The sequence below is a fragment of the Nonomuraea sp. bgisy101 genome (assembly GCF_057708945.1).
Genome location: NZ_JBYITD010000043.1, coordinates 1 through 56,923 on the forward strand (window position 1 = coordinate 1; position 56,923 = coordinate 56,923).

52 protein-coding genes, 2 tRNA genes and 1 pseudogene (1 of these 55 cut by a window edge) are annotated in these 56,923 nt (G+C 71.0%); 24 read left to right on the top strand and 31 right to left on the bottom strand.

The annotated features are described in order from the left end of the window. Positions 1-347: 347 nt before the first annotated feature. Positions 348-420: transfer RNA gene (locus AC3EO4_RS47840), tRNA-Ala, on the bottom strand. A 69-nt stretch (positions 421-489) separates the two neighbouring features. On the opposite strand from AC3EO4_RS47840, the gene AC3EO4_RS47845 reads away from it, so the two are divergent. Beyond that, a complete protein-coding gene (locus tag AC3EO4_RS47845; RefSeq protein WP_431902686.1) occupies positions 490-1,389 on the top strand; it encodes an RNA polymerase sigma-70 factor in 900 nt (299 codons plus the stop codon). Between the two features lie 168 nt (positions 1,390-1,557). On the opposite strand, the gene AC3EO4_RS47850 is transcribed toward AC3EO4_RS47845, so the two are convergent. From AC3EO4_RS47850 to AC3EO4_RS47890, 9 genes are all read right to left on the bottom strand, one after another. Beyond that, positions 1,558-2,088 carry a Clp protease N-terminal domain-containing protein gene (locus tag AC3EO4_RS47850; protein WP_431902688.1) on the bottom strand — a complete coding sequence of 177 codons (531 nt, stop codon included), beginning with the start codon at positions 2,086-2,088 and terminating at the stop codon, positions 1,558-1,560. 2 nt (positions 2,089-2,090) lie between these two features. Further along, positions 2,091-2,306, bottom strand: coding sequence for a helix-turn-helix domain-containing protein (locus tag AC3EO4_RS47855; protein WP_379647933.1), 216 nt, complete (start codon positions 2,304-2,306; stop codon positions 2,091-2,093). 83 nt (positions 2,307-2,389) lie between these two features. Next, a complete protein-coding gene (locus AC3EO4_RS47860; protein ID WP_431902690.1) occupies positions 2,390-3,565 on the bottom strand; it encodes an amidohydrolase in 1,176 nt (391 codons plus the stop codon). Positions 3,566-3,603: 38 nt separating this feature from the next. After that, positions 3,604-4,440 (bottom strand): alanyl-tRNA editing protein, encoded by an 837-nt coding sequence (locus AC3EO4_RS47865; RefSeq protein WP_379581544.1) that lies wholly within the window; start codon positions 4,438-4,440, stop codon positions 3,604-3,606. Next, a complete protein-coding gene (locus AC3EO4_RS47870) occupies positions 4,437-5,696 on the bottom strand; it encodes a CynX/NimT family MFS transporter (RefSeq protein ID WP_431902691.1) in 1,260 nt (419 codons plus the stop codon). The genes AC3EO4_RS47865 and AC3EO4_RS47870 overlap by 4 nt, the downstream gene beginning before the upstream one ends. A gap of 424 nt (positions 5,697-6,120) precedes the next feature. Further along, a complete protein-coding gene (locus tag AC3EO4_RS47875) occupies positions 6,121-6,747 on the bottom strand; it encodes an SRPBCC family protein (RefSeq protein WP_379581548.1) in 627 nt (208 codons plus the stop codon). A 31-nt stretch (positions 6,748-6,778) separates the two neighbouring features. Further along, a complete protein-coding gene (locus AC3EO4_RS47880; protein ID WP_379581550.1) occupies positions 6,779-7,162 on the bottom strand; it encodes a hypothetical protein in 384 nt (127 codons plus the stop codon). Continuing rightward, complete coding sequence (locus AC3EO4_RS47885; protein WP_379581552.1) at positions 7,159-7,521, bottom strand: hypothetical protein; 363 nt, start codon at positions 7,519-7,521, stop codon at positions 7,159-7,161. The genes AC3EO4_RS47880 and AC3EO4_RS47885 overlap by 4 nt, the downstream gene beginning before the upstream one ends. Before the next feature lie 11 nt (positions 7,522-7,532). Continuing rightward, on the bottom strand, positions 7,533-8,183 hold the full coding sequence (locus AC3EO4_RS47890) for a TetR/AcrR family transcriptional regulator C-terminal domain-containing protein (RefSeq protein WP_431902692.1): 651 nt from the start codon (positions 8,181-8,183) through the stop codon (positions 7,533-7,535). Between the two features lie 63 nt (positions 8,184-8,246). Between AC3EO4_RS47890 and AC3EO4_RS47895 the strand changes: the two genes are divergently transcribed. Further along, on the top strand, positions 8,247-9,518 hold the full coding sequence (locus tag AC3EO4_RS47895; RefSeq protein ID WP_379581556.1) for an MFS transporter: 1,272 nt from the start codon (positions 8,247-8,249) through the stop codon (positions 9,516-9,518). A gap of 4 nt (positions 9,519-9,522) precedes the next feature. Further along, entirely contained in the window at positions 9,523-10,017 is a 495-nt protein-coding gene (locus AC3EO4_RS47900) for a 2-thiouracil desulfurase family protein (protein ID WP_431902693.1), read from the top strand. Here the strand turns inward: AC3EO4_RS47900 and AC3EO4_RS47905 are convergent. Continuing rightward, positions 9,993-10,373 carry a hypothetical protein gene (locus tag AC3EO4_RS47905; protein WP_379581560.1) on the bottom strand — a complete coding sequence of 127 codons (381 nt, stop codon included), beginning with the start codon at positions 10,371-10,373 and terminating at the stop codon, positions 9,993-9,995. The two genes, AC3EO4_RS47900 and AC3EO4_RS47905, sit on opposite strands and share 25 nt — an antisense overlap. Positions 10,374-10,532: 159 nt before the next feature. On the opposite strand from AC3EO4_RS47905, the gene AC3EO4_RS47910 reads away from it, so the two are divergent. From AC3EO4_RS47910 to AC3EO4_RS47925, 4 genes are all read left to right on the top strand, one after another. Further along, positions 10,533-11,522 carry a serine hydrolase domain-containing protein gene (locus AC3EO4_RS47910; RefSeq protein WP_431902694.1) on the top strand — a complete coding sequence of 330 codons (990 nt, stop codon included), beginning with the start codon at positions 10,533-10,535 and terminating at the stop codon, positions 11,520-11,522. Positions 11,523-11,577: 55 nt separating this feature from the next. Beyond that, positions 11,578-12,813, top strand: coding sequence for a phosphoribosyltransferase family protein (locus tag AC3EO4_RS47915; RefSeq protein ID WP_379581564.1), 1,236 nt, complete (start codon positions 11,578-11,580; stop codon positions 12,811-12,813). 112 nt (positions 12,814-12,925) lie between these two features. Further along, entirely contained in the window at positions 12,926-14,299 is a 1,374-nt protein-coding gene (locus tag AC3EO4_RS47920) for a Dyp-type peroxidase (protein ID WP_431902696.1), read from the top strand. 142 nt (positions 14,300-14,441) lie between these two features. Then, positions 14,442-14,816 (top strand): hypothetical protein, encoded by a 375-nt coding sequence (locus AC3EO4_RS47925; RefSeq protein ID WP_431902698.1) that lies wholly within the window; start codon positions 14,442-14,444, stop codon positions 14,814-14,816. On the opposite strand, the gene AC3EO4_RS47930 is transcribed toward AC3EO4_RS47925, so the two are convergent. Continuing rightward, positions 14,798-15,562, bottom strand: coding sequence for an SDR family oxidoreductase (locus AC3EO4_RS47930; protein ID WP_379581570.1), 765 nt, complete (start codon positions 15,560-15,562; stop codon positions 14,798-14,800). The two genes, AC3EO4_RS47925 and AC3EO4_RS47930, sit on opposite strands and share 19 nt — an antisense overlap. 84 nt (positions 15,563-15,646) lie before the next feature. Between AC3EO4_RS47930 and AC3EO4_RS47935 the strand changes: the two genes are divergently transcribed. After that, positions 15,647-16,012, top strand: a complete 366-nt coding sequence (locus AC3EO4_RS47935; RefSeq protein WP_431902700.1) for a hypothetical protein — start codon at positions 15,647-15,649, stop codon at positions 16,010-16,012. A gap of 133 nt (positions 16,013-16,145) precedes the next feature. Then, entirely contained in the window at positions 16,146-17,450 is a 1,305-nt protein-coding gene (locus tag AC3EO4_RS47940; RefSeq protein ID WP_431902701.1) for a nucleobase:cation symporter-2 family protein, read from the top strand. On the opposite strand, the gene AC3EO4_RS47945 is transcribed toward AC3EO4_RS47940, so the two are convergent. After that, positions 17,441-17,890 (bottom strand): MarR family winged helix-turn-helix transcriptional regulator, encoded by a 450-nt coding sequence (locus AC3EO4_RS47945; protein WP_431902703.1) that lies wholly within the window; start codon positions 17,888-17,890, stop codon positions 17,441-17,443. The genes AC3EO4_RS47940 and AC3EO4_RS47945 overlap by 10 nt on opposite strands. Positions 17,891-17,960: 70 nt before the next feature. On the opposite strand from AC3EO4_RS47945, the gene AC3EO4_RS47950 reads away from it, so the two are divergent. From AC3EO4_RS47950 to AC3EO4_RS47970, 5 genes are all read left to right on the top strand, one after another. Beyond that, positions 17,961-18,335 (top strand): cupin domain-containing protein, encoded by a 375-nt coding sequence (locus AC3EO4_RS47950; protein ID WP_379581578.1) that lies wholly within the window; start codon positions 17,961-17,963, stop codon positions 18,333-18,335. Then, positions 18,335-18,712 carry a cupin domain-containing protein gene (locus AC3EO4_RS47955; RefSeq protein WP_379581580.1) on the top strand — a complete coding sequence of 126 codons (378 nt, stop codon included), beginning with the start codon at positions 18,335-18,337 and terminating at the stop codon, positions 18,710-18,712. The genes AC3EO4_RS47950 and AC3EO4_RS47955 overlap by 1 nt, the downstream gene beginning before the upstream one ends. A 288-nt stretch (positions 18,713-19,000) precedes the next feature. Then, the gene (locus tag AC3EO4_RS47960; protein ID WP_431902742.1) at positions 19,001-23,764 is read left to right on the top strand and encodes an amino acid adenylation domain-containing protein; all 4,764 of its coding nucleotides are present in this window, start codon (positions 19,001-19,003) and stop codon (positions 23,762-23,764) included. Beyond that, positions 23,761-28,998 (top strand): non-ribosomal peptide synthetase/MFS transporter, encoded by a 5,238-nt coding sequence (locus AC3EO4_RS47965; RefSeq protein WP_431902704.1) that lies wholly within the window; start codon positions 23,761-23,763, stop codon positions 28,996-28,998. Before AC3EO4_RS47960 ends, AC3EO4_RS47965 begins: the two co-directional genes overlap by 4 nt. A 167-nt stretch (positions 28,999-29,165) precedes the next feature. Further along, positions 29,166-30,167 (top strand): serine/threonine-protein kinase, encoded by a 1,002-nt coding sequence (locus AC3EO4_RS47970; RefSeq protein ID WP_431902706.1) that lies wholly within the window; start codon positions 29,166-29,168, stop codon positions 30,165-30,167. Positions 30,168-30,430: 263 nt separating this feature from the next. Here AC3EO4_RS47970 and AC3EO4_RS47975 read toward each other — a convergent pair whose 3' ends face one another. From AC3EO4_RS47975 to AC3EO4_RS47985, 3 genes are read right to left on the bottom strand one after another with little or no spacing between them, the layout of a single operon-like run. Beyond that, positions 30,431-30,592, bottom strand: a complete 162-nt coding sequence (locus AC3EO4_RS47975) for a hypothetical protein (protein WP_431902708.1) — start codon at positions 30,590-30,592, stop codon at positions 30,431-30,433. Positions 30,593-30,651: 59 nt separating this feature from the next. Continuing rightward, complete coding sequence (locus AC3EO4_RS47980) at positions 30,652-30,810, bottom strand: hypothetical protein (protein WP_431902710.1); 159 nt, start codon at positions 30,808-30,810, stop codon at positions 30,652-30,654. Positions 30,811-30,825: 15 nt separating this feature from the next. After that, the gene (locus tag AC3EO4_RS47985) at positions 30,826-31,788 is read right to left on the bottom strand and encodes a LysR family transcriptional regulator (protein WP_431902712.1); all 963 of its coding nucleotides are present in this window, start codon (positions 31,786-31,788) and stop codon (positions 30,826-30,828) included. Positions 31,789-31,919: 131 nt separating this feature from the next. On the opposite strand from AC3EO4_RS47985, the gene AC3EO4_RS47990 reads away from it, so the two are divergent. The 8 genes and pseudogenes from AC3EO4_RS47990 to AC3EO4_RS48025 all read left to right on the top strand — a co-directional run. Next, the gene (locus AC3EO4_RS47990; RefSeq protein WP_431902714.1) at positions 31,920-33,593 is read left to right on the top strand and encodes an ABC transporter substrate-binding protein; all 1,674 of its coding nucleotides are present in this window, start codon (positions 31,920-31,922) and stop codon (positions 33,591-33,593) included. Further along, entirely contained in the window at positions 33,590-34,513 is a 924-nt protein-coding gene (locus AC3EO4_RS47995) for an ABC transporter permease (protein WP_431902716.1), read from the top strand. Before AC3EO4_RS47990 ends, AC3EO4_RS47995 begins: the two co-directional genes overlap by 4 nt. Continuing rightward, positions 34,510-35,505: an ABC transporter permease gene (locus tag AC3EO4_RS48000; RefSeq protein WP_431902718.1), complete on the top strand. Its 996-nt coding sequence runs from the start codon at positions 34,510-34,512 to the stop codon at positions 35,503-35,505. The genes AC3EO4_RS47995 and AC3EO4_RS48000 overlap by 4 nt, the downstream gene beginning before the upstream one ends. Next, a complete protein-coding gene (locus AC3EO4_RS48005; RefSeq protein ID WP_379581596.1) occupies positions 35,502-36,299 on the top strand; it encodes an ABC transporter ATP-binding protein in 798 nt (265 codons plus the stop codon). The genes AC3EO4_RS48000 and AC3EO4_RS48005 overlap by 4 nt, the downstream gene beginning before the upstream one ends. Then, a complete protein-coding gene (locus AC3EO4_RS48010; RefSeq protein ID WP_431902719.1) occupies positions 36,296-37,282 on the top strand; it encodes an ABC transporter ATP-binding protein in 987 nt (328 codons plus the stop codon). The genes AC3EO4_RS48005 and AC3EO4_RS48010 overlap by 4 nt, the downstream gene beginning before the upstream one ends. 28 nt (positions 37,283-37,310) lie before the next feature. Continuing rightward, the gene (locus AC3EO4_RS48015; RefSeq protein WP_431902720.1) at positions 37,311-38,546 is read left to right on the top strand and encodes an alpha/beta fold hydrolase; all 1,236 of its coding nucleotides are present in this window, start codon (positions 37,311-37,313) and stop codon (positions 38,544-38,546) included. An 11-nt stretch (positions 38,547-38,557) separates the two neighbouring features. Beyond that, positions 38,558-39,730: a M6 family metalloprotease domain-containing protein gene (locus AC3EO4_RS48020; RefSeq protein ID WP_431902721.1), complete on the top strand. Its 1,173-nt coding sequence runs from the start codon at positions 38,558-38,560 to the stop codon at positions 39,728-39,730. A gap of 355 nt (positions 39,731-40,085) precedes the next feature. Further along, positions 40,086-40,430: pseudogene (locus tag AC3EO4_RS48025) on the top strand (protein kinase domain-containing protein); the annotation flags it as partial. Positions 40,431-40,638: 208 nt separating this feature from the next. Here the strand turns inward: AC3EO4_RS48025 and AC3EO4_RS48030 are convergent. The 5 genes from AC3EO4_RS48030 to nadD form a co-directional block, all read right to left on the bottom strand. Then, positions 40,639-40,711 (bottom strand) — tRNA-Ala (locus AC3EO4_RS48030). A 129-nt stretch (positions 40,712-40,840) separates the two neighbouring features. Continuing rightward, entirely contained in the window at positions 40,841-41,470 is a 630-nt protein-coding gene (locus AC3EO4_RS48035) for a histidine phosphatase family protein (RefSeq protein ID WP_379581602.1), read from the bottom strand. Beyond that, positions 41,467-41,862: a ribosome silencing factor gene (rsfS, locus tag AC3EO4_RS48040; protein ID WP_379581604.1), complete on the bottom strand. Its 396-nt coding sequence runs from the start codon at positions 41,860-41,862 to the stop codon at positions 41,467-41,469. The genes AC3EO4_RS48035 and rsfS overlap by 4 nt, the downstream gene beginning before the upstream one ends. A 71-nt stretch (positions 41,863-41,933) precedes the next feature. Continuing rightward, the gene (locus tag AC3EO4_RS48045; protein WP_431902723.1) at positions 41,934-42,263 is read right to left on the bottom strand and encodes a hypothetical protein; all 330 of its coding nucleotides are present in this window, start codon (positions 42,261-42,263) and stop codon (positions 41,934-41,936) included. 10 nt (positions 42,264-42,273) lie between these two features. Next, positions 42,274-42,888 carry a nicotinate-nucleotide adenylyltransferase gene (gene nadD / locus AC3EO4_RS48050; RefSeq protein ID WP_431902725.1) on the bottom strand — a complete coding sequence of 205 codons (615 nt, stop codon included), beginning with the start codon at positions 42,886-42,888 and terminating at the stop codon, positions 42,274-42,276. An 86-nt stretch (positions 42,889-42,974) separates the two neighbouring features. Between nadD and AC3EO4_RS48055 the strand changes: the two genes are divergently transcribed. Beyond that, entirely contained in the window at positions 42,975-44,000 is a 1,026-nt protein-coding gene (locus AC3EO4_RS48055) for a M48 family metallopeptidase (RefSeq protein ID WP_379581610.1), read from the top strand. A gap of 83 nt (positions 44,001-44,083) precedes the next feature. Next, positions 44,084-44,872, top strand: coding sequence for a neutral zinc metallopeptidase (locus AC3EO4_RS48060; protein ID WP_431902727.1), 789 nt, complete (start codon positions 44,084-44,086; stop codon positions 44,870-44,872). Here AC3EO4_RS48060 and AC3EO4_RS48065 read toward each other — a convergent pair. The 10 genes from AC3EO4_RS48065 to AC3EO4_RS48110 all read right to left on the bottom strand — a co-directional run. Next, on the bottom strand, positions 44,869-46,767 hold the full coding sequence (locus AC3EO4_RS48065; protein WP_431902729.1) for a serine/threonine-protein kinase: 1,899 nt from the start codon (positions 46,765-46,767) through the stop codon (positions 44,869-44,871). The genes AC3EO4_RS48060 and AC3EO4_RS48065 overlap by 4 nt on opposite strands. Positions 46,768-46,845: 78 nt before the next feature. Then, positions 46,846-47,022 (bottom strand): hypothetical protein, encoded by a 177-nt coding sequence (locus tag AC3EO4_RS48070; protein ID WP_379581615.1) that lies wholly within the window; start codon positions 47,020-47,022, stop codon positions 46,846-46,848. Positions 47,023-47,073: 51 nt separating this feature from the next. Further along, a complete protein-coding gene (locus AC3EO4_RS48075) occupies positions 47,074-48,354 on the bottom strand; it encodes a glutamate-5-semialdehyde dehydrogenase (protein ID WP_431902731.1) in 1,281 nt (426 codons plus the stop codon). A 25-nt stretch (positions 48,355-48,379) separates the two neighbouring features. Next, positions 48,380-49,498 (bottom strand): glutamate 5-kinase, encoded by a 1,119-nt coding sequence (proB, locus tag AC3EO4_RS48080; protein WP_379581619.1) that lies wholly within the window; start codon positions 49,496-49,498, stop codon positions 48,380-48,382. Positions 49,499-49,583: 85 nt separating this feature from the next. Further along, complete coding sequence (obgE, locus tag AC3EO4_RS48085) at positions 49,584-50,936, bottom strand: GTPase ObgE (protein ID WP_379581621.1); 1,353 nt, start codon at positions 50,934-50,936, stop codon at positions 49,584-49,586. 356 nt (positions 50,937-51,292) lie between these two features. Then, positions 51,293-51,550 carry a 50S ribosomal protein L27 gene (gene rpmA, locus AC3EO4_RS48090; RefSeq protein ID WP_012893687.1) on the bottom strand — a complete coding sequence of 86 codons (258 nt, stop codon included), beginning with the start codon at positions 51,548-51,550 and terminating at the stop codon, positions 51,293-51,295. Positions 51,551-51,565: 15 nt separating this feature from the next. Continuing rightward, positions 51,566-51,868 carry a 50S ribosomal protein L21 gene (gene rplU / locus AC3EO4_RS48095; protein ID WP_184973140.1) on the bottom strand — a complete coding sequence of 101 codons (303 nt, stop codon included), beginning with the start codon at positions 51,866-51,868 and terminating at the stop codon, positions 51,566-51,568. A 274-nt stretch (positions 51,869-52,142) separates the two neighbouring features. Beyond that, positions 52,143-55,001 carry an Rne/Rng family ribonuclease gene (locus AC3EO4_RS48100; RefSeq protein WP_379581623.1) on the bottom strand — a complete coding sequence of 953 codons (2,859 nt, stop codon included), beginning with the start codon at positions 54,999-55,001 and terminating at the stop codon, positions 52,143-52,145. Between the two features lie 223 nt (positions 55,002-55,224). Further along, complete coding sequence (locus tag AC3EO4_RS48105) at positions 55,225-55,965, bottom strand: TIGR03936 family radical SAM-associated protein (protein ID WP_379581625.1); 741 nt, start codon at positions 55,963-55,965, stop codon at positions 55,225-55,227. 109 nt (positions 55,966-56,074) lie between these two features. Beyond that, a protein-coding gene (locus AC3EO4_RS48110) for a TIGR03960 family B12-binding radical SAM protein (protein WP_379581627.1) crosses the window boundary here: on the bottom strand, positions 56,075-56,923 show its 3' end. 1,062 nt of this gene lie beyond the right edge of the window; only the last 849 of its 1,911 coding nucleotides appear in the window; the start codon falls outside the window, past its right edge; its stop codon occupies positions 56,075-56,077.

Consider the following 56,923-nt stretch of genomic DNA (forward strand, 5'->3'; position numbering starts at 1 on the left):
CAAACCGGACCACCGAAGCAAGGGCCGGACAGACGACGGCAGCGCACGCCGCGCTGCCCTGACAACCGTGCTGGACCTGCTCACCAGCCCGCGCGACCTGTACGGCATCGCAAGCGACCCGGCCCGCCGTCCGCTCAACCGGGCGTTCTTCTCAGGCTCTACCTCGACACCGACGACACGCCCCGAGTCGGCTCCGACGACCCCACCGACCCGATCGCCCCACTGCTCCACGTCACCAGGGCCGGAAAACGAAAGAGCGGCGGTGTCATCGCTGACACCGCCGCTACTGGTACCTCGGTCACCCGCCACCGCCCTCGAAGAGGGGTGTTCGAGTAACACCGCTTGGGTGGAGCTAAGGAGACTCGAACTCCTGACCCCCTCCATGCCATGGAGGTGCGCTACCAACTGCGCTATAGCCCCTTGCGACGTTGGCCAGTGTAGCCGAATCCGCCGCTCACCACGAATCAGCGGCTGTGCAACGCTCTGTCCATGTCGACGGAGATTTTCGAAGAGCATCGGAGGCTTCTCACCGGGGTGGCCTACCGGATCCTGGGGAGCGTCGCCGACGCCGAGGACGTGGTCCAGGAGACGTGGCTGAAGTGGGCGGGGGTGGACCACGCGACGGTCGAGGACGCCAAGGCGTACCTCATCCGCGTCGCCTCGCGCGTGGCCATCGACCGGCTCCGGTGGGCGCGGTCGCGGCGCGAGTCGTACGTCGGGCCGTGGCTGCCCGAGCCGTTCGGCACCACGCCGGACGCGGCCGAGCGCGCCGAGCTGACCGACACCGTGGAGTTGGCGCTGCTGGTGGTGATGGAGACGCTGTCGCCGCTCGAACGGGCGGTGTTCGTGCTGCGCGAGGCGTTCGACCTGCCGTTCTCCGAGATCGCCGAGGTCGTCGGCAGGAGCGAGGCGGCCACCAGGCAGTTGGCCAAGCGCGCCCGTGACCATGTGAACGACAAGCGGCCCAGGTTCGACACCGACAGGGCGACGCGCCGGGACATCACCGAGCGGTTCATCGACGCCTCGGCCGGCGGCGACCTCGAAGGGCTGATCGCGCTGCTGTCGCAGGAGGTCACGCTGGTCAGCGACGGCGGCGGCAAGGCTCGCTCGCCGCTGAAGGTGCTGTCGGGCCAGATGAACGTGGTCCGCTTCCTCACCTCGGTCACGACGGCGGAGGGGATGGACAAGTTCATGGCGTCGATCGGGATGCAGGAGCACGGGGGTCTCGAGTTCGTGATCACCGAGCTGAACGGGGGACCCGCCATGCTGGGCGTCGCCGCGGGCCGGGTGATCTCTGTGGTGTCGCTGGTGATCTCGGACGGGAAGATCGAGACGATCTACGTCATGGCCAACCCCGACAAGATGGAGCACCTCACCCCGCCCTCGTGAGCGCCCGTCCTCCCCGGTCCTGGCCCCGCTCACGCGGAGCCTGGACCGGGCGGAGACCGACCAGGTCGCGGGCCGGCCCCGGAGCGCGGGCCAGGACAGGGACATCGACTTAGGACCGGGACACCGAGCCAGGACCGGAGGCGCCAGGCAGGGAGGCGGGGCGCGCGGCTAGGCGGTACGGCGGGGCCGGTGGACGGGGATGCCGGCCACCCGCACCAGCGCGGGCACATCGCCGCCGGACAGGTGCAGGAGACGGGCCGTGCCGTTGGCCCCGTCGGCCAGCAGCCCCCACAGCAGTCGCTCCCCCGTCACGGGACCGGGCTTCCACATGGCCACCTCGACCGCCTTCCGCGTGTGCGTCTCCAACGGCAGCACGCCGAGCGGGCCCGACAGCGTGACGCGCAGCGGGTTGGCGCGGGAGCGGCGCAGCCTCCAGAGGGCGGGGTCGTCGACGCCGTGGCGGGTGCGCCGCCGTACCTCGTCGACGTCGATGCCGATCGCGGCGAGCAGCTCGCGGGTGCGGCCGGTGTCGAGGTGGGCGCGGAGCGCCTCGGGGGCGGGCAGGTGGGGCAGCGGGCACTCCTCGGCGAGGCCGAGCAGCAGGAGGTCGGGGGCGAGTGCGGCACGGCCCGCGTCCATGGACAGCAGTCCCGCGCGCATCACGGCGCGGCGGGCGGGGTCGGTGAATCTGGCGAACACGGCTACCTCCCGATCCTGCGGGCGTGCTTGCGGTGCGCGGACTGCCGCCTGACGCCCAGCGCGTCGGCGATCTGCTCCCACGACCAGCCCTGCGCCCGTGCGTTGGTGACGTGGACGGCCTCCAGTTCCTCCAGCAGGCCGCGAAGCGCCGCCACCGCGGCGAGCCCCACGCCGGGGTCCCTGTCTCCGGCCGCCTCGGCCAGTTCGGTGACGTTCATAGGTGTCAGCATGTGCTGACAAGCGGGTGCTTGTCAACACAAGCTGACATCCCCGAAGGTAACGGGCCTCGCCGTGAGGCGCGTCAGGCGAGGACGCCGTCGCGGGCGACGACGCGGCCCGCCTTCAGCACCAGCGACCTGACGGGCCGGACGCAGACCGCCTCGGCGGCGTTACGGGCGTCGACCACCACCAGGTCGGCGACGTCCCCCACGTCGAGGCCGTAGCCGGCGAGCCCGGTGACGCGCGCGCCACCGTACGTCGCCGCCTCGAGGGCCAGCTCGATGTCCTCGTCGAGCGGCCCGGTCTGCTGGGCCTGCAGCAGCGCGCGGTCGAGCATGCATCCGGTGCCGAACGGGCTCCACAGGTCGCGCACGCCGTCGTTGCCCAGCGTCATCGCCACGCCCGCCGCCGCCAATTCCTTCAGCGGCATGGCGCGCCCGGGCGGCGCGATGGAGGCGATGGTGATCCCCGCCGAGGCCAGCCCGTCGAGCAGTTCGGCCCGTACGTCCGGCGCCGCGTCGCTGAGAGCGAACCCATGGCTGACGGTGACCTTGCCGTGGAGCCCGAGCGCCCTGGTCCGCTCGATGATGAGGCGGTACTGCCACTCGCCGAGCGAGCCACGGTCGTGCAGGTGGATGTCGACGCCGACGCCGTACTTCTCGGCGAGCCCGAACACGACGTCGAGGTGCTTGGTCGCGTCGTTCTCGAGCCCGGCGGGGTCGAGCCCGCCGATCAGGTCGACGCCCTGCCTGAGCGCCTCCTCAAGGAGCCGGTCGGTGCCGGGCGCGATGAGCAGGCCCGCCTGGGGAAAGGCGACGAGCTGGCCGGTGATGCGGCCCTCGTGGCGCTTGAACGCCTCGCGGACGGCGTCGACGGCGTCGAGGCCCATGACGGTGTCGACGTCCACGTGCGTGCGGACGTGCGTGGTGCCGAGCGTGATCATGTTCTCCAGAAGGGCGGAGATGTAGTCAGCGCTGGGGATGCCGAGCTCGGGTCGGCGCTCCTGGCCACCACGGATCTTGCCCATGAGGCCGGGCGCGGAGCTGTGGGACGCCCAGGGGCCGCCCCACAGCGTCTTGTCGACATGGGCGTGGCCGTCGACGAGGCCGGGGATGACGAGCTTGCCGCCCAGGTCCTCGACGTCGGCCGGGCCCGTGAGCCCGGCCCCCGTCCTGGCGATGCGCCCGTCCCTGATCAGTACGTCGGCGAGGCCCTTGCCCCAGAGGTTGGCGTTGCGCAGCAGCAGCTCGGTCGTCATGCGATTAATGGTATACCGCTAAGTCCGGAACGGTGTCCTCAGGCTCCGGGGGCGACGCTGGTGCGCATGGTCAGCGCGCTCCCGTCCTCCGACCGGTTCAGCGCCACGGTCACGGTGCCGAGCTGGGAGGTGCGCTCCACGTGCGTGCCACCGCACGGGATGGAGACCTCCCCCTCGGGCAGCGCGCAGTGCCAGGTGCGCCGGGCGGTGAGCCCGGGATCGGGCACGTCGATCCAGACCGGCGCGTCGGCGCCCACCCATGCCTTGAGCGTGTCGTTGACGCGTGCCGAAACCACGTCGAGGTCGAGCCCCTCGGCGGAGAAGCCCTTCTTGCGCAGCGACTTGCCGAGCCGGTACTCGTCCAGGCTGCCGTTCGGCGTGATCCTGGAGGAGGTGATCGCGCTCTGGTCGAAGTCGGGGTGGCCGAGGGCGTCGGGCCTGGCCTCCTTACGCCAGTGCGCCGCAAGCGCGGCGTTGAGGGCGAGGGCGGCCAGGTGGCAGGCGGTGTGCCCGGCCGACAGCGACCGGCGGTAGGCGGCGTCGACCGAGAGCTCGACCTGGGCCCCGACCTCGACAGGCGCGTCGGTCACGTGCACGACCAGCCACTCCCAGCCCTCCGTGCCCCGCCGTACGGGGATGTCCTCGCCGAGGAAGACCTCGCCGTCGGCCGACATGGCGCCCGTCACGCAGTCGACGACACGAAGCCCGCCGATCGTGCCCAGATCGGCGGGCTGGTCGGGCCAGGTGTGGTCGAGCGGGTGGAAGGGCGTCAGAGCGGTGACGAGGCCGTGCCGCACCCCCACCGACACGGACCCGACGATCTCCGAATGCCCGCTGACCTGGCCTTCTGGGAAAGTGACAACAGTGGATCTCACACCGCTATCTTCTCAGCCCTTTCCTGCTCGACACTGGCGGGGCGGCGGGCGCCCTCGTCCTCCAGGAAGCGGTTGCCTCCGGCGTACCAGCCGGTGAGCAGCTGGACGCCGACGACGGCGAGCATCATCAGGTACGGCACCTGCCAGCCGCCGGTGGCCTGGTACAGCACACCGACCAGGAGCGGGCCCGCGCCGGCGATCAGGTAGCCCACGCTCTGCCCGAAGGCCGACAGCGCCGCGGTGGCGGAGGCGGTGCGGGTGCGCAGCGCGAGCATGGTCAGCGCCAGCGGGAAGGAGCCCATGCCGATGCCGACGAACAGCACCCACACCCACGCGGTCGACGACGGCGCGAACCACAGGCCGAGGAAACCGACCACGTAGAAGCCCACCAGACCCGCGACGACGGGCCGCTGGTCGCGGAACCGCGTGGCCAGCGAGGGCAGCACCAGCGAGACGGGGATGCTGAGCGCGGTGAAGACGCCGAGGATGACCCCGGCCTCACTCGTGGTGTAGCCGCCGTCGGTGAGGATCTTGGCGAGCCAGCCGAACATGATGTAGGCGATCATCGACTGGGTGCCGAAGTACACGGCCACCGCCCACGCCAGCTTGCTGCGCACGAGGCGGCCGGGGCTCGCCTCCGACCTGCTGTTGTCCCGCTCCGGCTCACTGCGCAACAGCGCAAGCCACGGAATGGCGGCGACAACCGCTAGGGCCGCCCACACGCCGAGCGCGACGTGCCAGTTGCCGTCGGTGGCGCGCTCGATCGGGACGGTGGCGGAGGCGGCGAGCATGGTGCCCACCGCGAGCGCGGTGGTGTAGACGGTGGTCATGACCCCCGCGCGGGCGGGGAAGTGGCGCTTGATCAGGGTGGGGATCAGCACGTTGCCGACCGCGCCGCCGGACAGCGCCACCGCGCTGCTGACCAGGAACACCGGCGCGGAGTCGACCGACGCCCTGATCACCAGGCCGGCGCCGAGCGTGATCAGCGCCAGCAGCAGCAGGCGGTGCTCACCGAGCCTGCGGGCGAGCGTCGGGGTGATCGCGCCGACCGTCGCGAAGGCGAGCACGGGTAGGGTGGTGAGAAGTCCCGTGCCGACACTTGACATGCCCAGACCTGCGGCGAGCTGGTCGAGCAGGGGGCCGACGCTGGTGACGGCGGTGCGGAGGTTGAGCGCCGCGAGGACGATTCCCAGCACGAGGAGCCAGGCCAGTGAGCCGGTTCTGCCGCCTCTGGACTCTTGGGTGAGCACGCTCATGCGGGACCAATTCCTCCAGTTGTTGAATCATGGGATGACTTGATGAGTCACCAGCCTAACAGGAGTGAAACACCCGTTTATTCCTGATCCCTGAGAGAAAACCCACCGTGGGGCGGATGTTCGTCTGCCGTCCACGGACGCTTCCCCAAGCCCGCACCCCGTGGGCCGGACATGAGAGAGCCCCCATCCCGGGGGTGGGATGGGGGCTCGGGGACCCGCTCCTCGACGGACCGGACGGCGAAGCCCGGCCCTTCTCGCGTCCGCGTGTCCGCGCGTTCACGTGAGGACGCCACGGGGGCCTTGTGACGCGGCGCCCCACGCGCCCGCCGGACGGCGCGACGCCGTGCGAAGAGCGAAGCCGTACGGGAGGCGACCCCGTCGACCGGCGACGGCCGGTCCGAACGGGATGCCGTGCGACGAGCGGTCAGAGGATCGGACCGGGGGCGGGCGGCGGCTCCTCGCCAGGACGGCGCCCGGCGGGAGGGACGGGGCCGGGGCCTGGAGGGGGAAGCGGCACCTCCGGCGGGTAGTCGTTGCCGACCGTGCCGGGCGGCATCGGCTCGCCGTACCCTGCGCCGGAGCCGGACCCGCGGTGGTGCTTGCCCGGCACGTCGCCGCGCCACGAGCCGGTCTCGCCGCCGCGTGCCTCGATGTAGTCCTTGAACCTGTCGAGGTCGCCGCGCACCCGCGCGCGCACGATCTGCAGCCAGTCGCCGACGGTCTCGACGAAGCCCTCGGGGTCGTACTCCATCTGGAGCGTGACCCTGGTGGTCGTGTCGTCGAGGCGGTGAAAGGTCACCACACCGGCCTGGTGCGGACGGTCGACCGAGCGCCAGGCGACCCGCTCGTCCGGGTGCTGCTCGGTGATCTCCGCCTCGAACTCCCTGGTGACCCCCGCGATGTCGACCAGCCACTGGGTGCGCGTGTCGGTCAGCTGTTTGACCGACTCCACACCCTCCATGAACTCGGGGAAGCTCTCGAACTGCGTCCACTGGTTGTATGCGACGGGGACGGGGACGTTGACGTCAACTGAATGTTCGATGGTGCTCATGGATTCGTGAGCTGCCCGTCAGCGGACGGAGCTAACGCCTGCGCAGCAACCAGTAGAGGCCGACGAGCGGGAGGACAAGGGGAATGAACAGGTAGCCCTTGCCGTATCCGGACCAGACCGTGTCGTGCGGGAAGGCGGCGGGCGCGAGCAGGCTCGCCGTGCCGATGACCAGGACGCCGGCCAGCTCGATACCGAGTGCCCAGAGGGCCAGGCGGCGCGCTCCGCGGGCGAGGGCCACGGTCAGCAGGATGTAGACGGCGGCGGCGAAGGCCGACAGCGAGTACGCCAGCGGCGCCTCGCCGAACTTGGTCAGGATCTGCACGGCCGCGCGGGAGCCGGCGGCCAGCGCGAACAACCCGTAGAGGGCCAGCAGCGCACGCCCGGGGCCGCTCGCGATGCCGACGCGGTCGCTCATGCGACGCCCTGCCAGATCTGCAGCAGCCGTCCCGTCATCACCGCGATCGCGAACCCCGTGACGACCAGGATCGCCGAACCCCACCTGCTGCGCTCGGCCAGCGCGAGGAACACGCCCGCCGGCGGGATGAGCGCGGTGCCGGCGAGGTAGCCGAAGAGCGTCGCCTTCTCCTCCGGCCCCTGCCCGCCCGCCACGGCGGCGAGCGCCACGCCGGCCTGCACCAGAACGGCCACTTCGAGCACGGCGAAACCGATCAGCAGGACCATGCCCATCGCGCGGTTGCGGATCGCGACGATCAGGCTCACCAGGGCCAGCAGCAGGGCGGCGACGATCACGCAGGTCGCCAGGGTGGTGTTCATCGCGGGACAGGCTACCGCGCGCCCAGGCCGGTCTCGATACCGTCCAGCAGCCAGCCGAGCCCCTGCTCGAAACCGGCCGCGTCCGGCTCCGCCTTCATGGCCTCGCTCAGGCGGGGGAACTCGCCCGTGGCCAAGAGGTCGGGCAGGTGAGGCTGCCGGTCGCCACCCGCGACACCCATGCGCGGCGAGGTGCGGACGATGTGGCCGAGGACGTAGTCGTCGACGGCCGCGAGGATGCGCAACGCGACCGTCCTGTCGATCTCGAGGCCGTCCAGCGCGGCGAGGGACTGCTCCAGGTGACGCAGCCCGTTCGGGCCGACGTTGACGCGCTGGGCGACGAGGTCCACCCGCCAGGGGTGCCTGGTGACCGCCTCCAGCTCCTTGCGGGCGATCGCGAGCAGCGCCTCGCGCCAGCCGGCCGGGAGCGGCTCGTCGACCAGCACTTCGGCGCTGACCTGGTCGGCCATCAGGTCGAACAGGTCCTCCTTGCGCTCGATGTAGGTGTACAGGCTCATCGCCCTGGCGCCGAGTTCGGCGGCCACGCGGCGGATGGAGACGGCGGCCAGCCCCTCGGCGTCGGCGATGGCGATGGCGGCGGCCACGATCGCCTCGCGGGAGAGCGCGGGGCGGCGCGGGGCTTCGGGGCGGGACCAGACGTTCACCAGGCCAGCATACGGCGTACGCCAAACCGCTACACTGTACGGACGATGCGCTACAGTGTACGGATGACGCTACGTCGTACGTCTCTCGTCGTCCTCCTCGGCGTGATCATGACGATGCTCGACAGCACGATCGTCAACGTCGCTCTGACCGCGCTGGCCCGCGACTACGACACCTCGCTCACCACCATCCAGTGGGTCGTCACCGCCTACCTGCTGGCCCTGTCCCTGACCGTTCCCATCACCGCGTGGGCGATCGGCCGCTTCGGTGCCCGCGCCGTCTGGCTCGTCTCGCTCGTGCTGTTCGCCGGAGGGTCCGCGCTGTGCGCCGCCTCCTGGTCGGTGGGCAGCCTCATCGCCTTCCGCGTGATCCAGGGCCTGGGCGGCGGGCTGCTCATGCCGGTCGGCCAGAGCATGCTGGCCATGGCGGCGGGAAAGGAGCGCATGGGCACCGCGATGGCCTGGATCTCGATCCCCTCGATGCTCGCGCCCGTGTTGGGGCCGTTGCTGGGCGGCGTGATCGTGGACGCGCTCGACTGGCGCTGGATGTTCCTGGTCAACCTGCCGATCAGTGCCGCCGCCCTGGTCGCCGCGCTGACGCTGCTGCCCCGCTCCCCCGCGCCCGGCCCCAGGGCACGGCTGGACGCGACCGGCCTGGCGCTGCTGTCACCGGGGCTGGCCCTCCTGATGTACGGCGGGCCGCCCGCGGTCGCGGGCGCGGCACTCATGGCCTGCTTCGCCGTGCGCGCGGTCAGGACCGCGCAGCCGCTGCTCGACCTGCGCCTGTTCGCCGACAGGACCTTCAGCTCCGCCGTGGTCGCGCTGGTGTGCTACTCGGCGGCGGTGCTCGGCGTGACGGTGCTCGTCCCGCTCTACGCCCAGCTCGCCAGGGGTGGCGACGCCCTCGACGCGGGCCTGCTGCTCGCGCCGATGGGAGCGGGGGCCGCCCTCACGATGGCGCCGGCCGGCAGGCTGACCGATCGCACGGGCCCTCGAGGCGTCGGCACGGCGGGCATCCTCCTCGCGGCGCTGGGCATCGTGATCCTCGTCGTGTCCGACGCACCGTACGTCGCGATGTTCGTGCTGGGCCTGGGCCACGGCATGGTGGCGCCGTCGCTGTCCGCCGCCGCCTATCGCACCCTGGACCAGGGCGCGATCCCCTCGGCCACCACGCTCATGAGCATCGCGGTGCGGGCGGCGGGGCCGTTCGGCGTGGCCGGGCTGACGGCCGTGCTGCAGGCGGCCACGTTCACGGTGACGTTCTGGAGCGCGCTGGCCCTCGTCGCGATCGCGCTGGCACCCGTGCTGCTGCTGCCGCGGGCCCGCGCATACGATTGATGGAGTGGAACGCATTCTGGTCAGCGCCTGCCTGATGGGTCGCCGCGTCCGTTACGACGGCGGCGCCAAGACCAGCACGGACGCCCTGCTCGCCGAGTGGCGCGAGGAGGGCAGGCTGGTGCCCTTCTGCCCCGAGGTCGAAGGCGGGCTGCCGACGCCGCGCCCGGCCGCCGAGATCGAAGGCGGGGCGGGCGGAGCCGCCGTCCTGGCGGGAGCCGCCCGCGTGCTGGCCACCGACGGCCAGGACGTCACGGGCGCCTTCCTCGCCGGAGCGCAGGCCGCGCTCGCGGTGGCGGGCTCCTTCGACATCAAGATGGCGATCCTCAAGGAGGGCAGTCCCTCCTGCGGCGCGCTGGCCATCTACGACGGCACCTTCCGCGGTCGCAGGCTGCCGGGCCAGGGGGTCGCCACCAGCCTGCTGGAGCTGCACGGCATCAAGGTCTTCACCGAGGAACACATCGCCGAGGCGGGCGACTACCTGCGCGCTCTCGAGGCGTAGAGCGACCCTGCCAGGCCCAGCACGAGCAGGGTCGCGATGATCCGGTGGTACCAGTCGTTCAGCGGCGTGGACTCCCCTCCCGCGAACGTGATGGCGACGACGCCGAGCAGCACGCCGCCCAGCGCGACGGCGTGGCCGAGCTGCAGGCCCGTCCACGCCCACGGCCTGCCGGCGAGCGCGCCGTACGCGCCGGCGAGCAGCGCGGTGCCGCAGACGGTCTCGACGACGACGGCGGGCGGGACCACCGGCTCGGTGACGGGGCCGATGGCGATGCCCGCGTGCAGGACGGCGCCGAGGTAGAAGCTGACGGCGTAGACGACGGCGAGCACGGCGAGGCTGTTCCTGAGAGTGTTCACAGCCCCACGCTGGCAATCCGGCGGCCCGGCGGAATCCCCCGGGCGTGGGCATCGCGGCTACACCGCAGGGCGTACCGATAGGGGGCGGGTTCCTCCCGCTACCATGGCCGGCTTGACCCTGACACCGTGTCAGGCGCTACCTCTGAGGACATGGAGCCCATGAAGCGCATCACACCCGGCGAAGCCGGTTTCGCACCCGACCTGGAGGAGCGGCTGGCGGCCAGGTTCGGCGATCTGCACGGGTTCGTGGTGCTCAAGGACGGCAGGCTGCTGTTCGAGCGGTACGGCGAGGGCGAGGACCAGTCGTGGGGCGTCTCCCACGGGGTGGTCTCCTTCGGTCCCGGCACGCTGCACGACCTCAGGTCGGTGACCAAGAGCGTCGTCAGCCTCCTGTACGGCATCGCCCTGGCCGACGGCCTGGTGCCCGCGCCGCAGGAGCCGCTGCTGGCGCACTTCCCCGAGTACCCCGACCTGGCCGCCGACCCGCGCAGGGCGGCGTTGACGGTCGAGCACGCGCTGACGATGACCCTCGGCGTCGAGTGGCGTGAGGACCTGCCGTACACGACGCCGGAGAACAGCGAGATCGCGATGGAGCTCGCGCCCGACAGGCACCGCTTCGTGCTGGAGCGGCCGATCGTGGAGGAGCCTGGACGACGGTGGCACTACTGCGGCGGCGCGTCGGCGATCGTGGCCAGGCTCATCGTCAAGGGCGCCGGCGAGCCCCTGCCGGACTTCGCGCGCAAGCGGCTGTTCGAGCCGCTCGGCATCGGCTCCTTCGAGTGGCTGGCGGGCGACGACGGGGTGCACTCAGCGGCGTCGGGCCTGCGGCTGACGCCGCGTGACCTGGCCAGGATCGGGCGGGCCGTCCTCGACGGCGGAGCGGGTGTCGTCCCCTCGTCGTGGCTCGACAGGGCCCTGCGCCCGCACGTGGAGATCGACGAGGGCGCCGCCTACGGCTACCAGTGGTGGCTGGGCACGGGACGGCCGCCGTTCGCCGCGGGCAACGGCAACGGGGGCCAGCGGCTGGTCGTCTACCCCGATCTCGGCCTGGTCGTGGTCATCACCGCGGGCCGCTACGACTCCCCTGACGCCTGGGAGACCCCGCAGGCCGTCCTGGACGAGCTGTTGCGGGCGAGATCCCAGGTTTGACCCGCGCCACCAGGGCGCTCGGTGTCAAACCCGGGCGGCGGGGAAGCTCCAAGACATGTTCATCGATCGCGCGGACGCGGGGCGGCGACTCGCCGCGCAGCTGCGGCACCTGGCGAGGGAGAATCCCGTCGTGCTGGGACTGACGCGCGGTGGGGTGCCGGTCGCCTTCGAGGTCGCCAAGGCGCTCGACGCGCCGCTGGACGTCGCGCTCGTGCGCAAGCTGGGCGTGCCGGGCAGACCCGAGCTGGGGTTCGGCGCCCTGGGCGAGGACGGCGTGCGTGTGCTGGACGAGTCCGTGATGCGGGCGGCCGGCGTGACGTCCGAGGAGGCCGCAAGGGTGGCCGAACGGGAGCGGGCCGCCATCGAGGAGCTAGCGGCGCGCATCAGGACGGGGCGGGCCAGGGTTCCGCTGGCCGGCCGTACCGTCATCGTGGTGGACGACGGGATCGCCACCGGCGCGACGACGAGGGCGGCGTGCGGGGTGGCCAGAGCGCACAGGGCGGCGAAGGTGGTCGTGGCGTCGCCGGTGCGCGCGCCGGGCACGGCGCTGCCCGACGCCGACGAGGTCGTCTGCCTGAGCGAGCCGCAGGGGCTGCGGTCCATCTCGGAGTGGTACGACGACTTCGGCCAGGTGAGCGACGACGAGGTCATCGCCCTGCTGGACAGGGCGGCCGTGGCCGCCCCGCACGAGACGGTGTCGGACACCGACGCCTTCGAGGGCGAGGTGGAGCTGACCGTGCCACAGGGCGCCGGCGGGATCGTGGTGTTCGCGCACGGCAGCGGCAGCGGCAGGCACAGCCCGCGCAACCAGCGGGTCGCGGCCACGCTCAACCACGCGCGGCTGGGCACGCTGCTGTTCGACCTGACCCGCGAGGGCGAGGACGTCTTCGACATCCCGCTCCTCGCCGAGCGGCTCCTCAGAGGCACGGCGTGGGTGCGCGAGCGGATGCCGGCGGCGCGGATCGGCTACTTCGGCGCCAGCACGGGCGCGGCGGCGGCGCTGCTGGCCGCCGCCGAGCTGGGCGACGAGATCGCCGCCGTCGTCTCGCGCGGAGGGCGCCCCGATCTGGCGGGCCCGCGCCTGCCGGAGGTCACCGCGCCGACGCTGCTGATCGTGGGCGAGCGCGACCAGCAGGTGCTGGGCCTGAACCGCGCGGCGCAGCAGCGGCTCCACTGCCCGAACAAGCTGGAGATCGTGCCGGGCGCGACCCACCTGTTCGAGGAGCCGGGCACGCTGCAGGTGGTGGCGGAGCTGGCCAGCGCGTGGTTCGTGCGGCACCTCAACCGGTGAGTTCTCATTCCGCCACGAAAAACCGGAACCTTTTCCCGCATTCCTCAGTCAAACAGTTCACACCGGACTTGGGGGCCCGGCGACACATCGCTACGGGGAAGGGAATCGACGCATGCCTGTCGACCTCGACAACGCACGACCCCTGGCCTGGGATTCGGCCACGCTCGACGCGGACACCAAGGAGATGCTCGACAATCTCCAGCCGAACATTCTGCGCGCTCACGTCCGCGAGCACCTTTCTCTACTTTTCATCCGATTTAATGACATTTCAGATGGGAAGCGCTTTCTGCGGACAATTGCCACCAGGCACATGAAGTCCGCGCGCAAGCACCTCGAAGAGGTCAGGGGCTTCGCCGAGGACAGGAAGCCCGGCACGCCGTACGTGGGGCTCGGCATCAGCAAGGCCGGCTACCGCGACCTCGGTCACAGCGTCGAGGACCTGCGCAGGTTCGGCGACCGCACCTTCCGCGACGGCATGAAGCGCAGGGTAGCCGAGATCAACGACCCCGCCGTGCCCGAATGGGAGGCGACCTACCAGCGCGAGATCCACGCCGTCGTCCTCATCGGCGACGCGAGCCCCGAACCCGTCGCCAAGCTGCGGGGGGAGATCCTCAAGCTGCTGCCGGGCACCGCCCGCGTGCTCGGCGAGGAGATGGGCAAGGGCATGCGCAACCCGGCGGGCGACGGCATCGAGCACTTCGGCTACGTCGACGGCCGCAGCCAGCCGCTGTTCGTCGCCGACGAGGTCGACAAGGAGCCGCGCCGGCACTGGAACCCGGCCTTCCCGCTGGGCAACGTGCTGGTCGCCGACCCCTTCGCGCCCAACGCCGACCGGCACTTCGGTAGCTACTTCGTCTTCCGCAAGCTGGAGCAGAACGTCAGGGCGTTCAAGGAGATCGAGCAGGACCTCGCCGACGCCCTCGGACTGACCGGCGCCGACCGCGACAGGGCGGGCGCGATGCTCGTCGGCCGCTTCAAGGACGGCACGCCCGTCACATCGAAGGCGAGGGCGGGCGGCGGCCCCGTCGCCAACGACTTCACCTTCGACGCCGACCCAGGCGACAAGTGCCCGTTCAGCGGGCACATCCGCAAGACCAACCCCCGCTTCGACGGCATCAGGAACGTGCTCATGGCCCGGCGCGGCCAGACGTACGGCGAGCGCTCCGACCAGCCGTGGGACGACGCCGCGCCGGGCACCAGGCCGAGCGCGGGCGTGGGGCTGCTGTTCATGGCGTTCAACTCGAGCCTGGAGAACCAGTTCGAGTTCACCCAGCGCGACTGGGCGAACAACCCCGACTTCCTCAACCCCGCCACCGGGCACGACCCGGTGATCGGGCAGGGGGTCAGGGACATCAAGGTGAGCTTCCCCAAGGCCTGGGGCAAGCCTGAGATGTCACCCCCGCAGACCCAGATCCAGCAGACCGTGACGATGCTGGGCGGGGAGTACTTCTTCATGCCCTCCCTGGCCTACCTGCGCGCCCTCTGACGATCCGCCGGGAGCACGGCCCGCTGGGAGCACGGACCCTCGTGCCCGCCGTGCTCCCGGCGGTCGGCGCCGCCGAGGGGTCCTGCGCGAGCCGTGCCCGATGCCGTAGCATCCACGGCTTATGAGCATAGGCGCCGATTTCATGGGACTTCTGTTCATCATCCCGATGGTGATCCTCCTGGTCCTGGGCATCGTGTTGACCGCCCGCGCCCGCGCCGAGCACGGAAGAGCCGCGACCTTCGGCATGGTCGGCTGCATCGTGCTGCTGCTGGGCGCGATACTGCAGGGCGCCTGGCAGGTCATCCTGCCCTCGATCGTCCAGTCGGGCGGCTTCGCGATCTTCGGGGTGGTCAACGCCGTCGTCGGGTTCGTGTTCGTGGTGGTCGACCTGGTCGGCACCGGCTTCCTCATCGGAGGCGTGGTCGCCCGCCGCAACCCCCCGCAGGCCCCGCAGTACCCTCAGGCTCCGCAGGGCTGGCAGCAGCAGCCGCCGCCCGGTCAGTGGCCCTCCAGGTAGTCCCGCCACCCGATCCGCCCGCGCGGCTCGGCCCGCGTCGTCAGGTGCCCGGCTCTGAAGGCGCGTCCCAACTCCCCCGGCACCCGCATCCGCAGCACCGGCCTGCGCGCCCCGCGCGCGGCGCGCCACCGCCCGACCAGCTCGGCCATCGTGAGCACCTCGGGGCCACCGAACTCCCCGATCCCCGACGAGGGGCCGAGCGCGATCCGCTCGGCCAGGTGTCCTGCCAGGTCCCGCACGTCGACGGGCTGCGCCCTGATGCCCGCGTCCACCGGCAGCACGGGCAGCCTGGTGAAAATCTCGTCGGCGAACTCGTGGAACTGCGTCGCCCGCACGATCGAGTACGGCACGACGCCGGCCCCGACGATCCGCTCGGCCCTGACCTTGCTTCTGTAGTAGCCCCACGGAACCTTGTCCGCGCCCACGATCGAGACGTAGACCAGGTGTCCCACCCCGGCCTCCGCCGCCGCCGCGATCAGCCGCCGGGTGCCGTCGACCTCGACCTTCTCGGTGTACCTGCCCTTGTACGGCGCGGACGCCAGGTGCAGCACCGCCGCCGCCCCTTCAACCGCCTCCTCGACGCCCGCGCCCGTGACCAGGTCGGCCACGACCCACTCGGCCACCCCTCCGCCCGTCTGCCCGGCCCTGCGGCTCGTGGCCCGCACCTCGTGGCCCGCTTCGGCCAGCCGCCGTACCGTCGCCCTGCCCAGCCTGCCGCTGGCACCCGTCACCAGAATTCGTGTCATGTGCGGAAAGACGGATCGGTATCGCGATCTGTGACAGCTGGCTATATTCGGCGTTAGAGATCGGCGAAGCTCGCGGGGGCACACATGACGTCAGAGGGCGATCCCAACCGCACGGTCCGGATCCGCCGACCGCAGCCCGGCCAGGTCAGCCAGCCGCTGCCGGTCCAGCCCCCGCCGCCGGCCGGACCTCCCGCCCCATCGCACCAGGGACAGCCGACCGGACCGCACAGCCACCCCGCCTTCGAGGGGCCGGGGACGGTGCGCCTGCCGTACACGCCGGACGAGCTGCCGCCCGTCGTCTACGCGCCGCCGCCGAAAGCGCGCCGGCACCGGGTGGTGATCGGAGTGATCGTTTTCCTCGTCTTGCTGGGCGCCCTGGTGTTCGGGGCGTTCAAGCTCTACGAGGCCTCGGCCGGCGCCGCCGCCGCGGCCGCCATGGACGGTCGCTGACGTCTCCTTGCGGGCATGGAGGATCCTCCAAAACCGCCACGTTCCACGGGCCGGAGTTTCGTGAGCGGGGGACACGCGCGGGAAACACGCGGTTGATGTACTGACCGCATCCCCCCGACCCCCGGAGAGCCACATGACACACCCGGTGGACCAGCGGTTGCCCCTCCCCCAGACGGTCGCGCTCGGCCTGCAGCACGTCCTCGCGATGTACGCGGGAGCGGTCGCGGTGCCCCTCATCGTCGGCGGCGCGATGAAGCTTCCGCCCGACGACCTCGCCTACCTCATCAACGCCGACCTTCTCGTCTCCGGCGTCGCCACCCTCATCCAGTGCGTAGGCGTGTGGCGCTTCGGCGTCCGCCTGCCGATCATGCAGGGCTGCACGTTCGCCGCCGTCACCCCGATGGTGCTCATCGGCACCACGGGCGGCGGGCTGCCCGCGATCTACGGAGCGGTGATCGTCTCCGGTCTGCTGGTCGTGGCGCTGGCGCCGTTCTTCAGCCGGCTCCTGCGCTTCTTCCCGCCGCTGGTCACCGGCACGGTCATCACCATCATCGGCATCACGCTGCTGCCGGTGGCCGCCACGTGGGCCGCGGGAGGGGCCGGCTCTCCCTCGTACGGCGAACCGCGCAACATCGCGCTCGCCGCGGCCGTCCTCGCGCTCGTCATCGCCCTCTACAGGTTCGCGCCTCCCGCGCTGGCTCGGATCGCGGTGCTGCTGGGCATCGTGATCGGCACGCTGGCGGCGATCCCGTTCGGCTTCACCGACTTCTCCCACGTCGGCCGGGCCGACGTGATCGGCGTCAGCACGCCGTTCCACTTCGGGCTGCCCACCTTCGAGGTGGCGGCGATCGTATCGATGATCATCGTGATGCTGGTGTCGATGACCGAGACGACGGGCGACTTCATCGCGGTCGCCGAGATCACCGAGTCGGACCTGCCGCCCGGACGGCTGGCCGACGGGCTGCGCGCCGACGGCCTGTCCACGGCACTCGGCGGCGCCTTCAACACCTTCCCCTACACCGCGTTCGCGCAGAACGTCGGCCTGGTCGGCCTGACGGGCGTGAAGAGCCGTTGGGTGGTCGCGGTGTCGGGCGGCATCCTGGTACTGCTGGGCCTGTTCCCCATGCTCGGCGCGGTCGTGGCCGCGGTGCCGCCGGCCGTGCTCGGCGGCGCGGGCATCGCGATGTTCGGCACGGTCGCCGCGACGGGCATCCGCACCCTGTCGAGGGTGAGCTTCTCCGGCAACTCCAACCTGCTCATCGTGGCCCTGTCGATCGGGATCGCGCTGGTCCCGCTCGGCGCCGAAGGCATCTACGACAAGTTCCCCCACTGGTTCCAGATCATCATGCACAGCGGCATCAGCGCCGGCTGTGTCGCGGTGATCCTGCTCAACCTGCTGTTCAACCACACGGACAAGAAGGTCGTCGCTCAGAGCTGACGCAGCGTGCGGGCGAGGCCCTCGGGCGAGTCGCTGCGCGCCACCACCGCGGTGAGCGCCTCACGCAGCGTCGCCACCCGGGCCTCGCCCAGTTCGGCGGCCATCCGCCGCTCGTAGTCGACGTGGAAGTCGTGGGCGACCGCCATCAGGGCCCGCGCGGCGTCGGTGAGGTGCAGCATCTTGACCCGCCCGTCGGCGGGGTCGGGCACCCGTTCGACGTATCCGGCGGCCACCATCTCCTCGACGGTCTTGGCCGCGCCCTGCGGGGTGATCTCCAGCTTCCCCGCGAGACCGCTGGTCGTGATGGGCCCTATCGCCAGCACCTTGAACGCGTAGCCGAACGTCGGCCGCAGGTCGGTGAACCCGTGTTCGGCCAGGTGTTCGTGCAGTTCGGCGACGAACTGGTTGTAGGCGAGCCCGAGCAGGACTCCGAAGTCCATTGACATTCCTCTCAAGATAGACAACCATGGTTGAAAACCTTGGTTGTAGATCTGAGGAAAGGATACACCCGTGCCCGTCATCAGCGGAGCCACAGCACCCGTTTTCACCATCGGCACCACCCGTTTCACCGGCCTCGCCTCGCCGAGCAGGGGCGCGACCGAGACCTGCGTCTGGCGCACCATCGTCGCGCCGGGCACCGAGCCCAACCCGCACTCCTTCGACCGCGAGGAGGTCCTGATCGTCGTCGCCGGCGGCGGCGTGGCACACCTGGACGGGACCGAGCACCCCGTCACCGCGGGTGACGGGATCGTGGTACCCGCCGGAGTGAACTTCGCCTTGAGCAACCCGCACGACGAGCCGCTCGAGCTGGTGGTCGCGCTGCCCGTCGGCGCCCTGGCGCGCCTGTCCGACGGCACCACCATCGTTCCCCCCGCGGCAGTGTGATGGGCGTCATCCGCGGGGCCGACGCGCCCACTTTCACCGTGCCGCATGTCACCGCCATCGGCCTCGCCGCTCCCAGCAGGGGCGCGAGCGAGACCTGCGCGTGGCGCTTCACGATGGCGGCGGGTACGCCCGCCGACAACGTCCACATGGTCGACAGGGAGGAGATCTTCGTCGTCCTGTCCGGCGGTCTGACCGCGACGCTCGAGGGGGAACAGCACCTCCTCACCGCCGGCGACGCGCTGATCGTCCCGCCGCACACCCCGTTCGCCGTCGGCAACCCGCACGACGAGCCGGCCGAGCTCGTCGCGGTACTGCCGGTCGGCGGCCAGGCGATCATGCCGGGGATGGAGCCGTTCGTCCCGCCATGGGCGCGGTGAGCCTCGGCACCGACATCACCAGGAATCACGGCATGCGTCCATCCGCGCCCCGGCACGGATGGACGCATGCCGTCCGACGCGGGCGCGCGACCGGGCGCAACCCGACAGCGTGACCCCACTGACCCCGAGAAGGAAGGTTCTTACCGGACTCTGTCAGAGGAAGCTTTCTTACCTTCTGACAAGATCATCGTTACGGTAACGAAAGGTGCCATAAGCACCGAACGCTCCCTGAACAGTGCAAATGTGTCCCGCGAAAAAGCCGACACTCTTGCTGGGGGAGATCCCTTGGTGGTCGAACGAGTTCATGAGGCCTTCGCCGCGCAGGTGCGACGCACTCCTGAGCACATCGCGGTGGTGGCGGGCACCACCCGCCTGACCTACGCCGAACTGAACGAACGAGCCGAACTGATCGCCGCCGTACTGCGCCGCCGGGGGACTGGCCGGGGCGATTCGGTGGGCGTGTGCCTCGACAGGGACGAAGGGCTGTTAGCGGCACTGCTCGGCGTATTGAAGACAGGCGCGGCGTACGTGCCGCTCGACCCGGCCTACCCTGCCGATCGCCTGGAGTTCATCGCCTCCGATGCCCAGATGGCGCAACTGATCACATCGACGCCCGTCGCCCGGCGCCAGGAGGCCGTCCTCCGCGCCTCGGGCGCCACGCCCTTGCTCCTCGACACCCTCGCCGACACCGAGGGCCGGCCCTCGCCCGACGTGACGGACGATCGGGGCAGCGGCTCCGACGCCGCCTACGTGATCTACACCTCCGGTTCCACCGGACGCCCCAAGGGCGTCGTCATCGAGCACCGCAACGCGATGGCCCTGCTCTCCTGGGAGGCCGAGCACTACGCGGGCGAGCTCGACGGCATGCTCTTCGCCACCTCCGTCTGCTTCGACCCCAGCGTCACCCAGATGTTCCTGCCGCTGATCACCGGCGGCACCGTGATCGTCGCCGACACCCTCCTGTCGCTGCCCTCGCTCCCCGCCCGCGACGAGGTGACCGGCGTGTACGGCGCGCCGTCCGCCCTCATCGCCCTGCTCGCCGAGCCGCTCCCCCCGAGCGTCCGGATGGTCATCGCCGGCGGCGAGCCGTTCACCAGGGCGCTGGCCGACCGCGTCTACGCCAACCCGGGCGTGCGCCGCGTCGTCAACGTGTACGGCCCGACCGAGTGCACGGTCACCTGCACCTCCCACGAGGTGCTCCGCGACTCCGGCGACGAGCCGCCCATCGGCACCGCCTACGCAGGATCGAGCCTGTCCGTGCGCGACGGCGACGGCAACCCGCTCGGCGATGGCGAGATCGGCGAGCTGTGGGTGGCGGGGCCGCTGGTCGGCCGCGGCTATCTGAACCGGCCCGACCTGACCGCCGAACGCTTCGTCGTGGACGACCAAGGCGTGCGGCACTACAGGACCGGGGACCTGGTCCGCCGCGAAGGCGAGGTTCACCTCTACGCCGGACGCAACGACGACCAGGTGAAGGTCGCGGGATTCAGGGTCGAGCTCGGCGAGGTCCAGGGCACGCTGGCCAGGCATCCGTCGGTCAACCACGCCGTCGTCCTCACCCAGGCCGACGGCAGCGACGTCCGCCGCCTCATCGCCTACGTCGAGACCGGCGGCGCCTCCGCGGATGGATCCCGGCCCCTCACCGAGCCCGGGCTCAGGGAGTGGCTGAGGGAGCGCCTGCCCGACTACATGGTCCCCTCCCGCATCGCGATCATGGACCGCATCCCCCTCGGTCCCACCGGCAAGATCGACCGTGCGGCTCTCCCCGCCGTCGACTTCTCCAGCGTCACCGGTGAGTACACCGCTCCCTCGACCGACACCGAACGCCGCCTCGCCGACATCGTCGCCGCCGTCCTCGGCCTCGACCGCGTGGGCGTCCATGACCATTTCACCGACCTCGGAGGCCACTCCCTCGCCGCCGCCCGCGCCTGCGCGATGATCGAGCGCGACCTCGGCGCCAGGGTGGCGCTGACCGCGTTCCTCGGCCGGCCGACGGTCGCCGAGCTGGCTCCTCTCGTCGAGGCAGCCGAACCCGCAGCACCCTCCGCCGCCCTGGTCCGCCATCACGGCGCCACCCGCTATCCCCTGACCGCCGCGCAGCACGGCATGTGGCTCCTGCGCGAGGTCAGTCACACCCGCAACGCCACCACGCTCGCCTTCCGGCTGCGCCTGACCGGCCTCACAGACGCCACCCCCGTCAAGGAGGCTCTCGACGGGCTGGTGCGTGACCACGAGGTCCTCCGCAGCGTGATCGTCAGGGGCGAGGACGGCGAGCCCTTCGCCGAGGTCCGCCCGCCTGCTCCTGTGCCGTTCGAGGAGGGCGGCGAGCCCGACATCACCTACGGCTTCGACCTGGCCGCCGAGGTGCCGCTGCTGCGCGCCTCCCTCCTGTGGCAGGACGACACCACCGCCGAACTCGTCGTCGTCACCGATCACATCGCCTACGACGGCTGGTCGAACGTCACGCTCATGGCGGCCCTCACCGGGACGGCCGGTGAGCCGCCGCTCCAGGTGGGCGACGTCGCCCTCATGGAGCAGAAGGTCGATCCGGGGCCGCTGCGCGCGTTCTGGGCAGAGGAGCTGGCGGGGGCGGCTCCGCCGTACGAGCTGGCCGGTCGTGCCGACGGCGGGCCCAGCAGGTTCCGCGGCGCGCGACTGACCCGCCCCGTCCCCGCGACGACCGTGGCGAGCGTGCACGAGCTGGCCGCCGCGACGGGCACCACGCCTTTCGCGGTGTACTTCACTGCGCTCGGCCTACTCGTCGCCGCCCAGACCGATCGCCCCGACGTGCTGCTCGGGGCGGCCGTCGCCGACCGCGCCCACCCTGACCTGGAGTCGCTGGTCGGCCCCCTCGTGGACGTGCTGCCCGTGCGCGTCAGATTCGACCCCGACCTCCCCGTACGGCAAGCCGTCGCGCGCACCGCGGCCGCGACCGCCGGCTCGCTCGACCACCTGGGCCTGTCCCCGCAGGAACGCCTGGCCGTCTCCGGCATCGAGCGCCCGCGCGGCGCCATGCTCACCCCCGTCGTCCTGTCCCTCCAGCCGCCGAACGTGCCCGTGACCGCCACCGGCGACGGCCTGACCGTCGAGCTGCTCGGCGAGCTGAGCGGCGGCGGGGCACAGGCGCCGTACACCGTGTTCGTCAACACGACGGTGGACGGCGTGGAGATGCAGCTGGAGTACGACCTCGACCTGTTCGACCGGTCGGAGGCCGAGGCGTTCGCGGACCGGCTGATGCGGCTGCTCGACGCCGCTCTGGCCGGGCCCGACCTGCCGGTGTCGGCGTTCGAACTGGTCAGCGCGGAGGAACGGGCCATGCTGCAGGACTGGGGGGTGGGCGCGCCGCTGCCCGACGGCGGCCCGCCGACGGTGGCGCACGCCGTGCTCGACGTGGCCGCCGGTCGTCCCGGGGCACCCGCGGTGGTCGACGACGAGGGCACGCTCACCTACGGCGAGCTGGCCGCGCTGTCCGGCCGGATCGCCTCCGCGCTCGGCGCGGCAGCGGCGGGCGCGACGGTGGGCGTGTGCCTGCCCCGCGACCGTTTCCTGCCCGCCGCGCTGCTCGGCGTGGCCCGCGCGGGCGCGGCCTACGTGCCGGTCGAGCCCGACCAACCGGTCGAACGGCTGCGCTACCAGCTGGCCGACGCGGGCGTCACGACCATCGTCTCGGCGGGGGACGCTCTCGCCATGGCCCGTGAGCTGGCGGCCGACGCGACCGTGCTCGACCTGGCCGAGCTGCCGGACGGCACGGACCACGCGGGGTTGCCTGACCCCGGCGACCTGGCCTACGTCCTCTACACGTCGGGCTCGACGGGCAGGCCCAAGGGCGTCGAGGTCACGCACGCGAATCTGGCCGCGTTCGTCCAGGCCATGCGCGTCACCCCCGGCGTCAGGCCCGACGACGTGATGCTCGGCCTGACCCCGTTCTCCTTCGATGTGTTCGGCTTCGACCTGTGGGTCAGCCTCGCCTGCGGCCTGCGGCTGGAGCTGCTCGGCAGGGACGACGCCGTCGACGGGCACGCGATCGCCCGCAGGATCGAGAAGTCGGGCGTCACGCTGTTCACCGCCACGCCCACCACGTTGCGCATGCTGGTCGCGGCGGGGTGGAAGGGCGGCCCGCGGGTCCGCGCCGTCAGCATCGGCGAGGTCCTCGACCCGGTGCTGGCCGGCGACCTGCTGGCCAGGGTCGGCGAGATGTGGAACTCCTACGGCCCGACCGAGACCACCATCTACTCCACGATGACGCTGCTGCAGGAGCCGGTCGGCGACAGCGTCTCCATCGGCGGCCCGCTGCCCGGCGAGTACGTCCAGGTCCTCGACCAGGCGGGCAGGCTCGTGCCGCCGGGCGTCCAGGGTGAGCTGTGGATCGGCGGCGCGGGCGTGGCGCGGGGCTACCGCGGTCTGCGCTCCCCCTCGTTCGCCGAGGGCCGCTACCGAACCGGCGACCTGGTGCGGTGGAGGCAGGACGGGGGTCTCGACTTCCTCGGCCGCCGCGACCAGCAGGTGAAGATCCGCGGCCACCGCATCGAACTGGGCGAGATCGAGACCGCCCTGCGCGAGCTCATGGCCGACGCGGCCGTGGCGGTCCACGGCGAGCAACTGGTCGGCTACCTCGTCGGCGACTCCCACGCGGCGCTCTCGGACGCCGACCTGAGGCAGTCGCTGAAGCGGCGCCTGCCCGACCACATGATCCCCCGTCACTGGATCCGTCTGGACGGCCTGCCCACCACCTCCTCCGGCAAGCTCGACAGGGGAGCGCTCCCACAACCCGACCTCGGCACGGCCAGGGAACCCGCCCCGCCGGCCACGCAGGCTGAGCTGCTGGTCGCCGACGTCTGGCAGGCGGTACTGCGCCTCGACACCGTCAACACCGACGACGACTTCTTCGCCCTCGGCGGCCACTCGGTGGCCGCGACGCTGGTCACCGGCAGGCTCATGGAGGCACTCGCGTTGCAGGTCCCCGTCCGGCTGCTGTTCGAACATCCCACGCTGGGGGGCTTCGCCTCAGCCGTGGAGGCGCTGCTCATCGCGGACCTGGAGGCAGGCCAGTGACCGACCTTCAGAACCGGCTCGCGGAGCGGCTGGCCGCCGCCCGCCGTACGGCGGCGCGGGCCGAGCCCGGCATCCCCGCCAGGACCGGCGAGGGACCGGCGCCGCTGTCCCCCGCTCAGTCCCGGCTGTGGTTCCTGTCCCAGCTGGACGAGCGCACCGCCTACAACATCCCCACCGCGGTTCGGCTGAGCGGCCCGCTCGACACAGCGGCCTTGCTCGACGCGGTCAGGGACCTGGTCGAGCGGCACGAGGTGCTGCGCACCCTGGTTGGCCAGGACGGCGCCACGGTCGTCGCCGCCGACCGGGTGCCCGTCGGGATCGCCGACGAGTCCGCCGACCTGGAGGCGGAGGCCTATCGTCCGTTCAGGCTTGAGGCGGAACCGCCGACCAGAGCCACGCTGTTCCGCACCGGCGTGGACGAGCACGTCCTGCTGCTGACCGTCCACCACGTCGCCTTCGACGCCTGGTCGCGCGACCTGGCGATCACCGAGCTGGCCGCCCTCTACACCGCGCGGCTCGGCCTCGCCGAGCCTCCTGAGCCGCCGAGGGTCCGGTACGCCGACTACGCCCAGTGGCTGGCCGGGCGGCCCCAGCCCGACGCGACCTGGTGGGCGGACCGCCTCGCGGGTCTCGAACCGGTGCTGGACCTGCCCACAGACCGGCCACGGCCATCGGTCGCCGACTGGGCGGCGGGCGAGGTCCCGGTCCGCGTCGACGCGGCCGCGATCAGGAGGGCCGCGGGCGAGACGGGGTGCACGCCGTTCATGGTGCTGCTGGCCGCGTGGCAGGAGCTGCTCGGCCGCGTCTCGGCCACCGACGACGTGCCCGTCGGCGTGCTGGAGGCGGGCAGGCTGCATCCCGACACCGAGCGCATGCTGGGCTGCTTCGTCAACACGCTGGTCATGCGCGTCGACAGGTCGGGCGACCCGACGGGGCGCGAGCTGCTCTCCCGCACCCGCGACGTCGCGATCGAGGCGTTCGCGCACCGCGAGACGCCGTTCGAGCGGGTGGTCGAGCTGGTCAACCCGGACCGGAACCCGGCAACGACGCCGATCTTCCAGGCCGTGCTCAACGTCCTGGACTCCCCCGCCGCCGCGCCGTGCTTCCCTGGTCTGGACGCCGAGGTGTTCGAGCCGCCGATGCGCACGGCCAAGTACGACCTCAACCTCGCGCTGAACAACGCGGGCGAGTCCTATGTGGGCTCACTGACCTTCCGCCGCGACCTGTTCGACGACGACACCGCGCGCAGGATGGCGAGCTGGTACGTCACGCTCCTGGACGGCATGCTCGCCGACCTCGACTCCCCTGCCGCGGCCGTACCGCTCGAACCGATGTCGGGCCCGCTGATCAGCGGGCCGAAGCGGGACTTCGACCTGTCGCGACCCCTCCACGCGCTGTTCGAGGACTGGGCGGCCAGAACGCCCGACGCGATCGCCGTGGGCGAGCTGACCTACGCCGAGGTGGACAGGCAGGCCAACAGGATCGCCCAGCGGCTGGTCGCCGAGGGCGTCGGCCGCGAGGACGTGGTGGGCCTGCTCCTCGAGCGGCGCGCCCCGCTCGTCCCCGCCATCCTCGGCGTTCTGAAGGCGGGGGCGGCCTACCTGCCGCTCGAACCGGCCTACCCCGACGACCGGCTGGCCTACATGGTCTCCAGCGGCGAGGCCCGCCTGGTGCTCGCCGAGCGGGACCTGGCCCCCAGGATCGCGGGGGCGCTGGCGCTGGAGGACGTCCTCGCGCAGGACCTGCCGGACACCCCACCCGACGTGGCGGTCTCCCCCTCCGATCTGGCCTACGTGCTGTTCACCTCGGGCTCCACCGGACGGCCCAAGGGCGCGGCCGTCGAGCACAGGGCCGTCGTCCACTACCTGCTCGCCGTGGCCGAACGCCTGACCGGCGACTACGCCTCCTACGGCGTCGTCTCCACGTTCGCCTCCGACCTGGTCCTGACCTGCCTGCTGGGCGGGATCATCAGCGGCGCGACCGTTCACCTGGTCGACCAGGACACCGCCACCGATCCCGAGGCCTACGGCGCCTACCTGCGGTCCCACCCGATCGATGTCATCAAGATGGTTCCGAGCCACCTGGAGCTCCTGGCCGCGCACGGCGACCTGGCGAGCGTGCTTCCCGAAAAGCTGCTCATCCTCGCGGGCGAAGCGACCTCGTGGGAGCTGGCCGAGCGCGTCAGGACCGCCAGACCGGGCCTGGAGCTGCAGATCCACTGCGGCCCCACGGAGACGACGGTCTCCGTGCTCGCGTGTGTGGCGCCGCCCGAGCCGACGGGCTCGGCCGCGGTCCCCCTGGGCACCCCGCTGGCCGACGTCACCTGCTACGTGGTCGACGCGGCCGGCCGCCCGCTGCCCGCGGGCGTGCCAGGTGACCTGTGGATCGGCGGCCCCAGTCTGGCCCGCTGCTATCTGGGCCGGCCCGACCTGACGGAGGACAGGTTCGTCCAGCACGCGGGCGAGCGCGTCTACCGGACCGGCGACAGGGTCAGGCTCAACGCCGGCGGCCAGGTCGAGTTCCTCGGCCGCGTCGACGACCAGGTCAAGATCCGCGGCTTCCGGGTCGAGCTGGGCGAGGTCAAGGCGGCGCTCCAGGACCAGCCGGGCGTCGCGGAGGCCGCCGTCCTGCCGATCGGCGAGGCGCACAACCGGCGGCTGGCCGCCTGGGTGGCTCCCGCCACCGTCGACCTGGCGGCGATCCGGGCGGGCCTGCGCGAGCGGCTGCCCGAGTACATGGTGCCGCCCGCCATCGTCGTCCTCGACAGCCTTCCCCTCACCCCGCTCGGCAAGGTCAACAGGGCCGCGCTGCCCATTCCGGAGGTGGCCGCGGCGGGTGAGAGGATCGCTCCCGGCACCCCCGCCGAGCTGAGAGTGGCCGCGGCGTGGGCGAAGGTCCTCGACACCGACGACCTCGGCGTCGACGACGACTTCTTCGCCCTCGGCGGCGACTCCTTCAAGGCGGTCCGCGCGGTCAGGGAGATCGACCCCGCCCTGCGCGTCATCGACTTGTTCACCAGGCCGACCATCAGGGAGCTCGCCGCCTACCTGTCCGCCGACGCGGGCGAGGCGGGGATCCTTCACCGGCTGGCCGGGCCCGCCACGGCCCGCCGTACCGTGCTGTGCGTGCCCTACGGAGGCGGCTCGGCCGCCGCCTACGGGCCGCTGGCCACCGCGCTGGCCGAACTGGACGCCGATACCGCGGTCCTGGCGGTCGAGCTGCCCGGCCACGACCCCGGCAGACCCGACGAGCCCATGCTGTCGCTGCCCGAGCTGGTCACCACCATCCTCGCCGAGCTGCCGCCCAGCGACCAGGTCGTGCTCTACGGCCACTGCGTGGGCTCGGCGCCCGCCACCGAGGTCGCGTTACGGCTGGAGCAGGCGGGCGTGCCCGTGGCCGGGCTGTTCGTCGGCGGCAGCTTCCCCGACGCCCAGCTGCCCGGCAGGCTCTCGGCGTGGTGGAACCGGCGCTTCCCCGCCTCGCGGTGGAGCTCCGACCGTTCGCAACGCGACTTCCTGCGCACGCTCGGACTGGAGGAGGACGCCGGAGACGTCTCCCTCATGATCCGCGCCCTGCGCCACGACGTGGAGGAGGCCACCACCTGGTTCACCGAGCAACTGGCCGTCCCTCGCAGGCTCGACGCGCCCGTGATGTGCGTGATCGGCGAGCGCGACCGGGCGACCGAGCTCTACCAGGAGCGCTACAAGGAGTGGGGCGCCTTCGCCGACAGGGTCTCGCTCGCGGTGATCCCCAAGGCAGGCCACTACTTCCTCAAGCACCAGGCCGCCCAGGTCGCCGCGCTCATCGACGGCAGCCTGTCGGCGTGGTCGTCCGGCGACCTGCCCGAACCGGTCGGTGAGGTCGGTGTCACCGGCGACAGCGCCCGCCGCGACCTGCGCCGCTTCTACACCGTCGCCGCGGGACAAACCGCCTCGCTCCTGGGCAGCGCGCTCACCTCGTTCGCGCTGGGCGTGTGGGCCTACCAGAGCAGCGGACGCGTGGCGGACTACGCGCTGGTGACCATGCTCGCGGTCCTGCCCGCCCTGCTCGCCTCACCGCTGGGCGGCGCCATGGCCGACCGGGTCGACCGCAGGCTGGTCATGCTCGCCTGCGACGCCGTCTCCGCTCTGGCCACCGCCGCGCTGGTCCTGCTGCTGTGGTCGGGCGACCTCCGGATCTGGCAGGTCGGGGTCATCTCGGGGACGCTGTCACTGGTCACCGCCTTCCACCGGCCCGCCTACCTGGCGGCGGTCGCCCAGCTGGTGCCCAAGCCGTACCTGATGCAGGCCAACGCCGTCGCCAACCTCGGCACGGGGCTCGGCATGCTGCTTGCGCCCATGGCGGGTGCGGCGCTGGTGACGCTGTTCGGCCTGCACGGCGTGGTGGCCATCGACATCGTCACCTTCCTGATCGGCCTGGCCACGCTGCTGGCCGTCCGTTTCCCCGACCGGCTGTTCCACCGGCTCGAGGAAACCTTCACGCAGGCGATCGTGGGCGGCTGGCGCTTCCTCGTACGGCGTCGCCCGCTCATGATCATGATCGGGTTCTTCGTCGTCGAGAACTACCTCGGCATGCTCGCCCTGGCCGTGACCGTACCCACGCTGCTGTCGTTCGGCGACGTCGCCGCCGTCGGGACGGTCACCGCCGCGCAAGGTCTCGGCGCCGTCCTCGGCAGCCTGGTCATGGTGTTCTGGGGCGGCACCTCCCGCCGGGCGATCGGCATGGTGGGCTTCGTCAGCGGCTTCGGCCTCGGCGTGCTGCTGATCGGCCTGCGGCCCTCGGTCGTGCTGGCCGCCGTCGGCGGCCTGGTGTCGTGGCTGTTCCTGAGCGTCCTCAACGCGCACTGGCTGTCGCTCATCCAGATGAAGGTGGGACTGGAGCTGCAGGGACGCGTGCTCGCCACGAACCAGATGCTGGCGGTGTCGATGACGCCGCTGGCGTTCCTCACGGCGCCGCCGCTCACAGCGTTCTTCTCGCCGCTGCTGGAACCCGGAGGAGCACTGGCCGACACCGTCGTCGGCACGATCGTGGGCGTGGGGTCAGGCCGGGGCATCGGGCTCCTGCTGGCGGTGACCGGCGCGCTGCTGGTGGTGTGGGGGGCGCTCGGGCTGTGGTACCGCCCGCTGCGCCGGATGGAGGACGACCTTCCCGACGCGGTGGCGGGCGCCGAGATCGCCGGCTCGCTCGACGCTGTCCAGGCCGAGGCCGACCGCTCGCTGCGCGTGACCGGCTGACCTGTCAGACGGCCCCGGCCCACGCCCGTCGGCGGGCAGGGGCCGTCGCCCAGGTGAGGAGCGGCTTCCTCCCGGGAGCCCGGTGGTGACTTCAGGCGAGCGGCGACGACGCTCACACCGGCGCATGTACGATGATCAACCGTCGCGCTGGCAGGGCGGGAGTGACCATGACATCGACGCGGGCCGGTCATGTGGTCGGCGGCCGCTACAGGCTGGTCGCCGAGCTGGGGTCCGGCGGTTTCGGGCGGGTCTGGAAGGCCAGGGACGAGACCCTGGACGTCGACGTGGCGATCAAGGAACTGCGCCTGCCGCCGGGGATGACGCAGGCCGAGCAGGCCGAGCGGCTGGAGCGCGCCATCCGTGAGGCCCGCAACGCCGCCCGGTTGCGCACGTACGAGAACATCGTCGCGATCCACGACGTCGTCGTCGAGGACGGCCTGCCATGGATCGTCATGGAGCTGATCGACGGCTGCTCGCTGAACGAGCACCTCAAGGCGCACGGACCGCTGCCGGAGGACAGGGCCGCGCACGTCGCCGTGGCGCTGCTGGCGGCGATCGGCGTGGCACATCAGGAAGGTGTCGTGCATCGCGACATCAAGCCGGCCAACGTCATGCTCGCAGGGAACGGGAAGGTGCTGCTCACCGATTTCGGCACCGCGGGCCACAGCACCGACACCGCCCTGACCGCCACAGGGATGTTCGTCGGCTCGCCTGAGTACATGGCGCCCGAACGGTTGCGCGGCGCCGACGGACTCCCCGCCGGCGACCTGTTCTCCCTCGGCGCGACCCTCTACCAGGCCGTCGAGGGCGTCTCGCCGTTCCAGCGCGACACCCAGACCGCGACGCTGACCGCGGTACTGCTGGAGGAGCCCCCGGTGCCGCAACGCGCAGGGCGGCTCACCCAGCTCGTCACCCGGCTGCTGGACAAGGACCCGGACAAGAGGCCGACGGTCGCCGAGGCTCTGACCATGACCGGAGAGCAGCCGGCGACTCATGTCCACCCGCGCGCGGCACCAGGATCCTCACAGCACAGGGAAGCCCGGCGAGGTGGCAGTCGAAGGCGCCTTGGTCGCTCGATTCGTACCGCCGAGCGCCGGCCAGACCGTCACCGCCGTCGTCGGCGTCACCGGATTCCTCTTCGGCGGCGGTGCCTTCGCCTCCGCTCTTGACGGCGCCGCCGAGATCTTCCTGAGCACGATGCTGAGCCACGACCATGAGTCCGCCGCGACGGTCTCACTGATCGTCATCACCGTCATCGTCCTCATCGCCATGGGCTGGGCCTGGGAGTCCAGGACGTCACGAAGCCCGAAACCCGGCTCGACCGGAGCCGGGCGATGAACTCGTGTTCCGGCTGCCCACGGTGACCGACTCGTCGGCGTGCTCGCCACCCGACCAGCGAAAAGGCCCGACTCCGATGCCGGGGGCGGGTCGCCTAGCCGCGCGACGAGCTCTCCAGAGCCTCTTGGAGCCTCGTCGTCGCCTTCTCGGCGGCGGGTCTGGTGAGATCGGGATCGAACCGGCCGTAGAAGCCGCTGTGCTCCAGCGCGATCATGGCGTTGCCGACCCTGATGATCACGATCCGCGTCGCTCGCATACCAGAGGATCTTCGCCCCCTCACACGCAACCGCGTTGGGAGGCTCAGTCACCATCGCGTCAGGCGTCCTCCTGAATCGCGCGCAGCACAACGAACCCGACCGCGCCCGGCATGGCGACGGAGACAGTCACACCGACGGCGATGAGGATCTGCTGGAACCCTGGTCGGGCATGCGCACCACCGGACGCGTGGCGGGGGTTGGGGGTGCGTCCGTACATGTCGATTTTTCTCGATCATCTCGATCGGCGCGGCGCGTTCGGCCGGTTCGAGTCGCCGGCCAGCCACGCCGGGTAGGCATCGTTGCGCCTGCTCGCCTCGTCGTAGGCGCGCCGGGCCTGCTCGGCGACCTCGGCGGCCACCGCGGGGAAGGGGCCGTCGCGGTGCCAGGCCAGCAGGTGCCGGTACCAGAGCGGGTTGCCGGCGATCGGCCTGATCGCCAGACCGGGTGACTGGCGAAAGGTCGCCTGGCACAGGCTGACTCCCCGCCCCGCGAGCACGAGGTCGAGCAGGACCGTCCCCTCCACCTCGTGCCTGACCCTGATGGCCAGCCCCGCGTCGTGGAAGATCGTCGTCCAGTACTCCCTGATCCGGTCGTCGTCGGGCGGTGGCGCGATCCAGTCTTCGGCGGCCAGTTCCGCGAGGGTGACCTCGGTCCTGGCCGCGAGGGGGTGGCCTACGGCCATCATCGCGAAGACGGGCTCGCTCGCCACCGGCTGCAGGACGACGCCGGGGCCGGCCGCCAGCTCGAAGCCGGGACAGTCGCCCACGACCGCGAGCTCGAGCTGGGCGGCCTCGACCAGTTCGACGAGCCTGGTCGAGGCGCCGCGGGTGACGGTGGTCACCACGGCCTCCGGATGGGTCGCCTCGAGCCACGTCAAGAGCCCGGCCAGCAGCGGAGCGTTCACCGTGCCGATGCGCAACGTCCTGTTCCGGGCGGACGCGCGCAGTCCGAAGACCAGGTCGTCGATGGCGGGCAGGACGGCTCGCGATCTGGCCAGCACGAGTTCGCCGAACGCGGTGGGCCGCACGCCCTGCGCGGCCCGCTCGAACAGCGTGCCGCCGAGCATGGTCTCGATGCGGCGGAGCTGGGCGGTGAGGCCGGGCTGGGACAGGCGCAGCGTCTTGGCGGCCCTCGTCAGACTGCCTGACTCGGCGATGGCGCAGATGATGCGCAGGTGCCGGATCTCCACCTCCATAACCCAATGTTATGGGGAAATAGGAGCTTTCATCCAGGTGAACGGATCGACGACTATCTACCCACCCGGGAGGCCCATAACGATATGTGCCATTTCATATGGCAATGGTACAAAACGGGAGGTAGAGCGACATGTCAGGAAAACGTGGCCTGGTCGCCCTCGTGATCGGTCTCGCCGGTGTCGCGAGCGGCTGCGGTCAGGGTGCCGGTACGGCCGCGGCTCCGCAGGGCACGGCGAGCGCCAAGGGCGGTGTGCTGCACGTGCTGGCAAGCATCGACCTTGAGCACCTGGACCCGGCACGCAACTACGTCACCTCGTCGATGGACGTCGGCAGGCTGATCTACCGCACGCTCACCACCAACGCCGCGGCGCCCGGTCCCGCGGGCGGCGACATCGTCCCCGACCTGGCGACCGATCTCGGCACCCCCGCCGACGGGGCCAGGACCTGGACCTTCACCCTCAAGGAGGGCGTGAAGTTCGAAGACGGGCGGCCGATCACCAGCAAAGACGTCAAGTACGGCGTCGAGCGCACCTTCGCCCCCGAGTTCCCCGAAGGCCCGCCGTACGCGCGGATGTGGTTGCGGGGCGGTGACACGTACAAGGGCCCGCTCAACGGACAGGACCTGAAGTCGATCGAGACGCCCGACGACCGGACGATCGTGTTCCGGCTGAACCGGCCGGTCGCCGATTTCGGCTCGGCCGTCTCGATGCCGTTCTTCGCGCCCGTGCCCAAGGACAAGGAGGCCGGGGTCGCCTACGACAACCGGCCCTTCTCCTCAGGCCCCTACAAGATCGAGAAGTTCGAGCCGAAGAAGCGGATAGAGCTCGTCCGCAACGACCACTGGAACCGTGCCACCGACACCGTGCGCAAGGGACTGCCTGACCGCATCGTCATCGATCTCAACCTCGATCCAGCCGTGATCGATCAGCGGATGATCGCGGGCCAGGGCGAGGACGCCAACGCCGTGCAGTACGAGCCGATCGGCGCCGCCTCCGTCGCCCAGGTGCTCACCGACCCGGCGCTCAAGGAACGCCTGGTAACCGGCGAGTCGATCAACACGAGGTTCCTCTCGCTCAACACCAGCAGGAAACCCCTCGACCAGGTGAAGGTACGGCAGGCGATCGCCTACGCGCTGGACAAGGAGGCGCTGCGGACCGTGCGCGGCGGGCCCATCGCGGGCGACATCGCGACCACCCTCCTGCCACCGGCGATCCCGGGCCACCGTAAGGAGGATCCGTACCCGGCCGACGTGGCCAAGGCCAAGGCACTGCTCGCCGAGGCGGGATTCGCCTCCGGCATCGACCTCACCCTCGACGCCCCCGCCACGCCCGGCGGGAAGGCGCAAGGCGAGGCGATCCAGGCCTCCCTCGGCCGGGCCGGCATCAGGGTGAAGATCAACGAGATCAGCTCGTCGGCGTTCTGGAGCACGGTCGGTACCGCAAGCCAGCAGCATGACCTGGTCATCGACGGCTGGACGCCGGACTGGACAGGAGCCTCGACCTACCTGCCGAACATCCTGGACGGGCGGCTCATCGTCAAGCAGGGCAACCAGAACCGGGCGCACTACGACTCGGCCGAGGTCAACAAGCGCTTCGACGAGATCGCCGCGATGACGGACGCCGACGCCGCCGCGACCGCCTACGGCGAGCTGGCCACACGGATCATGCAGGACGCGCCGATCGTGCCGTTCCTGTGGGACAAGTCGGCCTTCCTCACCGGGGCGAACGTGACCGGCGCCTACGGGCACGTCGCCTACGTCGGGCGGGTCGACCTCGCCACGGTCGGTCTCAAGAGCGCCCGATGACGCTCACCCAGGCGGCCGGCATACCAGCGGGCGAGCCCGGCGTCGCCGTCTCACCGGCGCGGCAGCTCGCCCGGCGCGTCCTGGCCGACCGCGCCGCCACCGCCGGTGTCACGGTCATCGCGCTCCTCGTGCTCATGGCCCTCGGCGCCCCTCTGATCACCGCCCTCACCGGCCAGTCGCCCACCGAGTTCCACCCTGAGGCGATCGACCCCGCCCTGGGCGGCCTGCCGAAGGGCCCGTGGGGCGGGATCAGCGCCGAACACCCCCTCGGCGTCGAACCCACCACGGGCCGCGACGTGCTCGCCCGCGTCGTCTGGGGCGCCCGCCTCTCCCTGCTGATCTCCCTGCTGGCCACCGTACTGTCCACCACGATCGGCACCGTGCTCGGCCTCGTCGCCGGTTTCCTGGGCGGCTGGGCCGACATGGTGATCGGCCGTGTGATGGACCTGCTGATGTCCTTTCCGAGCCTGATCTTCATGATCGCGCTCATGTCCGTCGCCCCCGACGGCAACAGGGAGCTGATGCTGGTCGCCGTGCTCGGCCTGTTCGGCTGGCCGTACATCGGCAGGATCGTCCGCGGTCAGGCCATGGCGCTGGCCGGCAGGGAGTTCGTCGAGGCGGCCAGGGTGCTGGGCGCCACCCGGAGGACGATCCTGTTCAGGGAGGTCCTGCCCAACCTCACCAGGCCGATCATGGTCGTGGCGACGCTGTCGATCCCCGGCTACATCGCCACCGAGGCGGGCCTGTCCTTCCTGGGAGTGGGGGTGCGCCCGCCGACCCCCTCGTGGGGCCAGATGATCGCCTCGGCCGTGCCCTGGTACGCGGCCGACCCCGTCTACTTCCTCGTTCCCGGCCTGTTCCTGCTGGTCACCGTGCTGGCGTTCAATCTGGTCGGCGACGCGTTCGGAGACGTCCGGTGATCGCCTATCTCCTCAAGAGGCTCGGCGCGGCCGCCGCGATCCTGCTGGTCGTCTGCGCGCTCACCTTCGCGATCTTCTACATCGCGCCGGACGACCCCGCTCAGAAGGCGTGCGGCAAGGCCTGCACCCCCGAGCGGATCGAGCAGATCCGGGGCCAGCTCGGCCTCGACGCGCCGGTCCCCGAACAGTTCGCCTCCTATGTGCGGGGCATCTTCGCCGGGCGCACCTACGGCACGGGATCGACCGCGATCGAGTGTCCCTTTCCCTGCCTCGGCTTCAGTTTCCAGACCAATGTGCCCGTGCAGGAACTTCTGGTCGCCAGACTGCCGGTGAGCGCGTCCATCGCGATCGGCGCGGCCGTGCTGTGGCTGCTCGTCGGCGTCGCCGCCGGGGTGCTCGCCGCGCTGCGCAAGGGCTCGTGGTGGGACAGGACGGCGATGGGGGCCGCGCTCGGCGGCATCTCGCTGCCGATCTACCTCACCGCGCTCGTCCTGCAGTACCTCCTCGTCGTGGCGTTCGACGTCCTGCCGTATCCGAGGGCCGTCGGCCTGCTGGAGGATCCGGCCGGCTGGTTCGCCTCGATGCTGATGCCGTGGATCGCACTGGCCGCGCTCTACGCGGGCATGTACGCCCGGCTGACGCGCACCGAGCTGATCGGCGCGCTGAACCAGAACTTCGTCCGCACCGCCCGGGCCAAGGGCCTGCCCGAACACGTCGTCGTACGGCGGCACGCGCTACGGCCCGCGCTCACCCCGGTCGTGACCGTCTTCGGCATGGACCTCGGCGCGCTCCTCGGTGGCGCGCTGATCACCGAGTCGGTGTTCGGCCTGCCCGGCGTGGGCAAGCTTGCCGCCGACGCGATCAACAGTTCGGACCAGCCGGTGATCCTCGGCGTGACGCTGTTCGCCGCGGCCTTCATCGTCTTCGCGAACGTGGTCGTGGACCTTCTCTACGCGGTGCTCGACCCGCGGATCAGGCTGGGGGCCTCGTGACACTGCTCGACGTCAAGGACCTCACGGTCTCCTTCGGCGAGACCAGGGCCGTCGACGGACTGTCCTTCAGCCTGGAACGAGGACGCGTGCTCGGACTGGTCGGCGAGTCGGGCTGCGGCAAGTCGGTGACCAGCCTCGCCGTCATGGGCCTGCTCAACGGCGCCACGACCGGCGGCGAGATCTGGTTCGACGGCCAGGAACTGCTCGCCGGCGACCGGCGGGCCGTCCGGAGGCTGCGCGGCGACCGGCTGGCGATGATCTTCCAGGATCCGCTGTCGTCGCTCAACCCCTACTACCCGGTCGGCTTCCAGATCGCCGAGGCCTACCGGGCGCACCGCCGTACCAGCAGGAGACAGGCGCGGGCGATCGTGGTCCGGATGCTGGAACGCGTCGGGATCCCCGAGGCGGAGCGGCGCGCCCGCGACTACCCGCACCAGTTCTCCGGCGGCATGCGGCAGCGCGTGATGATCGCGATGGCGCTGTGCCTGGAGCCGGAGCTGATCATCGCCGACGAGCCGACCACCGCGCTCGACGTGACCGTGCAGGCGCAGATCCTCGCCCTGCTCGACACGCTGCGCGAGGAGTACGGCACCGCGGTCCTGCTGATCACGCACGACCTCGGCGTGGTCGCGGGGACAGCCGACGAGGTCGTCGTCATGTACGGCGGGCGGGCCGTCGAGCGGGGCGAGGTGCACGCGCTGTTCGAGGACCCTCGTGAGCCGTACACCCGCCGCCTGCTGGCCGCCGTCCCCAGGATCGACCGGCCCGTGCCCGACCGTCTGGAGACCCTTTGACCCCCCTGCTGGAAGCCGAAGGCCTGGTCAAGCGCTTTCCCATGCGCCACCCGCTGACCCGCCGCGTCACCGGCCACCTGACCGCGGTCGACGACGTCTCCCTGACCGTACGGCGGGGCGAGACGCTCGGCCTGGTCGGCGAGTCGGGCTGCGGCAAGTCGAGCACGGCCAGGCTGATCACCCGGCTGGCCGAGCCGACCGGGGGCAGGGTCCGCTTCGACGGGCTGGACATCACCACGATGGGCGAGGTCGCCCTGCGCCCTGTCCGCCGCGACCTCCAGATGATCTTCCAGGACCCGTTCTCCTCGCTGAACCCCCGCATGACCGTCGAGGCGATCCTGTCGGCCCCCTTCCGCTACCAGGGCCTCAAGCCGGAGCCAGGCCGGATCGGCGAGCTGCTGCGACGGGTGGGGCTGCGCCCCGAGCACGCCGAACGGCTGCCGCACCAGTTCTCCGGCGGGCAGGCACAGCGCATCGGCATCGCCCGCGCGCTGGCTCTTCGCCCGAAGCTGGTCGTCTGCGACGAGCCGGTGTCCGCGCTCGACGTCTCGGTCCAGGCGCAGATCCTCAACCTGCTGCGCGACCTGCAGGAGGAGTTCGAGCTCAGCTACGTGTTCATCGCCCACGACCTCGGCGCGGTACGCCAGGTGTGCGACAGGATCGCGGTCATGTACCTCGGCACGGTCGTGGAGATCGCCGACCGTGACGAGCTTTTCGCCCGTCCTTCCCACCCGTACACGGCCGCGCTGCTGGCCGCGGTACCCATCCCCGACCCGAGGATCGAGCGGGCCAGGCCCCGCGTCGTGCTCTCCGGCGACCTGCCCAGCCCGGCGAACCCGCCCAGCGGGTGCCCCTTCCGCAGCCGATGTCCGCGAGCGGCCGAGAGATGCGCGCTGGAGCGGCCCGCGCTGGCGGAAGTCGCACCCGGCCATCGGGTCGCCTGCCATTTCCCTCTCGATCCGCCCCGCGACACCACCCGATGATCGGCCCCCGCCCGGCGAAAGGAGTCCCGTGACCAGGCTTCACCTGGCCGACCACGTCTTCCCCGTCCCGCTCGACCACACCGACCCAGGCGGCCCTTTCATCGAGGTGTTCGCCCGTGAGGTGGCCGACGCCGCGCGGGCGGCGGAGAACCTGCCATGGCTGCTCTACCTTCAGGGCGGTCCCGGTGGTCGCTCGCCCAGGCCGCTGGGCACGGACGGCTGGCTCGCTCACGCGCTCAGGACGCACCGGGTGCTGCTTCTCGACCAGCGCGGCACCGGCCGCAGCACCCCCGTCACGCCCCGCACCCCTGAGCGGGTCGGCGACCTGGCCGGATACCTGCGGCACTTCAGGGCCGACTCGATCGTGGCCGACTGCGAGCTGATCCGCCGGCGGCTCGGTGTCGAGCGGTGGGAGACGCTGGGCCAGAGCTACGGCGGCTTCCTGACGATGACATACCTGTCGACGGCGCCCGAGGCGCTGAAGGCCTGCTACGTCACGGGCGGGCTGCCCGGCCTGACCGCCACCGCCGACGAGGTCTACGCCCGTACCTACCCGAGGGTCGGGGCCAAGGTCAGGCAGTACTACTCCCGCCATCCCTCCGACACCGGCAGGGTCGGGCGCGTCCTCGACCGGCTGCACGAGGGCGGCGTCAGGTTGCCCGACGGCGACCTGCTCACCCCGCACAGGTTCAGGACGCTCGGCCTGGCCTTCGGCATGGGGAACGGGTTCGATCGGGTGCACTGGCTCCTGGAGGACGCCTTCGACGGGGCCGAGCTGTCGCACGACTTCCTCTACCAGGTCATGCAGCTCACCGGCTTCACCGGCAACCCGCTCTTCGCGGTGCTGCAGGAGAGCATCTACGGCCAGGGCGCCAAGCCCACCGCCTGGGCGGCCGAGCGGGCCCTGGCCGACTTCCCCCATTTCGGCCGGCATGCCGACTCCCTGCTGTTCACCGGCGAGATGATCTACCCCTGGATGTTCGAGGAGGTCGCGGCGCTGCGTCCCTTCGCCGAGGCCGCCGACCGGCTCGCCCGCGTGGAGGACTGGCCCGCGCTGTACGACCTCGACCGCCTGGCCGCCAACCAGGTGCCGGTCGCGGCCGTGGTGTACCACGACGACATGTACGTCGACGCGGGCCTGTCACTGGAGACCGTTCAGGCCGTCGGCAACGTGCGCGCCTGGGTCACCAACGAGTGGGAGCACGACGGGGTCACCGCCTCGGGCGAACGCGTGCTCGCCCGTCTCATGGAACTAGCGATCTGAAAGGACTTCCGATGTTGCGTCCGTTAGTGCTGGCGACCGCACTCGCCGCGTCCGTCCTCGCGGTCCCGGCGTCCGCCCACGCCGCCGCGCCCCGCGCCACTGAGACTCGCGCCGCTGAGACTCGCGCCACTGAGACTCGCGCGTGCGCGCTGCCCGGCCGTACCGGCTGGACCGACGAGGGCCACGACACCGACCACCGGCAGTTCCGCGCCGCGACCGGCCGGATCAGGGCCGTCATGCTGTTCGTCGACTTCCCCGACGCGGCCGCCGAGGGCGGCACCGTGCAGTACGCCGATCACTTCGCGCCCGCCGAGAAGTGGCTCGCGGCCGCGTCGTACGGCAGGGCGCGGCTGAGCATCACCCCCGTGCACACGTGGTTCAGGATGCCGCAGGACAGCACCACGTACGGTTTCGACAGGGGGATCAGCTACGAGCAGCACCGGCTCTACGTCCGGCAGGCGGTGGCCGCGGCCGACGCCGAGGTGGACTTCTCCGCCTACGACATCGTCTACATCGTCCCTTCGAGGAACGCGGCGGCGGTGCGGTTCTCACCGACCTACCTGTGGGACCCGGCCCAGAGCGGCGTGGTCGCCGACGGCGCCGAGGTGAAGTGGGGCGTCACGTTCGGCCAGGACATGTGGCGCTGGGGTCACAAGGTGCTCGCGCACGAGACCGGCCACATCTTCGGCCTGCCCGACCTCTACTCCTTCACCGGGCCCGACTACCACCGCTTCGTCGGCGGCTGGGACGTGATGGGGCTGATCAGCGGCCCTTCACCGCAGCCCTTCGCGTGGCACGCGCGGAAGCTCGGTTGGATCTCCGACGGCCAGGTGGCGTGCGTGCCCGCCTCTGGCGGAACCTACCGGCTCACGCCCGTCGAGCGGCCTGGCGGGCGCAAGCTCGTCGTGGTCAGGACCGGCGACACGAGCGCCTACGCCATCGAGTCCCGGAAGGGAAGCGAGTGCTCGGGCGGGATGGTGATCTACAAGGTCGACTCGGCGGTGGCCACCGGAGAGGGGCCCATCCGCGTGATGGACGCCAAGCCTGACGCCGTCCCGCCGGCCGGCTGCCACGCCCTCGACGACGGCGCCTACGGCCCCGGCCAGGTCTTCACCGACGAGTCGGCGAAGGTGCGCGTCGAGGTCAAGGGAGACCTCGTCCGGGTCGATCGGCTCGGTGTCTGACCCTGTATCGACCGGAGTTCGCCATGAGGCGTTCTCCCGATCATCATCTCGTCGGCCGGTGTGGTCTGCCTCACCGGCGCGGCGGCGGCCGCTCCGTCCCCGTCCGGGGACGGGGCGAGCAGTTCCTCAAGCCCATCCGTCAGCTCATCGAATCGGTCAACGCCACCAGGACCGAACTCCTCGGCGCCTTGAGCAAGGTGCGACCGGTCAGGGATACAGCCCGTAACGGAAGGAACCCGCCAGAGATGTACGCGTGACGCTCGGCCGACGAGGGGAATCCATGGATCCACTGGCTCCAGGCGATCCACAGCAGGTCGGACGGTACCGACTGGGCGGCAGGCTTGGTGCCGGCGGCATGGGCGAGGTCTTCTGGGGGCTGTCGCCGTCCGGCCGGGCCGTCGCCGTCAAGCTCGTACGGCGTGAACTGGGTCGCGACATCGAGTTCCGGCGACGGTTCGCCCAGGAGGTCGAGGCGGCCAAGCGCGTCAGCGGCTTCCACGCCGCCCCCGTGGTGGACGCCGATCCCGACGGCGAGCCCCCCTGGTTGGTCACCGCGTACGTGCCAGGTCCCTCCCTCAGCACCGTCCTCCATCATCACCGCGCGTTGCCCGAACACTCTCTGCATATCCTCGCAGTCGGCCTGGCGGAAGCGCTGGAGGCCATTCATCGCGCCGGAGTCATCCACCGCGACCTGAAACCCGCCAACATCCTGCTGGCACACGACGGCCCGCGCGTCATCGACTTCGGCACGCTGTGCGCCCGCAACCGTGCTGGATCTCCTGAGCGACCCGCTCTTCTCCACGTCCAACGCAGAAACGGCGGTGCCCTGAAGGACACCACCGTTGATCACATTTCCGTAGTATTCGCTTCCGCCCTCGAAGAGCGGTGTTCGAGCAGCACGTCTTGGGTGGAGCTAAGGAGACTCGAACTCCTGACCCCCTCCATGCCATGGAGGTGCGCTACCAACTGCGCTATAGCCCCTGGTCACCGCTCCGAGTCCTCCCGTTGCGGCGCTCGCAGAGCATATAACCTTCCCTCTCGATTCGCATAATCGAGAGTTCGGGCGCCGTTCACCCGCCCGCCAGGGAGCGCATGCACGCCCCCCGACGGTCAGGACGCGGCGTCCGGGGTGTCGTCGCTGTTGATCGGCTCGGGCAGCGTGCCCGCGTTGTGCTCGAGCAGGCGCCATCCCTTGCGCCCCTCCTCCAGCACCGACCACGAGCAGTTGCCGAGCCCGCCCAGCGCCGACCACAGTTCCTGCGGCAGCCCGAGCAGGTGGGCGATGCCGAGTCGCAGCGCCGCCCCGTGCGAGGCGACGACCAGCAGGCCGTCGTCGTCGAGCTTGCCCGCCCATCTGCGCAGCGCCGCCCCGACCCGGTCGGCCACCTCCGGCACGGGCTCGCCGTCGGGCGCCTCCCACGAGACGTACTCGGCGGGCCAGCGCTCGGCGATCTCCTCGCGGGTCAGGCCCTCCCACGCGCCGCCACCGCGCTCGCGGAAGGCCTTGTCGACCGAGACGTCGAGGCCGACCAGGCGACCGACCGCGAGCGCCGTGTCGTTGGCCCGCCGCAGGTCGGAGGAGACGATCATGGTGGGCCGCAGCGACGCCAGCAATGAAGCCGCCCTCGCCGCCTGGGCGAGGCCGGTCTCGTCGAGCGGGATGTCGGTGTGGCCTTGGAAACGGTGCTCCACATTCCACAGGGTCTGGCCGTGGCGCAGGCAGACGATCCGCTTGCTCACGTACGGGCCCTCTGGGCGGCCGTCTGGGTGACGCTCTCCGGCAGCGCGATGGCGGGGCAGTCCTTCCAGAGGCGCTCGAGCGCGTAGAAGGTGCGGTCCTCTTCGTGCTGCACGTGAACGACGATGTCGATGAAGTCGAGGAGCACCCAGCGCCCCTCCCTCTCGCCCTCGCGGCGGACCGGCTTGGCATCGCACTCGATGCGCAGCCTGTCCTCGATCTCGTCGACGATGGCGCGCACCTGACGGTCGTTGGTGGCGGAGCAGAGCACGAAGGCGTCGGTGATGACGAGCTGGTCGCTCACGTCGTAGGCGAGAATGTCGTCGGCCAGCTTGTCGGCGGCGGCCTCGGCCGCGACTCTGACGAGCTGAACGGATCTTTCGGATGCTGTCACGATGCGGGTCTGTCCTCCTGTGTGACTACGTGTATAGCCCACGCTTACCCTGATAGTATCCCCGGCCGCTGCTAGATATAGCTCCGCGCCTGCAGGCCGTACATCTCGGCGTAAATCCCGCCGAGCGCCATCGACGACGCGTGGTCGCCCTCCTCCGCCACCCTGCCCTGGTCGAGGACGTATGTGGTCCGCCCGGCCACGGCGATGCGCTGCCACTGGCCGCACCCCACCATGACCACCGTGTCCACCCGGCTGGCGCGCCAGGTGAGCGCCAGCATGTCACGGATCAGCGCGGGCAACCTGCGCACCATCGTGAACAACCCCGACGCGGCGACCTCCGCGTCGTGCGCCCACCACGACTCTTCCTTCAGCTCGATCCCGTCGAGCGCCTCCTGAGACACTCCATGGAGGCTAACCCGCCTGGTAAAGGCCGCGCTTCCCGATGTATTGCACGATTCCGTCCGGCACCAGGTACCAGATCGGCTCGCCCTCCGACACCCTGTGCCTGCACTCCGAGGAGGAGATCGCCAGCGCGGGGATCTCGATCAGGCTCACCTTTCCCTCCGGCAGCCCGGGATCGCGCAGCGTGTGCCCCGGCCTGGTGCAACCCACGAAATGGGCGAGCTCGAACAACTCGGAGGCGTCCTGCCAGTCGAGGATCGCCGACAGCGCGTCGGCGCCGGTGATGAAGAACAACTCGGCCTCGGGGCCGTAGATCTCCTTGATGTCACGCAGCGTGTCGATCGTGAACGTCGGCCCCGGCCGGTCCACATCCACCCTGCTCACCGAGAAGCGCGGGTTCGACGCGGTCGCGATCACCGTCATCAGGTACCTGTCCTCGGGCGCCGACACCTCCCTGGCCGCCTTCTGGTACGGCCTGCCCGTCGGGACGAAGACGACCTCGTCGAGATCGAAGTGATGGGCCACTTCGCTCGCGGCGACCAGGTGACCATGGTGGATCGGGTCAAAGGTTCCACCCATCACCCCCACGCGTCTCTTTCCCTGGACACTGGGCGCGTTCATCATGAAACGGACCTTACGCGGATGCCTCACGCAAGCATTAAGCACCCCCCTTGCCGAGAAACGCGCATCCCACCCGCCGCCGACGTAGCATGCCGGACATGACGACCACCCCGGATCGCAACCGCGTGCAATTGCCCGGCATCTCGTCCCGTGCCTACGAACACCCCGCAGACAGGTCCGCTCTGGTCGCTCTGCGCAAGCTCAGTGGGTTCGACACGGTTCTCAAGCAGATGTCCGGGCTGATCAGCGAGCGCCGGCTGCGCCTTATGTACCTCGCCTCTGCCGTGCGGGTGAGCGAGACACAGTTCCGCTCCCTGTACGACATGGGCCGCGACGCCGCCTACATCCTTGACCTGCACCGGGTCCCTGAGATCTACGTTCAGCAGGATCCGCAGGTCCAGGCCAAGGCGATCGGCTTCGACGACCCGTTCATCGTGGTGACGACGGGTCTGCTGAACCTCATGAACGAGGAGGAGCAGCGCTTCGTCATCGGCCACGAGACCGCGCACATCCTGTCGGGCCACGCCGTCTACCGGACGATGCTCGACATCCTCACCCGCCTGGCCACCCGCGTGGCCTGGATCCCGCTCGGCTACATCGGCCTGCGCGCGATCGTGGCGGGCCTCGAGGAGTGGTATCGCAAGTCGGAGCTGTCCGCCGACCGCGGCGGCCTGCTCACCGGGCAGGACCCGGAGGCCGCCAAGCGCGCGCTGATGAAGCTCGCCGGCGGCGACTACACCAACGAGATGAACATCGAGGCCTTCCTGGCCCAGTACCAGGAGTACGACACCGCGGGCGACCTGCGGGACGGCTTCCTGAAAGTCCTCAACCTGCTCGGCACCACCCACCCCTTCGCGGTGGTCCGCGTCGCCGAGCTCGACAAGTGGCAGCGCAGCGGCGAGTACGAGCGCATCATCGGCGGCGACTACCCTCGCCGCGAGGACGACTCCAACGCCCGCGTCACCGACGAGGTCAAGGCGGCGGCCGAGTCCTACCGCCGCTCCTGGTCGGAGTCCCAGGACCCGTTCATCGGCGTCCTGCGCGACGTCGCCGAGGGCGCGGTCAACGCGGGCGAGCGCATCTTCAACCGCTTCTCCCGCCGCGACGGCAACTGACCAACACAACCACGAAAAAGGTCTGGAAGTGAGATCTTCCAGACCTTTTCCATGCGCACCTCACGCCTCTACTGTCGCGCACCATGAGATCATCTTTCGCCATGGCGGCGCTGGCCTGCGCTGTCATGCTTCCCCTTTCCGGTACGGCCACCGCCGCGACCGCGAGTCCCATCGACGACGCCAAGCTCATCGCGAACCCTCTCTACGAGGCAGGACCGCTGCCCGCGACGTCGTGCGCGGAGAAGCCGATCAAGCGCAACGACAAGGCGCTGGCCCGCGCCTACATCAACGGCGTCGTGGCATGCCTGGACCGCACATGGGGACGGCACCTCAAGGCCGCGGGGCTGCCGTTCCGCAAGATCACCGTGAAGCACGTGGCGAAGATCCCGAAGAAGTACTGCGGCTACGACATCGGAGACTCCAACTCGCAGAGCTACTACTGCCCCAAGACCGGCACGCTGGTCTTCCAGCTGGGCGCGGACTGGCTCGATGACGCCGGAGACCTGTGGCTGTTCAACATGACGGCCGCCATGTACGGCATCCACGTACAGAACCTCGTCGGCATAGAGAAGGCCTATCTGAAGCTGACCTACGCCAACAAGAGCGAGATGTATGAGCAGGACCGGCGGGTCAACCTCCAGTCCGACTGCCTGGGTGGCGCGTTCGTCCGGAGCGTGTGGCCGATGAAGGGCCGCTCCGCGGAGGACTGGCAGGTGGTGCTGGGCTACACCCAGACGGGCGGCGACGAGCCGGGAGAACCCCGCTGGCTCGGCAAGGGCAGCACCCGCGTGGCCTGGACGAAGAACGGTTACGCCGAGGGCGACCCCGCGGCGTGCAACACCTGGGCCGCCGAGCCCGCCGACGTGGCCTAGAGCAGGAGGGCGATCGCGCGGACCGCGGCGGCGCAGAGGGCGACGAAACCGCCCAGGACCGCCAAGGCGCGCAGACCCTCCTTGCGCAGGTCGGGCAGGTGGGTGCCGACCCGCTCGACCTCCCTGCCGGTGATCGCCCCGCACAACACGCCGAACACGACGCCCGCCGCGGTCACCGGCGCGGGCTGCTGCCACCAGTCGGGCCCGAGCTCGCCGCCCGCCACCATCCACAGCACCCCGCCGGCCGCCGCGGCGACCGGCAGCCCGGGCCAGCCCGCCGCGGTGAGCGCCGATCCGGCGAGCGCGACCGGGAACAGCAGCACCCGCAGCGACACCCGCACCCGTTTCGAGGTGCGCTTCCTCACCATCCAGTGGCCGGTCCACACGGTGCGCACCAGCACCACGAACACCCCGGTGATCGCCACGCCCGCGATCGGCCAGATCACCGTCGCCACCACGCACGGCACCGCCAGCACCGCCAGCAGGAGCAGGGCCGCGTTACCGGCGGGCAGGGTGGTCGAGGCCGCCTCCGCCCGCGCGGTCGGGGTCCGCCTGACCCGCGCCGCCCTGGCCTGCGCTCGCGCCGCCGCCTTGCCGTCGTCGGTGGCGCGGCTCCGGGAGGCGCCCGGCATGCGGCTCCGGACGAGCTTCGGCTCCTCCGCCGCCCGCGCGCGTGCCGTTTTCGGCTCCTCGGCGACCCGTCCGCGCCCTGTCTTGGCGTCGTCGGCCACGCGCGACCTGACGACCTTGCCCTCCTCCAGGGCCCTGGAGCGGCCGGCCTTGCCGTCCTCGCCGCTCCTGGACCTGCCCGCTTTCCCGTCGTCGGGAATCCTGGGTCTGACCTGCTTGCCGTCGTCGGGGGTCCTGGGCCTGACGGGCTTGCCGTCGTCCGGGGCGGGGCGCGGCCTGACGACCTTGCCCTCCTCGCCCGCCCTCGGCCGGACCGCCTTGCCGTCCTCCGCGACTCGCGGCTTGACGACCTTGGGCTCCTCGGCCTTGCCTCTGGCGGCCTTGACCTCCTCGTCGGCGCGAGTCCGCGCCGCCTTGGCCGCGTCGGCCGCCCTCCCCCTGAGCGCCTTCACGTCGTCGTCCGTCGCGGCGACCGTGGCCCTGGCGAGCCTGGCCAGCCGGTCGGCCAGCAGCGCGGCGGTGGGCCGCTTGCCCGGCTCCCTGTTGAGCGCGGCCCGCACCAGCGGCAGCAGCCCTGCGGGCACACCCTTGAGGTCGGCCTGGCCGTTGAGAACGGCGTACATCTGCGCCTCGACCGTGCCCCGCCCGAACGTGGGCCGCCCCGTCGCGGCGAAGGCCACGGTCGCCGCCCACGCGTGGACGTCCGCGGGCTCGCCCACGTGCTCGTCGGCGAACAGCTCGGGCGCCGCGTAGCCGGGCGTGCCGAGGAAGGTGCCCGTCATCGTCAGTCTGGTGGCGTCGATGACCTGCGCGATCCCGAAGTCGATCAGCACGGGTCCTTCGGCGCCCATGAGGATGTTGGCCGGCTTGAGGTCTCGGTGGATGACTCCCGCGGCGTGGACGATCGCCAGGGCCGCCGCCACCCCCTGCGCCACCTCCACCAGGTCGGCGCCGCGCAGCGGCCCGCTGCGCCGTACCCGGTCGAGCAGCGTGTCACCCTCGATGTGCTCCATCACCAGGTACGGCCTGGCGCAGCCGAGATCGGCGTCGAGCACCCGGGCGACGTACGGGCTCTCGACCCTGCGCAACGCCCGTACCTCGCGCTCCAGGCGGATGCGCGAGGCGGAATCCTCGATCAGGTCGTGAAGCACCTTGAGGGCGACGTGCTCACCCCTGCGGGTGCTGGCGAGATACACCTCACCCATGCCGCCACGGCCGAGCCGTTCGAGCAAGGTGTAAGGCCCGACCTTGCCGAGCTTGCTCACGCTCCCTCCCCGCTCGGCGCGCCCATAAGGGGCACAACCTTAGCGGTGCGCCGCCCGTTTACGTTCGCGGCGCGCCGGTCATCGATGGGAAGTGTCGGACAGCATCGCCTCGAGCCCTGTCGTGGGCTCCTCGGCGAGCTTCTTACGGCCTTTCCTGCGCCAGTTGATATGTCCGCGACTCTCCAACCACAGCAGCAACCGGTCGGCGGCGAACAGCACCACACCCGCGAAAATGATCGCTATCACCAATGCCATGGAGGCCAGTCAAACCATGAACGGGGTCCGGTGCCAACTCAGACACGCGTCTCAGCCGCCGGAGGCCGGGATGACCGTACCCTTTGACGTGCGAAGATGCCCTTCTCCGGTGTAGACCCATTTGGTAGAGGTCAGCTCGGGAAGACCCATGGGTCCGCGCGCGTGGAGTTTCTGGGTGGAGATGCCGATCTCGGCGCCGAACCCGAACTCGCCACCGTCGGTGAACCGGGTGGAGGCGTTGACCGCGACGGCGGCGGAGTCGACCCGCTGGACGAACCTGCGGGCGGCTCCCTGCGAGCGGGTGACGATCGCGTCGGTGTGGCCGGAGCCGTACTTCCTGATGTGGGCGACCGCGGCCTCCAGCGAGTCGACGACGGCGGCGGCGATGTCGAGCGACAGGTACTCGGCGTAGTAGTCGTCCTCCGTCGCCGGAACCACCCCGCCGTGGGCGGCCACACGCTCGTCACCGTGGACGGTGACACCCGCCTCGGACAGCGCCGCCAGCGCCATGGGCAGGAAGCGCTCGGCCACGTCCACGTGGACGAGGAACGTCTCGGCCGCGTTGCACACCGAGGGCCGCTGGGCCTTGGCGTTGACCAGGATCTGCACGGCCAGATCGAGGTCGGCGTCCGCGTCGACGTACACGTGGCAGTTGCCCACGCCTGTCTCGATCACCGGGACGGTCGACTCCTCGACCACCGAGTTGATCAGTGAGGCGCCGCCGCGCGGGATCAGCACGTCGACCAGGCCGCGTGCCCGCGTCAGCTCCTTGACCGAGTCGCGGGTCAGCCCGGGCACCAGCTGGACGGCTCCGGCGGGCACCTCGGTCGCCTCCAGCGCCTCCTGCATGATCCTCACAAGCGCGGTGTTGGAGGAGTAGGCGCTGGAGGAGCCGCGCAGCAGGACCGCGTTGCCGCTCTTGAGGCACAGCGCGGCGCCGTCGACGGTGACGTTGGGACGGCCCTCGTAGATGATGCCGATCACGCCGAGCGGCACCCTGAGCTGGCGCAGCTCCAGTCCGTTGGGCAGGGTGCCGCCGCGCACGACCTCGCCGACGGGGTCGGGCAGTTCGGCGATGTCGCGTACGGCCTGCGCGATGGCCTCGATCCTGGCCTCGTCGAGCCGCAGCCGGTCGATCATCGCCTCGGAGGTGCCGCCCTCGCGCGCCTTGTCGACGTCGACGGCGTTGGCCTCGATGATCTCCTTGCCGTGCTCGACCAGAGCGTCGGCGACGGCGCGCAGTGCCCTGTCCTTGGCCGCCCGCGGCAGCGGGGCCAGCTCGGCGGCGGCCTCGCGTGCCGCGCGGGCAACCTTCAGGAACTCCTCGGACATCGCGCCCGTCCTCTCTCCGCGTCTGTCAGCTGTGGGACTCCAGTATGACGATGTCGTCACGGTGGATGAGCTCACGTTCATATTCCGGACCGAGCTCGCTGGCCAGCTCCTTCGTCGAGCGCCCCAGGAGCCCGGGGATCTCCACGGCGTCGAAGTTGACCAGCCCGCGGGCGACCACCCGCCCGCGGGGCCCGCACAGGTCGACGGGGTCGCCGGCGGCGAACTCGCCCTCCACCGACACCACGCCCGCGGGCAGCAGCGACTTGCGCCGCGAGACGACCGCCTCGACCGCGCCCTCGTCGAGCGTCAGCCGCCCTCGCCCGGTGGTCGCGTGCGCCAGCCACAGCAGTCTGGTGCCCGGGTGGCGGCCACCCGGGTGGAAGAACGTGCCGACGTCGGCTCCGGCCAGCGCCTGCGCGGCGTGCGCGGCCGCGGTCAGCACCACTGGCACACCCGCTCCCGTGGCGATGCGCGCGGCCTGCACCTTGGTCACCATGCCGCCCGTGCCGACGGCCGCGCCGTTCTTGCCGAGCTCGACACCCGCCAGGTCCTCGGGGCCGCGCACCTCGGCCAGCCTCGTGGAGCCCGCGCGCGAGGGCGGCCCGTCGTACAGCGCGTCGACGTCGGACAGCAGAACCAGCGCGTCGGCGTGGATGAGGTGCGCCACCAGGGCCGCCAGGCGGTCGTTGTCGCCGAAGCGGATCTCGTCGGTGGCCACGGTGTCGTTCTCGTTGACGACCGGCATGATGCCGAGCTCCAGCAGCCGGTTGAGCGTGCGCTGGGCGTTGGCGTGGTGCGAGCGGCGCATCATGTCGTCGGCCGTCAGCAGCACCTGGCCGACGCGCATGCCGTACCTGGCGAAGGAGGAGGTGTAGCGGGCGACGAGCACGCCCTGACCGACGGAGGCGGCGGCCTGCTGGGTGGCCAGGTCACGCGGACGTGCGGTCAACCCGAGCGGGCCGAGCCCCGCGGCGATCGCGCCGGAGGAGACCAGCACGATCTGCGTGCCGGTACGGCGCCGCGCCGACAGCACGTCGACCAGCGCGTCGACCCGGTCGACGTCGATGACGCCCTGGGGGGTGGTGAGCGAGGAGGAGCCGACCTTGACGACGACCCTCGACGCTGAGCTGATCTGTTCCCGCACGTCCTGACCCTATCCGGCGCCCGCTGTGCGGCCCGGGACTCCCCCGAGCCGTGCGGACACCTTACCGCTGTCCGCGATCATGAACTCAGCCGAGCCTGTTGTCGGTGCCTCGCGGCCCCGTGTGAATGGACTCGGCGTTGAGCGTCGGCTGCCAGTCGAAGATGTAGCCGTCCTCCATGGACCCGATGACGACCTCGGCGCCCGCGACCGCGCCCGCCTTGACCAGCTCCTCCTCGACACCCAGCCGCTCCAGGCGGTCGGCCAGGTAGCCCACGGCCTCGTCGTTGGTGAAGTCGGTCTGCCTGATCCAGCGCTCCGGCTTCTCCCCGGTGACCTGGAACAGGCCGTCGTTGACCTTGCGGACGCTGAAGCCGGTCGTGCCGAGCTGCTTCGGCCGCAGCACCAGCCGCGTCGGCTCCTGGACCGGCTTGCTGGCGCGCGCCGCGGCCACCCACTCGCCCATCGCGAACGTGAACTCCCGCAGCCCCTCGTGCGTGGCCGCCGAGATCGTGAACACCTTCAGCCCGCGCGACTCCAGGTCGGAGCGCACGATGTCGGCCAGGTCACGGGCGTCGGGCACGTCCGCCTTGTTCAGCACGACCATCCTGGGCCTGTCCTCGAGCTGGCCGTAGGCGTGCAGTTCGGCCTCGATCACCTCGTAGTCGGTGATCGGGTCGCGTCCCGGCTCCATGGTCGCGCAGTCGATGACGTGCACGAGCATGTCGCACCGCTCGACGTGGCGGAGGAACTCGTGGCCGAGCCCCTTGCCCTGCGACGCTCCCGGGATGAGCCCCGGCACGTCGGCCACGGTGAACACCGTCTCCCCCGCGGTGACCACGCCGAGGTTCGGGATCAGCGTCGTGAACGGGTAGTCGGCGATCTTCGGCCTGGCCGCGCTCAGCGCCGCGATCAGCGACGACTTGCCCGCGCTGGGGAAGCCCACCAGCGCCACGTCAGCGACGCTCTTGAGCTCCAGCACCACGTCGAGCGCGTCGCCGGGCTCGCCGAGCAGCGCGAACCCCGGAGCCTTCCGCTTCGCCGTCGCCAGGGCGGCGTTGCCGAGACCGCCGTGACCGCCCTCGGCGATCACGTAGCGGGTGCCGGCGCCGACCAGATCGACCAGCACCTCGCCGGTCTTCGCGTCCTTGACCACGGTCCCGTTGGGGACCGGCAGCACCACGTCACCGCCGTTGGCGCCTTCCCTGTTGCTGCCCTGTCCCTGCTTGCCGTTGGCGGCGCCGCGGTGCGGGCGGCGGTGGTAGTCGAGCAGCGTGGAGGTGTTGGCGTCGACCTCCAGGATGACGTCACCGCCCCTGCCGCCGTTGCCACCGTCAGGGCCGCCGAGCGGCTTGAACTTCTCCCGGTGGACGGACGCGCAGCCGTTCCCGCCATCACCGGCTTTGATATGCAGGATCACCTGATCCACGAAATCCGCCACAGCCCGCTCTCCATCCCGTCCGGGTCTTCTTCGTTGTCTGGTACGGCAAGCCGACGCGAGCCCACCCTGCCCACGTGGCCGGCGTCCCTCCAGGGAGACGCTCCTCCAGCGCGCGTGGCCGGCCGCCGTCACGCGGCCCGCCCCCGCCGCTCACCGGGATCCCCGGTGAGCCGCTCGCCCTCTGCGGGCCTGTCGCCGTTCACCGTCGTGGCTCGTCCGGCCGGTCACGCGGTCCGCGTGGCCGCCGTCTGTTCCGCCGCTCGCGTGCCGTACCGGACCTCGCAGGGCCCGGGAACGCGAACAAGGGGTGGACCATGACGATCCACCCCTTGCTACAACGCCTGTCGGCGGCGGATTTACTCCGCGACCGGGACGATGCTCACGGCGCGACGGCCGCGCTTGACGCCGAACTGCACGTGGCCGGCGGCCAGCGCGAACAGCGTGTCGTCGCCACCACGGCCGACGTTGTCGCCGGGGTGGAAGTGGGTGCCGCGCTGGCGGACGATGATCTCGCCCGCGTTGACCAGCTGGCCACCGAAGCGCTTGACGCCCAGGCGCTGGGCGTTGGAGTCACGGCCGTTCCGGGTGGACGACGCGCCCTTCTTGTGTGCCATCTCTCAAACTCCCGATCAGGCCTGGTTGATACCGGTGATCTTCACCTGGGTGTACCGCTGGCGGTGACCCTGGCGCTTCTTGTAACCGGTCTTGTTCTTGTACTTGAGGATGCGGATCTTGGGGCCCTTGGTCTCGCCGAGAATCTCGGCGCTGACCGTGAACTTGCCCGCCTCCGTGGTCACGTCGCCGTCGTTGACGACGAGCACCGTCGGCAGCGAAACCGAAGAACCGACCTCGCCGGCGACCTTGTCCACCTCGAGGACGTCACCGACGGAGACCTTCTGCTGCCTGCCGCCGCAACGAACGATCGCGTACACCGCGGAACCCTTCTGCTGACTCTCTGAATGCTGCGCCCGGCATTCGATCACTGTCTGGAACCGACGAACCGAGTGGGCGCGCGAACAGGGCGCGTCACTGGACGCACCGATTGACTAGGTTACCGGATTAGCGGCCCCCGGTCGAACCGGCTGGATCGTCGGACAAGTCGGCCGTTCCCGCCGGCGCTCCACCCGTTCAAGGGCAGGTCACGCCGTGCCTGGAGGGCCGGCTCGGTTGGCGCCCCGCCGGAGCGGGGCGCCGCCGAAGACGGCGCTAGTCGGCCGACTTGGCTCGGCGGGAGCGTCGCCGCCCCCTGCCTGAAGTCTGGTTCGCCTGGTCGTCCTCCGTGCCCGGAACGTCATCAAGCGCACCGGTCACGGTATCACGGCTCAGGGAGTCGTTGGCCGCGGAGACCTTCTCCGCGACCGCCTTCTCGATGGCCATCTTGCCCTGCGTGCCGCGCGGCTCCGGCTTGCCCTCGACCGGCTCGGAGGAGACGATCAGGCCACGCCCGTTGCAGCAGTCGCACGGCGTCGAGAAGGCCTCCAGCAGGCCCTGACCGACCCGCTTACGGGTCATCTGGACCAGGCCGAGCGAGGTGACCTCGGCGACCTGGTGCTTGGTCCTGTCGCGGGCCAGGCACTCCAGCAGCCGCCGCAGCACCAGATCGCGGTTGGACTCCAGGACCATGTCGATGAAGTCGATGACGATGATGCCGCCGATGTCGCGCAGCCTGAGCTGGCGGACGATCTCCTCGGCCGCCTCCAGGTTGTTGCGGGTGACGGTCTCCTCGAGGTTGCCGCCCTGGCCGGTGAACTTGCCGGTGTTGACGTCGACGACGGTCATCGCCTCGGTGCGGTCGATCACCAGCGAGCCGCCGGAGGGCAGCCACACCTTGCGCTCCAGGGCCTTGGCCAGCTGCTCGTCGATCCGGTACGACTCGAAGACGTCGCCTTCCTCGTCCCAGCGCGACAGCCGGTCGGCCAGGTGCGGCGCGACGTACTTGACGTACTCGTCGACCGTCTCCCACGCGTCCTCGCCCTGCACGACCAGCGAGGTGAAGTCCTCGTTGAACACGTCGCGGACGACGCGGACGGTCAGGTCGGGCTCGGACGACAGCAGCTCAGGAGGGCTGGCGGACTTGGCCTTCTTCTGGATGGCCTCCCACTGCGCCGACAGCCTGGCCACGTCACGGCCGAGCTCCTCCTCCGAGGCGCCCTCGGCGGCCGTGCGCACGATGACGCCGGCGTTCTCGGGCATGACCTTCTTCAGGATGCTCTTGAGCCGCGTGCGCTCCTTGTCGGGCAGCTTGCGGCTGATGCCGGTCATCGACCCGTCAGGCACGTACACGAGGTAGCGGCCGGGCAGCGAGATCTGGCTGGTGAGCCTGGCGCCCTTGTGACCGAGGGGGTCCTTGGTGACCTGCACCAGCACCGACTGGCCCGACTTGAGCGCGGCCTCGATGCGCTTGGGCTGTCCCTCCAGGCCCGCTGTGTCGAAGTTGACCTCGCCGGCGTACAGGACGGCGTTGCGGCCCTTGCCGATGTCGACGAACGCCGCCTCCATCGAGGGCAGCACGTTCTGCACCTTGCCGAGGTAGACGTTGCCCACGTAGGACTGGCTGGCCTCGCGGTTGACGTAGTGCTCGACGAGGACGCCGTCCTCCAGGACCGCGATCTGGGTGCGGTCGCCGTGGCGGCGCACCACCATCATCCTGTCGACCGACTCGCGCCGGGCCAGGAACTCCGACTCGGTGATGATCGGCGGCCTGCGGCGGCCCAGCTCGCGCCCCTCGCGGCGGCGCTGCTTCTTGGCCTCGAGCCGGGTGGAGCCGCGCACGCTCTGCACGCCGTCGGCGGAGGTGTCGAGCGAGCTCGACCTGCCCGCACGCGGCGCGCGGATGCGCACCACCGTGTTCGGCGGGTCGTCGCTGGAGGGCTCGGGGCTCTCGTCGCCGCCCCTGCGCCGCCTGCGCCTGCGGCGCCGCGACCCCGTCGACTCCTCCTCGTCGGCCTGCGACTCCTCGGCCTCCTCGCCGCCGTCGGCGGCCTCCTCGTCCTCTTCCTGCTCGTCGGAGTCGCCCGCGTCCTCGTCGCGCTCACGCGACTTGCCGCGGCCCCTGCCGCCCCTGCGGCGGCGACGGCGACGGCTGCCGCCGTCGTCCTCGGTCTCGTCGCCCTCGGTCTCGTCCTCGGTCTCGTCGACGTCCTCGGCGCTCTCCTCGTCGAACAGCGCCTCGGCCTCGTCGGCCGCCTGCGGCTTGACGGGCTGCGCGGGCTCGACCCTGACGGGCTGCGCCTGGCTGGGGTCGGGTGCCTGGAACAGGGGCGTGAAGACGGCGGCGGGCCGCTGGAAGGTGGTGCCGGGCTCCTGCGCCGCCTGCGCGGAGACGCCGAACGGGTCCGCGAACAGCGCGGGCCTGCCGACCGGCTCCTCGTCGAGGTCCTCGCCCGCCGGCTCGTCGTCGAGCGGCTCGCTCTCCGGCAGCGTGTCCACCAGCTCGGCGGCCACGACGGCCTCGACCGGCGACTCGGGCTCAGGCTCGGGGGCCGCCTCGGCCTTCTTGCGGGTACGGCGCCGCTTCGGCGCCTCCTCCACGGCAGCCGCGTCCCCGCCTTCGGGCACGCCCGCGGATTCGCCCGCGGCGGCCTCCTCGGCCGCCTGGGCCTCTTCCGCGGCCTTCTTGGTGGTACGGCGGCGCGTGGCCGTCGTGGCGGTCGACCTGGACCTGGTGGCGCGCTTGGGGGCGGGCGCCTCGACGGCCTCGGCCACGGCCTCCTCGACCACGCTGGCCGTCGCGCCGGCGCCTTCCGTGGCGTCGCGCCCTGAAGTGCCGGACGCCGCGCCGTTGGAACCCGCGGCGTCGGCCGCCGGGCCGTCGGATCCCGTGCCGCCGGACGCCGTGCCGTTGGACTGGGCCGCGGCCGCCTCGGCCGGGGCGGAAAAACCGGTTGACGCCGGCCCCGCCGGGCCGGAAGCCTGCGTGGTGACGACTACCGTGGGAACATCGTCGATCTCCGGCGGCGGCCCCGCGGGCCTGCTCGCCGAGCGCCGGCGCTTCGGCGCGGCAGTCTGTTCTGTTGTTTCCCCGTCGGGGCCATGGGCCCCGGTACCGGGCTCGTTGTCGAGCATGCGGGCGCTCTCCCGTCAGCTCCCGGGCGCGTCGCCGCGCCGCGCAGGAGCCCTCGTGTCTCGTTGTCCGTCCGCGCCTGCGAAGGCATGGACGCCAAGTCCTGTCAGCGGTCGAGCCCTCCGAACCCCGCCACCGTGCGGGGCTCGCAAAGCTCTCCCTTCTCGTGTGAGACGCGGGACCGCCATGTCACGTTCGTGCCAGTGCGGCAGGTCACATCTCTCACTAGCCGTCGACGTGCGCGCCTGCCGGTCCCGCTTCGCCGCCGCGCGTCATGTCGCGGTCAAGGTCGAACGGGTCGGCGGGTTCACCGGATACGGCGTCGAGCGGCCCCTGCGCCAGCCTGGTCACCTCGGGGGGGACCGGCGGCGCGAAGTCGGCCACCAGGCGCAGGCCCGTGAGCACGTCGTCGGGTCGAACGGCCGGAGTCACGTGCCGAACAACCATGCGCAGTATGACACACGACTGTCCTGGCACCTGAGCTGCGGTTCCTTCTGAAGCCAGTGTCAGCACCGCCTCGCGGGCGTCGAATCGCCGCATCCCCTTCTTGGTGAGGCGTTCGACCTCGACGGTGCCCGCCGCGAGGAACTTCTCCACTGCCACGCGCGCGAGCTCACTGTCCGCGCCGGACAGCCTCAGCTCCCACGCCGAACCCTCCAGGCGGTCGGCGAGCGCTCCAGAACGCGCCTCGACGACGTCGAGGACGTCGAGGCCTGGAGGCAGCGAGGCGTCGAGATCCGCGCGGATCCTCCCGGGATCGCACGGCTCGGTCAGGCCGAGCTCGAGGTATTCGGCCTCGCTGGCGACACCCGTCGGCGCCGCACCCGCGTAGGAGATCTTCGGATGGGGAGAGAAACCCGCGCTGAAGGCCACAGGAATGCCGGCACGGCGAACCGCCCTCTCGACGGCCCGCGAGATGTCGCGGTGGCTGGTGAAGCGCAGGCGTCCGCGCTTGGCGTAGCGCACGCGTACGCGCTGCACCGTGGGCGCGGGCGGAGGCCCCTCGGGAACAGGCTTCAGAACGTCGTCTTCCTTCCCGTGTCAGAGTTACTTCTTTTTCAGGATAAGGCTGTCTCTATACCACAGTGAGCGGCAGCAGCTTCTTACCCGTCGGACCGATTTGAATCTCGGTGCCCATGGTGGGGCAGACGCCGCAGTCGTAGCAGGGAGTCCACCGGCAGTCCTCGACCTCGGTCTCGGTGACGGCGTCCTGCCAGTCCTGCCAGAGCCATTCGCGGTCGAGACCGGCGTCGAGGTGGTCCCATGGCAGGACCTCGTTCTCCTCGCGCTCACGCGTGGTGTACCAGTCGACCGCGACACCCGCCTTCTCGGCGGCGGTCATCCAGCGGTCGTAGGAGAAGTGCTCGCTCCAGCCGTCGAAGCGGCCGCCGTCCTCCCAGGCGGCCCTGATGACCGCGCCGACCCTGCGGTCGCCACGCGAGAGCAGGCCCTCCACGATCGAGGGCTTGCCGTCGTGGTAACGGTAGCCGATGGCCTTGCCGTACTCCCTGTCGCCACGCAGCGACTCGCGCAGGGCCTTGAGCCGCCGGTCGACGGTCTCGTGATCGGCCTGCGCGGCCCACTGGAACGGGGTGTGCGGCTTGGGCACGAACCCGCCGATGGAGACCGTGCAGCGGATGTCGCGCGAGCCGGTGGCCTCGCGCCCCGCCTTGATGACCTTCTTGGCCAGATCGGCGATGCCCAGCACGTCCTCGTCCTGCTCGGTGGGCAGGCCGCACATGAAGTAGAGCTTCACCTGACGCCAGCCCTGGCTGTAGGCCGTGGTGACGGTGCGGATCAGGTCTTCCTCGGTGACCATCTTGTTGATCACCTTGCGCATGCGCTCGGAACCGCCTTCGGGCGCGAAGGTCAGGCCCGAACGGCGGCCGTTGCGCGAGAACTCGTTGGCCAGGTCGATGTTGAA

What these genes read in the sequence shown, in the direction of transcription:
- AC3EO4_RS47845 (WP_431902686.1), top strand. Translation starts at nt 490, where the DNA reads ATGTCGACGGAGATTTTCGAAGAGCATCGGAGGCTTCTCACCGGGGTG.
- AC3EO4_RS47855 (WP_379647933.1), bottom strand. Translation starts at nt 2,306, where the DNA reads ATGAACGTCACCGAACTGGCCGAGGCGGCCGGAGACAGGGACCCCGGC.
- AC3EO4_RS47860 (WP_431902690.1), bottom strand. Translation starts at nt 3,565, where the DNA reads ATGACGACCGAGCTGCTGCTGCGCAACGCCAACCTCTGGGGCAAGGGC.
- AC3EO4_RS47870 (WP_431902691.1), bottom strand. Translation starts at nt 5,696, where the DNA reads ATGAGCGTGCTCACCCAAGAGTCCAGAGGCGGCAGAACCGGCTCACTG.
- AC3EO4_RS47875 (WP_379581548.1), bottom strand. Translation starts at nt 6,747, where the DNA reads ATGAGCACCATCGAACATTCAGTTGACGTCAACGTCCCCGTCCCCGTC.
- AC3EO4_RS47880 (WP_379581550.1), bottom strand. Translation starts at nt 7,162, where the DNA reads ATGAGCGACCGCGTCGGCATCGCGAGCGGCCCCGGGCGTGCGCTGCTG.
- AC3EO4_RS47885 (WP_379581552.1), bottom strand. Translation starts at nt 7,521, where the DNA reads ATGAACACCACCCTGGCGACCTGCGTGATCGTCGCCGCCCTGCTGCTG.
- AC3EO4_RS47895 (WP_379581556.1), top strand. Translation starts at nt 8,247, where the DNA reads ATGACGCTACGTCGTACGTCTCTCGTCGTCCTCCTCGGCGTGATCATG.
- AC3EO4_RS47910 (WP_431902694.1), top strand. Translation starts at nt 10,533, where the DNA reads ATGAAGCGCATCACACCCGGCGAAGCCGGTTTCGCACCCGACCTGGAG.
- AC3EO4_RS47915 (WP_379581564.1), top strand. Translation starts at nt 11,578, where the DNA reads ATGTTCATCGATCGCGCGGACGCGGGGCGGCGACTCGCCGCGCAGCTG.
- AC3EO4_RS47920 (WP_431902696.1), top strand. Translation starts at nt 12,926, where the DNA reads ATGCCTGTCGACCTCGACAACGCACGACCCCTGGCCTGGGATTCGGCC.
- AC3EO4_RS47925 (WP_431902698.1), top strand. Translation starts at nt 14,442, where the DNA reads ATGGGACTTCTGTTCATCATCCCGATGGTGATCCTCCTGGTCCTGGGC.
- AC3EO4_RS47930 (WP_379581570.1), bottom strand. Translation starts at nt 15,562, where the DNA reads ATGACACGAATTCTGGTGACGGGTGCCAGCGGCAGGCTGGGCAGGGCG.
- AC3EO4_RS47935 (WP_431902700.1), top strand. Translation starts at nt 15,647, where the DNA reads ATGACGTCAGAGGGCGATCCCAACCGCACGGTCCGGATCCGCCGACCG.
- AC3EO4_RS47940 (WP_431902701.1), top strand. Translation starts at nt 16,146, where the DNA reads ATGACACACCCGGTGGACCAGCGGTTGCCCCTCCCCCAGACGGTCGCG.
- AC3EO4_RS47945 (WP_431902703.1), bottom strand. Translation starts at nt 17,890, where the DNA reads ATGGACTTCGGAGTCCTGCTCGGGCTCGCCTACAACCAGTTCGTCGCC.
- AC3EO4_RS47955 (WP_379581580.1), top strand. Translation starts at nt 18,335, where the DNA reads ATGGGCGTCATCCGCGGGGCCGACGCGCCCACTTTCACCGTGCCGCAT.
- AC3EO4_RS47970 (WP_431902706.1), top strand. Translation starts at nt 29,166, where the DNA reads ATGACATCGACGCGGGCCGGTCATGTGGTCGGCGGCCGCTACAGGCTG.
- AC3EO4_RS47975 (WP_431902708.1), bottom strand. Translation starts at nt 30,592, where the DNA reads ATGCGAGCGACGCGGATCGTGATCATCAGGGTCGGCAACGCCATGATC.
- AC3EO4_RS47980 (WP_431902710.1), bottom strand. Translation starts at nt 30,810, where the DNA reads ATGTACGGACGCACCCCCAACCCCCGCCACGCGTCCGGTGGTGCGCAT.
- AC3EO4_RS47985 (WP_431902712.1), bottom strand. Translation starts at nt 31,788, where the DNA reads ATGGAGGTGGAGATCCGGCACCTGCGCATCATCTGCGCCATCGCCGAG.
- AC3EO4_RS47990 (WP_431902714.1), top strand. Translation starts at nt 31,920, where the DNA reads ATGTCAGGAAAACGTGGCCTGGTCGCCCTCGTGATCGGTCTCGCCGGT.
- AC3EO4_RS47995 (WP_431902716.1), top strand. Translation starts at nt 33,590, where the DNA reads ATGACGCTCACCCAGGCGGCCGGCATACCAGCGGGCGAGCCCGGCGTC.
- AC3EO4_RS48020 (WP_431902721.1), top strand. Translation starts at nt 38,558, where the DNA reads ATGTTGCGTCCGTTAGTGCTGGCGACCGCACTCGCCGCGTCCGTCCTC.
- nadD (WP_431902725.1), bottom strand. Translation starts at nt 42,888, where the DNA reads ATGATGAACGCGCCCAGTGTCCAGGGAAAGAGACGCGTGGGGGTGATG.
- AC3EO4_RS48055 (WP_379581610.1), top strand. Translation starts at nt 42,975, where the DNA reads ATGCCGGACATGACGACCACCCCGGATCGCAACCGCGTGCAATTGCCC.
- AC3EO4_RS48060 (WP_431902727.1), top strand. Translation starts at nt 44,084, where the DNA reads ATGAGATCATCTTTCGCCATGGCGGCGCTGGCCTGCGCTGTCATGCTT.
- AC3EO4_RS48070 (WP_379581615.1), bottom strand. Translation starts at nt 47,022, where the DNA reads ATGGCATTGGTGATAGCGATCATTTTCGCGGGTGTGGTGCTGTTCGCC.
- AC3EO4_RS48075 (WP_431902731.1), bottom strand. Translation starts at nt 48,354, where the DNA reads ATGTCCGAGGAGTTCCTGAAGGTTGCCCGCGCGGCACGCGAGGCCGCC.
- rpmA (WP_012893687.1), bottom strand. Translation starts at nt 51,550, where the DNA reads ATGGCACACAAGAAGGGCGCGTCGTCCACCCGGAACGGCCGTGACTCC.
- AC3EO4_RS48100 (WP_379581623.1), bottom strand. Translation starts at nt 55,001, where the DNA reads ATGCTCGACAACGAGCCCGGTACCGGGGCCCATGGCCCCGACGGGGAA.